Source organism: Ningiella ruwaisensis (assembly GCF_004798935.1).
Taxonomy (GTDB): Bacteria; Pseudomonadota; Gammaproteobacteria; order Enterobacterales; family Alteromonadaceae; genus Glaciecola; species Glaciecola ruwaisensis.
The window spans coordinates 461,372-518,859 of the sequence record NZ_RAHT01000002.1 but is presented as its reverse complement, the minus strand read 5'-3'; the positions used below and the strand labels follow the sequence as shown (position 1 = coordinate 518,859).

The window sequence follows — 57,488 nt, the reverse complement described above, 5'->3', positions numbered from 1 at the left end:
AAATCGTCGTAGCCTCTTGGAATAGCAAGATTATGCTCCAATCCTGTATGACCATCGACCAGCATCGACATATTTTGTTGAGGCTTGCCGCCGCCCTCGGGCATTACCATCATACTTTGCTTCTGTGCGGCTACAAGCACTTGCTGACGCTGATCGCGACGAGGCTGGTTATAGCTTTTGACTGAAATGGCCCCCAAGTCTTTTAATCTTTGTACATGGTAAAACGCATCGTCGTAATTATTGATAATTGCTTTGTAACCCAGCGCCTCAGCGCCATACAAAATTGTCCCAGTTGAATATATACGCGGTGCTACAAAACCGCCTGCTCGCTGAAGCTCAGCTGCGGCCATAATTTCTGTCGTATCATTTGAGGGATCGTGAATGGTGGTTACCCCAAAGGCAAGGTTGGAAAATTGTTCCCAGTTTTGTTGTGGGATAATTTCATTGCTCCCTTGTGCGCCATGAGCGTGCGCATCTATTAAACCCGGGATAATGGTTTTACCGCTGGTATCCAAGGTTAAAGCATCGCTGGGGATATCAAGATTATCCAATTCAGAAAGCGTGCTTATGGCACTGATACGATTGCCTTCAATTAGCACCACGGCATCTTCAATCACTTCTTGTTGATTGTTCGCATCGCGCATGGTCACAAGCGTACCGCCTTTTAATACAGTAACTTGGTCCGGGCGGTCAAATTCATGTGTAAATGAAAGCGAAATTCCTTCTGTAACAGGCTCAGGCAACTGACTATCAGCATCGCCGGCTTCTTTATTTAAAAACGCAAAGGCTTTGTCTAAGCTACGTTCAAAGTAACGAGGCCCGTGAGACCATCCGACAGTGTTGCTATTATCGCGCCACGTCATGTAGTTCCCTGCACGGGCAGAAAGCTGTTTGACCGGCAGCACAGTAGCATCTGGTCCGATACTCAGCGTTTTGCTCACTTCGGTAAACGGCATAACGTAGGTGTTATATTGATGAACAAACGCGACAAACTTCCCGTCAGGTGAAAGGCGATACTCACTGACTTTATCCCCTCCATCGAGATGTACTTTTTTATCTTCTCCTGCCAGGTTTACACTTACGAACTGGGTTTCAGGGTAACCATTAAATTTGCTTTCGGTAAAATAAACACGTGTGTTAGTTGTACCTGTGTTTGAGTAACCAAAATGCGGTTCGATGCCACTTTTGGCAATACGAGTGGTCGTTTCTTTATCAAGATTGAGTACGTAAAGACCAGGCTCGGTAGAATAGGTCGGGTCTAGCAGGTAACCACCGGTGACTTTTCGATAGGCAATAAGCTTTGCATCAGTTGAAAAGCTTGGTTCAATGTAATGACCGGGTTCGGTACTGACTACTTTCCCTTTGCCACCGCGAGCAGAAACAATGCGTATGCTGCCTAGCTCCTGATCATGCCAGGTGGTATAAACAATTTGCTTTCCATCCTGTGAATAGCGCGGGTAGTATTCATCGTGTTCATTTTGCCTGGTAAGGCGTTTTACTTTTCCTGACGCGATATCTTTTACATAAAGCTTGCCCAAGGCTTGAAACAGCACTGATTCGCCATCGGGTGAGCGCTGTGCCCAACGTATGGCTTTAACCTCAAATTCATCGGGGGCAACATCAACTTCAAAGCGCAGCGCATCAGCATACTGAAGCTCAGTATTTACCTTTACATCGAGTGTGGTAAGCGATTTATCTGCTATATCGAGCCGGTGGAATTTACCGCCCGTCCAAAAAATAATAGCATCGCTGTCTGGAGTCCAGTCAAAATAGGCAAAGTAGCCTTCTGTACCAAAGCCTTCCTGCATATCTCTTTCAAGTTCTAAAAAGAGCGGCTTTTCAAGGCCCGTATCCAATTCTTTTAAAAATAAGGCCGTTTTGTTTTTAACGCGCCGGATAAATGCAAGGTATTTGCCATCCGGTGAAGGGGTAGGGACAACTGCACCACCAGTGCCGCTTATAAAGCGCTCTTCTTCGCCGGTTTCCCGGTCATAGCGGGTAATTGCAAAGATGGATTTAAGTGGATCGCGATTATATTCAAACTGAGAGCCTGGCGAAATATCGTGGGTAAAGTAAATGTAGCGTCCGTCTGGTGAAAAGGCGGGATCTGCAATATTTTGCTGTTCAACTTTGCCATTTTCGCGCTCTTTGATGGCAATACCGCTTCCGCCTGAATGATGATATAGCCATATTTCGCCGGCAGGAATACTCCTTGACGAAACGATACCTTTTGTAACGACTAAATACTCGCCATCAGGTGACCATTTAGGTGCATGGATCAAATTTTTCTTTTCATTGGTAACCTGTCTTAGATTGCTTCCATCAATATGCATCACCCATGCGTTTGACAGCCCATCCCGGTCAGAAATGAAAGCGACTTTTTTGCCGTCCGGACTCACCGAAGGGTGAATGTTCCACGCAAAATCTTGCGTCAGCGCTTTTGCTTGTCCACCTTCACTATCCACAATAAAAATATCGCCAAGCATATCAAACACGAAGTGCTTACCGTCTGGTGTGATATCAAGGCTTGACCATGTGGTTTCATCAGTAGAAATATTAATGCGATTTAGCGCCATAGGCGGATTAAGCACATCCCAGTTTTCATGTGGAGACTCTGCTGTTTCTTCGCTACTTGTATCAATAGATTCTTGTGCAATATTTGAAAAACTTATGCTGGAAGCTATTGCGAAAATACTTAATTTTGTCCATAACTGTCGTCGTTTCATATTCATTCTTATTATGTTTATTAGAGCGGTGAAAACGCTATATTTATCCTCTGCCGACCAAAGACTGCGGCAAATTAAGGCAGGGGGAAGCAAATTTGAAAGACGCTGTGAACCCATCCATGGGCGCTCGACGAAATCATCCATGATTTCGACGCTTTCAAACTTGCTTCCCCTTGCCTTAACGCCTTGTATCTGGTCAGCAGAGGATAAAAAACGCCATGCGCTAAGGCAGTTTCAAAACAGCTTCGACGCATCTTAAACCTTAACAATAATGGGATTGTGTGAGGGGAGCAAGACTTTAGAGAGGCTGATTACAATAATGGGTAGGACAAATGTTTACAAAATGTTTCAGCGCTTTAATTTTCTATGCATGTTTATATACGCTGAATAAAAAACAGTGAGGCTCACATTTGTTCTAAGGTGTACTGTCGATTACGAATTTTAAGCAAGGTTGAGTCAGAGGCTTCTCCTACTGCAAAATAGCCAGGACCGGCTGCTTCAAGCAAGATGTAAGTAAGCCCTTTGTGTGTAATAAACTCGTCATTAGGCTGAGGATTAAGCGCAACCGCTAAAAGCGCATGCTCTGGCAACAGCACCATGTTTTGCTTCACGCCTTGGTTATAGGCTTGCAAAAGTGCAGCCAAAAAGGTTGCCTTACTGTCACAATCTCCCTGGTTTTGAAGCAACAAATCTTTGGGGGAAACAAAGCCCGCACCGTTTGAACTTAGACGATTTTCCATCACATCATACGGAATGCTCTGCATCCAGCTAAGCGCAATCTCTATGAACTCGCGAGCATCATTGGCATTATCTTGTATGGTTTTAATGGCCTCAACAACAGGCATTAATGCATCTGCACTTTCTTTCGCATATCTCACATGGTCCTGTTTAACCGCATCAGCGCCGCTTGGACCTGAATATTTAGTAAAATAAGAGCGCTTGAAGTAGTCAGCTTTTGCTTGATTGCCAGCTTCATCAAGCGCTTTCATGATGTCCCTTGCCTTTTCTTCGTTGCGGCTTGAGACACCATACTGCAAATTCTTTCCTACACGCTTGATATCGACTTTTGCCTCGCGCGGGTCGAGATTTTGTGCGTATTTCAGCAAGGCAATTTCAATTTCTCGCTGCATCAAGGCGTTGCTAAACGCGGCTGAAGAAGAGGGCATTCGCTTAAAAGCCTCAGTATCAAGCGTAAATGACAAATTGTATTCAGTATCCTCTCGCTTCCATGTGTAGTTAAAAGACTGACCTTCAGGCACCGAAGTTGACGAAAACGCTAGCTGCTTGGCGTTGACCTTAAACGCCATACTGATACAAAGAAAAACTAAACAACCTAAACTTGTAAAAACTGACATTTTTTTAAAGCGTATTCTTAAGTAGTGTAAGAACTGGTGTAAGAACTGGTGTAAGAAATGGTGTAAGAAATGGTGTAAGAAGTGGTGTAAGAAAAGGTGTAAGCGCATGACAATGCGCTTTTCTATAGCAAACTTTGTGTCTTTTGCCGAAGCGATAATATTCATTAGTACTTTTTTGCCAAGTACCTGCATGTTGAACTTTCCCATTACAAAGGCCTGTTTTAGATATCGGCCGTTTTGTTTAAGACTGTTGTGCCCCAAACCAATTCAACTGGCTGTGTAATGTCACCACTGTGCCTACAATGATTAAAGTAGGGGGCTGAATTTGAGCATCGGCGGCTAAATCAACAATGTTTGAGAGTGTGCCACTTAGCACACGTTGATTGCTGCGTGTGGCATTTTCAATAAGCGCGATGGGCATGTCGTCGGGCAAACCATTTGCGATTAATTCTCTACAGATAATAGGCAAACCAGTGAGGCCCATATAAAAAACCAGCGTATGATTGTTTTTAGCTAAGGCAGGCCAATCCAAATCAATACTGTTGTCACGCAGGTGCCCTGTTGTAAAGGTTACTGATTGTGCATGGTCCCGGTGGGTGAGAGGGATGCCAGCGTAGCTTGCCGCACCGCTAGCAGCGGTAATCCCAGGCACGACTTGAAAGTCAACACCATGGGCAATAAGCGTTTGAATCTCTTCACCGCCACGACCAAAAATGAAGGGATCACCGCCTTTTAATCTCACTACCCGATTTCCTTCAAGCGCCAATTTAGCCAATAGTTCGTTAATGTCTTCCTGAGGAATGGTGTGATTGCTCTTTGCTTTGCCCACGTAGATTTTTTCTGCATCACGACGAACCAGCTCAAGAATGTCTTTTGAGACCAGTCGGTCATATACTACCACGTCGGCTTTTTGCATCAGACGTAGCGCTCTGAATGTTAGTAAATCCGGGTCACCCGGCCCCGCACCTACTAAATAAACTTGCCCTTTAGGTTTATTACCTGCTTTGTATTCAGTTAACGCATCATCAAGTTGTTTTTCAGCCAATGATGCATTGCCTTGCAGCACATTTTCGCCAATATCACCATCTAACACTTCTTCCCAGAAGTATCGTCGGTCGGTAACTGATTTTAATCCGCGCTTTACTTTCTCTCGAAACTTTTCAGAAAATTCGCCAAGCAAACTGACTTTACTCGGAATAACAGACTCAAGCTTTTGACGAATGTAACGCAGCAATACCGGCGCTACTCCACCTGAACTCATAGCAATGATGATAGGGCTTCTATCGACAATAGAGGGCGTAATGAATTTACAAAGCGGGGTATTATCAACCACATTCACCAATATTCCCTTAGAGTGCGCCAGGTCGTGAATGTGCTGATTGACTTCGGGTTTGTCAGTTGCAACAAACACAAGCGTTTTAGCTTGTAAGTCATTATCTTCAAATGATCGGGTAAGCAAGGAAACATTAGGATGTTTAGCCAGCTCATTAACTGCATCACTTACCCATGGCGCAACAACCGTTATTTGAGCCGTTGTTTTAAGCATTAATTCTAATTTGCGCGCGGCAACTTCACCTGCACCCACAATGAGGCAGTGCGTGTGTTGAGCGTCTATAAATACGGGAAAATATTTCATAGATTAAGTGTGACATAAAATGCGTTATTGGGAACAATCAAAAAAATTGCACTTATAACTAAAAAGAATGAAATTTGTGTGTATTTCCCCATTTAGGGATAAGAAACAGTTCGGAATAAATAAATGCAAAAGTTTTTTATCCCGAACCGTGCAAGCATTTAGCAAGCGAGCTTGCTAAATATCAGCTATTTTTTTTGCGCTTGGGTGGTTCGTCAGACCATGCGCGGATATTTAGTTTCTGACCAGCAACGCGAGTCTTTTTAAGTAACTCCTGCGTTTCGTTAGGCATGCCCTGAGGCAAATCGACCAACGAATAGCTATCGTGAATGTCAATTGCACCGATATGTTTACTACTGATATTCGCTTCGTTCGCTATGGCGCCTACGATATTGCCGGGTTTAGCACCATGTGCATAACCTACATCAATACGAAAACGCTGCATGCCTTCCTCTGGTTTGCCGCGTACACGAGAACTTGGTTTTCTCTCGCGTCCACCGCGTTCGCCTTTTCCGCGTGCTCCTGCATCTTTCCCTCGCCCTCTTTCGCGATCGCGAGATGGGCGCTCTTTAAATTCTGGCTTGGCATTCAGATCAGGACGGTCGCTTTCACTGAGTAATAATGGTTCGTCACCTTGCGCGACTTTTGCAAGCGCCGCCATTACAAGCTCAGGAGAAGCTTCTGAGGTTTGCATAATAGAATCAATAACCGGCATGTATGATTCAATAGATTCATCATTGATAGCTTCAAGCACACTGTTTTTAAAACGATCCAAACGTGATTCGTTAAGCTGGGAAATGGAGGGTATATCCATTTTCTCAATGGCTTGCTTGGTGGTTTTTTCAATAGCAAACAGTAGGCGCTTTTCTCGATGAGAGATAAATAAAATGGCATCCCCCGTGCGTCCAGCGCGACCTGTCCGGCCAATTCGGTGAACATATGACTCGGTATCATAGGGAATATCATAGTTTACAACATGACTCACACGTTCAACATCCAGACCCCTGGCAACAACGTCTGTGGCAACTAATACGTCAATCTTGCCTTGCTTGAGTTTATCAACCGTGCGCTCACGCGCATTTTGTGGGATATCGCCGTTAAGCGGCTCAACATCATAACCTCGCGCGCTTAGTTTATCTGCCAGTTCAATGGTCGCAGTTTTGGTGCGCACAAAAATGATCATGCCATCAAATTCTTCCACTTCCATAATGCGGGTGAGCGCTTCAAGCTTGTGATGACCTGCCACCTGACAGTAGCGCTGACGAATAGTGCTGGCAGTGCTGACTTTTGAAGCAATCTTTACGTGCTGAGGGTTGTTAAGATAATTTTTGGTAATTTTTTTAATAGGATCAGGCATGGTGGCTGAAAATAGCGCTGTTTGCCTTTCTTTTGGTGCATGAGACAAAATTAGCTCAACATCATCAATAAAGCCCATACGCAGCATCTCATCTGCTTCGTCGAGCACCAAAAATTTAAGCTGATCGAGTTTAAGTGTTTTGCGTTTAATATGGTCGATAATCCGACCGGGTGTGCCTACTACAACCTGCACGCCACGCTTAAGCTGACGAATTTGGTTGTCGTAGGATTGGCCGCCGTATACTGGAAGCACTTTAATTTTTTGTGAAAAACTGGCGTAAACCTGAAAGGCTTCCGCCACTTGAATGGCAAGCTCGCGGGTAGGCGCAAGCACTAAAAGCTGCACAAACTTATCGTCTGGATTGATATTTGACAGCATAGGCAATGCAAACGCGGCGGTTTTACCCGTGCCCGTTTGCGCCTGGCCTAATAAATCGTGACCTTCAAGCAAAAGCGGGATGCTTTTTGCCTGGATAGGAGAGGGCTTTTCGTAACCTACTTTTTCAAGCGCTTGTAATATGGCGTCGGGGAGATTGAGATCTTTAAAGGTGATGTCGACAGTGTCGGTCATGTAATTTCCTGAATATTTTGCTGCATGTAGCTAAAGTAAAGGCAGTGCAGAGAGGATGCGGGCGCCGTGTGTTAATCAGGTATTATATTAGATATTGGCGCTTTATACCATTAAACTTATTGCATCGGTAGCAAAGACATGTGTTAATAATGCGCATGCACGAAAAAATTTTGATATTGACGCGTAAATGGAGTTATTTATGACGGTGTTAAGTGATTTATGTCAAACCCTAAATTTTGGTAAATCTCTGATAGCAAATAAAGTGTCAAAGGGCTTTGTAAAAATTGTTGGCGTGAGTGCGCTGTCCCTGAGTCTATTAGCTTGTACGGGAAAAACCGCAGAAGAGCATATTCAGCAAGCGCAAAGTTTTGTTGAGCAGGGAGATGCAAATGCCGCAATTGTTGAACTCAAAAGTGCCATTCAGGAAAATCCCAGAATGGCTCAGGCACGATTTGAGTTAGGTAAAATATATATTGCTCAAAACAGTTTTGAATCTGCTGAAAAAGAGCTTTCTCGCGCTCTGGAATTAGGCCACCCTCCTGCACAAGTGATTCCTTTGCTTTCTCAGGCGTATCAGCGAACAGGCGCAAACGTTGCCCTAGCAGATCTTGAGTTTGATGAAGAAAACTTGACCACCGTTGAGCGTCTTGAAGTCAATTTCAGAAAATTACAATCGCTTATACAGCTTGAAAAAAACGCCGAAGCCCGTGCGCTCATTGATGAAATGAGCGCTCTGGACTCAAGCTCTGTCTACAAAGATCTTATTGAATCCCATCGCGCTGTACTTGATCAAGATTACGAAATGGCGCTTGCGCAGGCAATAGAACTGCATGATCGCGCTCCTCTGAATCGCGATATATTGGCCTTTACCGCAAGGCTTTATATGATTAATGGCGATGAACAAGCCGCGGCCAACATGTATGAAGAATATATCAAAGTCGCTGGAGATGATGTTGAGGCAAAATTTGCCCTAGCCAATATGTTGGTTCAGCAAGAAGACTCGAAGCGCGCTGAAACTTATATTGATGAACTTTTGTTGATAAGTGACACCAATCCTTTTTTAAATAAATTAAAAGCCATTGTGCGCGCGGCAGACAACGATTTTCAGGCGGCTTTCGATTTCAGTGAAAAAGCCATACTTAACGGAAGCACTGAGCCACAGGTAAGAATGGTTGCCGGATTTGCAGCATATCAGCTGGGTGATTTTGAAGAGGCCATTAATAATCTGACGGTGATTGCGCCACTATTACCCGACGGTCATCCCGGTTTGCGCATTTTAGCGGCCAGTCAACTTCAGTCCGATATGGGAACCGAGGCAAGTGAAGTCCTGGAACGTATTGGTGACGTTACGCCTGAAGATGCGAGTCTATTGTCGCGTGCTGGCTATGAACTTATTCAGGAAGGAAATGTTGAAGCTGCGCAAAAGGTAATTGCACAGGCAGATAAGATTAGTGAATCAGCCGCAGACCTGACTCGCTTAGGCATTTTGAAACTGTCGTTAAATGACGTAGAAGGCTTGCTTAATCTGGAGCAAGCAGTTGAAAAAGCGCCCGAGTCAGTCACTGCAAAAACAACGCTGGCATCGGCCTACTTGGGGACAAATCAGTTAGATAAGGCACTTGAGCTGGCAAAAGAGTGGCAGCAGGAGGCACCGAGTGCTGCTCAAGGTTATTTGCTTGAGTCGGAAGTATTGCAGCGTGAAGGTAAGTTTATCGAAGCAGAAGCAATTCTGAATAAGATAGCTGAGTTTGCCGGCGATACTGCGCAGCTTAAGGTCGCCAAAATTCGGCTCTATTTGCGCCAGGAAAATATTGATAAGGCACTTGAAATAACCAATGCGCTGTTGCAAGAGAATCCACAAAATGTGGTTGGCCTTGCCAGCTTTTTTGCGATTAAATCCCAGGCGGGTGAAAGAGAAGCAGCTTTGAATAAGATCAAGGCAGCATTTGATTATGCACCAGAGGATCAAGCCTTGTCTTTACTGCTGGCAAGAGTCGCTGTTGCAAGTGGTCAACCTCAGATGGCGCTGACTGCGCTTGACAGTATTGAAGCAAATCGTGGCGCACCAAACCAATATTGGACCTTAAAAGGCATTTCGTTGGTAAGGTCGCAGCAAATAGATGAAGCCCAGCGACACTACGCAAAATGGGCAGAATTATTCCCCAAACAAGAAGCTGCAACGATTGGACGTTTGCTCTTAGCCGATGGTAAACGTGAATATCAGTCAGGGATAAACATCGCGACTAAGTTTTTGGAAAGTGAAGATAACGTGCAAGTGCGCATGTTATTGGCACATTTTCATGCCATGCTTCGAGAAGTGGACAACGCCAAACAGGTGCTGGCAGGCATCGCTGAGCAATATCAGGCGCTTCCTTACGTTCGCGGTATTAAAGCGCGCATTGCCTTGCTTGAAAACAGACCAGCTCAGGCAATAGACGACGCTCAGTCGGCCTATGCGCAAAGCCCTAACACAGATAATTTGTTTATTTATAGTCAAGCCTTGTTTGCATCAGGTCAGCAAGATGCAAGCTATAATGCGCTTGAAAGTCACGTTGAGCGTTTTCCCAACGATGTTAGAGCAAAATTATTATTGGCTGAACGACAAATTGAAAACGACAGTGGATCAGCAATTGCCAATTATCGGGAAGTACTTGAATTAGCACCAAACAATTTTGTGGTTCTAAATAATCTAGCTTATTTATTAATGCAAAACGGTGAGCTTGCTGATGCCGCAAAGTACGCAGAACAGGCGTATGAGATGCAACCTGACAATGTTGCAACTGCCGATACGTATGCGCAGGTGCTTGTGAGACAAAACAAAACCGAAGAAGCACTTGATGTGTACGCAAGAGTGATGAGCGACAAAGTCACGAACGAAGAAGTGGTGTTGAACTACGTAGAAGCTTTGCTCAAGAGTGGTTCGATGGTAGCCGCCAAACGAAGACTCGAATCCACCGACTTTACTCAAGCTGAATCTTCAGCACGTGCAAGGGCCTTGATACAGGAATATAATCTGTAAGCGAGGTTTTTAGGCCCTCATTCAGAGGAATTTACTGGCCTGCAAACATGCAGGCCAGTTTCGTTTTAGGTAATTGGAAAATATGTTAGCCAGTATTTACGCTGCTTTAGTGCGTATTCGTCACAATAAGGCATTCGAGTTTTTTGTTATAGCAGTTATTATCATTTCTGCTTTAGAAATTGGTGCGAAAACTTACGATCTGTCACCCTCGGCAGTGGCCATTACGAAGTATCTTGATGTATTTATCACGGTTTTCTTTCTGGTCGAAATTCTGATCAGGTTCATAGCTGAGGATAAAAAACGAGACTTTTTTAAGTCTGGCTGGAATGTGTTTGACACATTGGTCGTGATTATTAGCCTCATACCCATTAACGAATCTGAATTAGTTTTACTCGCGCGATTAGTGCGTATTTTCAGAGTATTGAGGATGATATCAATCATTCCTGAACTGCGTGTGCTCATCAATTCACTAATGAAAGCGCTGCCGCGTTTAGGTTATGTGGTCCTGCTTATGTTTATCATCTTTTATATTTACGCAGCGATTGGTTCGTTCTTATTTAAAGACATTAATCCAGTACTTTGGGGCAATATTGCTATTTCCATGCTCACACTCTTCAGGGTTATGACTTTTGAAGATTGGACAGATATTCAATATGAAACCATGGATGTTTACCCAATGAGCTGGATATTTTACATGACTTTTATTTTCTTCACCGCCTTTGCCTTTCTAAATATGGTGATTGGAATTGTGGTCGGCGTGATGGAAGAAGAGCAAAGCATTGAAAGAGACAAGGGTCAGCCAAGCTTGATTGATATTCAAACGCAAATTGCCAATTTAAGTGCGCAGTTAGAGCAGATACAGCAGGGTATGCAATCACAAAGTCAAGAGCACACGGCTAAGAAGTCCTGACTTCTTAGCCGTGTGTTGAAACTAGTTTTGTTCAGCGGGAGCCGGTTTCAAGGCCTGATTGATAGCCTGTAAATCGGCGACTGTCAAAGTACCAGCAGCCCGTTTTAAATTAATAATTGATGTAATGAAGTTATAGCGAGCATCGGCTAAGTTACGACGAGCATCGAACAGGTTTCGCGTGCTGTTTAACACATCTACGATGGTTCGTGTACCTACATCAAATCCAGCCTCAGTCGCCTGAAGTGCGCTTTGCGCTGACACTACCGATTGCTCAAGTGCACGTATCGTTGAAATAGCAGCCTTTACATCGTTAAATGAACTGCGCACGGTGCGAACGGTTTGTCGGTACGTTAATTCCAAATTTTCGCTTGCAACCACATAGTCTGCGCGAGCAACTTCCGTCTGAGCGCTTACCGAGCCACCTTCGTATATAGGCACATTCAAGCGAAGTGTCAGGCTGCGGTTATCGAGGCGAGGGGGATCATTAACGAAAGTCTGGCTTTCTTGCCCTTCCACAGCAGGATTCAGGGTTGTTTCGCTGTCGCGGTCGTTAATACCGTAAGATCCCGTTAAAGCTAAAGTTGGCAAATGTCCTGAACGAGCAATGTCGATGTTTTCTTTTGCAATGTCTTTAGCAAAACGTTGGGCCAAGAGCTCCAAATTAGCGTCTTTGGCAATTTCCAGCCATTCGCTTGGGTTATTGGGCGTAGGTTCTACCGCGGTAAATTTATCTGTATCAAGTACAAATAACTCATCGTGATACTGACTGGTAATTTCGCGCAATTCTTCGAGTCGAAGTTCAACCAGATTTTCAGCACGTATTTGACGAGCCACTGTATTATCGAAATTTGCTTGTGCTTCGTGTACGTCAGTAATGGCAGTTAAACCTACTTCAAAACGTTGTTTGGTTTGTTCAAGCTGGCGCTCTATCGCGCGTAGCTCGGCTCTTACAAACTCTACATTGTCCTGTTCTCGCAATACGGCAAGATAGGCAGTAACGGTTCGCTGCATCAAACCCTGTAAGGCAGAACCCAGATTTGCGTCGCTTTGCTGGGCAACAAGTTCCGCCCGGTCCAGACCTAACCAGTTGGCATGGTCATACAAAGACATATTAAGATTAATACCGTAGTTAAGAGTAGTTGTATCGTTATCACCTGAAAATTCAAAAGCGCGCGGTACGCCGTCCACTTCAATAATTTGTTGGTCAAATACTTCAGAGGTGCTATCTGTGTACGACACCGAACCAGAAAGCTGAGGAAGCAGACTTGCCCGGCTTAGATCAATTGCCGCATAAGCGGAGTTTTTCTGCGCCTCTGCGCGATTAATGATTGGGTCGTTGTCAACAGCGAGTTGATAGACAGTCATCAAGTCATCGGCATACGAGCTAGCGCTGAACGACAAGCCCAACATAATCGAAAGAATGGTTTTTTTCATGTGGCTAGTGCCTTAATCTAATTCAAGTTATAGGATAATAAGAGCGTATTTATCTGTGATTATCTAGCAATTAAATGCCCTTCAGCACAAATAATAAACAAAGATAAACACGCTCTGGTTCTTAGTGTAATTTATTCAAGCTTTTAGACAAATTAAAAGCTTGTAAGATATAAGCGCGAAGTGTAACAGAATGTTAAGCTAGTCTTTAAAACACGCTTTAGTTTGTGATACCTCATCACAAAACGCAATGTTTAATAAATGGATCAACACCAATGTCAAAATTTTCTCATGCAGATGTGAAACTAATAAGTAAAACCACTTTATTCCAAGGTTTTTTCAAAATGGTGAAATACGCTTTCACTCATACAAAATACGACGGAAGTGTAAGTGAAGTTGTTGAAAGAGAGGTTTTTGAGCGCGGTCATGCGGTGGCAGTATTAGCTTACGATCGCAAAAGGGACGAATTTGTGCTCATTGAGCAGTTTCGCTATCCTGCGCTAGAAACAAGCAGTGACCCCTGGATGATAGAAGTCATTGCCGGCATTATTGAAGAAGGTGAAGATGAAGTCGATGTTTGTTTTCGGGAAGCGAAAGAAGAAGCCGGCGTTGAGCTAAAGAATATAACCAAAGCCATGACCTACCTCTCAAGCCCCGGTGGCACCACTGAGCGTTTACATATTTATATGGCAGAAGTGGATGCAAGCACGGCAAAAGGTATTCACGGTTTAGACAATGAGGCCGAAGATATAATGGTAATGCGAGTAAAACAATCTGAAGCCAGAGAGTGGTTGAAAAACGGCAAAATTGATAATGCGGCAGCCATAATTGCGTTACAATGGTTTTTTTTGAACAAGGACGAATTATTTTTGCGCTGGGATGCGATGAATTGAGTATAAAAGCGTTTTGGTTAAACGTTGTTTGTCTCGAACATGATTTTGAAGCTGACGCGCATTGGAGGAAAGCTTGAAAAAACGCTACGTGCCACACTTACCAAGTATTCTTGCGACCTGTGAGAATAATTACGTGTGCATGTTAAAACTTCTGCCTGACTGCGACAGCGAGGACTTAAGCTACGAATTTAGCATCAATGATTCGCTTTCTTATAAAATAACGATCCTTGATTCAACCCGTTACACCAGTACGCTCAAGATGCAGCAAATAAACACTAAAGTACCTGATTACCTTAATCCAAGTATGGTAGTGAGGCTTTATCATGATGCAAAAGTAGCTGAAGTGCTTGAATCGCAGCGAACCAATCAACTGAAACCTGTGTACGAATACCCGAACATAAACATGCACCAACAAAACGAAAAATTTTTGGTGAATGTTTTTTTAGCGGAATGGCTACATTTTTGTTTGACGCAACGTATTGTTTCTACCAGCTTTAACTAACGAAAATCACAAAGGAAGGTTAATGCAGCATCTGATTTATCTGCATGGATTTTTAAGCTCCCCGCAGTCTGAAAAAGCACAGCTCACACTTCGCTACATCAAAACACACTTTCCAGGCCTTAATTTTCATTGCCCACAGCTTTTAGGCGACATTAATAAATCGGTGGCGCTTGTTGATGCTTTAGTCACGAGTTTATCTGGAAACCTTCGATTCATTGGTAGTTCCATGGGCGGGTTTTTAAGCACGTATTTTGTCGAAAAGTACGGCAAAAAACACGGCGAAAAACGCGATGCAAGAGCTGTCATTGTAAATCCTGCCGTAGAACCCTTTAATTTGTTAAGCGACTACATGGGCAAACATGTTAATCCTTATTCAAATGAGGTTTTTTATATCAGCGAAAAAAGTATCGAAGATCTTAAAAGCTTTTATTACCCGACTATAAGGCGTCCTGCAAACTACAAAGTTTTGCTACAAACGGGGGATGAAACGCTAGATTATCGTCTTGCCTGTAAAAAATATGCAGGCGCAGATTTCACCGTAGAGCAAGGCGGTAGTCATGCTTTTGAAAATTACGACGCACACTTACCGGCTATATTGCGCTTTTTGCAAAGCTAAATGCCGATAAGCAAGCATCGCTGTATTGCTTGCATCTCAGCGCCTTGCTACTATGCCGGTATCGCATGAAGGTCATCCTCCGCACTGTTATCAATGTATAAACAAATGCATAAGAAGACAGCATACATAAGAAGAATGAAGCGCTAAAACATGAGCAATCAATATAATTCCGATGCAATTGAAGTTCTCAACGGTCTAGAGCCAGTTAAACGTCGTCCCGGCATGTACACGGATACCACGCGTCCTAATCACTTAAGTCAAGAGGTAATTGACAACAGTGTGGATGAAGCATTAGCGGGGCACGCCACAACCATTAAGGTAGTTTTGCACGAAGATCAGTCCCTAGAAGTGACTGACGACGGGCGAGGCATGCCTGTTGATATTCATCCGGAAGAAAAGATTTCGGGCGTTGAGCTTATAATGACTAAGCTTCATGCAGGGGGTAAATTCTCCAACAAAAACTATGAATTTTCTGGCGGTTTGCATGGAGTTGGGATTTCGGTTGTAAATGCCCTGTCAACGCGGGTTGAAGTCACGATCCGTCGGGGGGGTGAAGTTTACCAAATCGTTTTTGCCAATGGCGATAAAATCGAAGATTTAAAAGTGATTGATACCTGCGGTAAACGGAATACCGGGACGCGCGTGCACTTCTGGCCAGACCCTAAGTATTTTGACTCGTCAAAGTTCAGCGTGAGTAAGTTATTGCACGTGCTTCGTGCAAAAGCCGTACTTTGTCCAGGCTTACGCATTCGCTTCGACAACAAAATAAGCAAAGAAAGCCAGGAATGGTATTTTGAGGACGGTTTACGGGATTATCTGTATCAATCTGTAAAAGACTTTGAAACCTTACCAGATGACACACCCTTTGTCGGGCAGTTTTCAGGCAACGGTGAGGCCGCCGACTGGGCTGTGATGTGGCTGCCTGAAGGTGGTGAAATGGTAACAGAAAGTTATGTAAACCTAATCCCCACCGCGCAGGGTGGCACGCATGTGAATGGTTTGCGTCAAGGCTTGCTCGATGCGATGCGAGAGTTCTGCGAATTTCGAAATCTTATTCCGCGCGGAATTAAACTTACCGCTGAGGATATTTGGGACAGATGCTGTTATATCTTATCGACGAAAATGCATGATCCCCAATTTGCCGGACAAACCAAAGAGCGATTATCGTCACGTCAAGCGTCTGCGTTTGTTTCAGGCGTAGTAAAAGATTCATTCAGCTTATGGCTTAATCAGCACACAGATGTGGCTGAATCACTGGCCGAAATGTGCATTAATAATGCACAAAAACGCTTACGAGCCAGTAAAAAAGTAGCCCGTAAAAAAGTGACTCAAGGCCCGGCCTTACCGGGTAAGCTTACAGATTGCTCGACTCAGGATAATGCGCGCTCAGAGCTATTTTTAGTGGAAGGGGATTCAGCAGGTGGCTCGGCCAAACAAGCCAGAGACAGAGAGTTTCAGGCGATAATGCCCCTTCGCGGAAAAATCCTGAATAGCTGGGAAGTGGACTCTTCTCAAGTGCTGGCATCGCAGGAAATTCACGATATTTCGGTTGCTTTGGGAATTGACCCGGATTCATCTGATTTGTCGGGTTTACGCTATGGCAAAATTTGTATATTAGCCGACGCGGATTCTGACGGCCTGCATATAGCAACCCTTTTATGCGCTTTATTTGTGAAGCATTTTCGAACTTTGGTAGACCAAGGGCATGTGTATGTTGCCATGCCGCCACTGTTTAGAATCGATGTGGGTAAAGAAGTGTTCTACGCCCTCGACGAATCTGAAAAGCAAGGCATATTGGACAGGATTGAGGCGGAGAAAAAACGCGGTAAAGTAAACGTTCAGCGCTTTAAGGGCTTGGGTGAGATGAATCCACTCCAATTGCGCGAAACCACTATGGACCCAAATACCCGTCGTCTTGTGCAGCTAACAAGTGAAGATGGCGAAACCATGCTTGAACTTATGGATATGTTACTTGCCAAAAAACGTGCTGGAGACAGAAAAGCCTGGTTAGAAAGTAAAGGTAACTTAGCCATTGTGGATTAGTGTGAACAGACACACCCACAGTGCATAACAACGAGTCAAGGCATGCTGCGCACGCTTAAAATTATTTTGTTAACACTTTTAGGCCTTGCCATCATTATTGTGGTGCTGGGTTTTGATTTGGCACCTGCGGTTCAGGCCAGTTCCGGCGAGCAGGTAGAAAAAGCCGACTCGGTGAATCGCTTGCTTTCACAGGTTCGCAAAGTATCTACCGACAGGCAAAGTGAGCATTCTGTAGTAGTGACTTTGGAGCAGGCGCAAAGTTTAGCGGGTTTTTTTCAAAGAGCACACAAGCCGGCCAGCGCTGATTTGCACTTCAAAGAGGATGAAGCCATCCTGAAACTTACCTATCTTCTGGCAAGCTGGCCGCTAGATATTTATGCGAATATTGAAGTCAGTCTCGCTTCAGCTCAACGCGTACACCTTAACTATATAAAATTGGGCGATATATCCATACCTGGGAATTTGGGGCTGTATTTGTCAGAAATCGTTGCAAACGCTTATACAAACAGCGACGTCGCTACCCGCGCTATTGACTGGGTGCAAGCAATTGAGATTGAAGCCCAACAAGTCACGCTGCTCTTAAATCCAGCTGAAACGCTGTTTCAATCTTTAAAAACCATTGATACCGGGCAAATAAGCGCGCAAGAACGTGAGTTGCTTAACCAAATAAGCTATTACATCAATTTTTTGAGTCGTCTGCCAGGTGATGAACAACGCGCCACGCCCAATCCATCGCTCGCCTATTTCCTAAATGAAATTATGAAAGAGGCGCTTAGGCGCGATACGCTAAGACCTGAAGTGGAGAATGAAGCTGCGCTGCTGGCTTTGGCCGTTTACACGGGTAATTATCGCTTTGCCCGGCTGATTGGTGATATCAATATTCCTATTACGAATATGCCAACAGCTCCTAAAGCGCCCACGCTTGCTGGCAGAAAAGATTTAAGCTTACATTTTGTTTATTCTGCAGCAATTAAACTACTCTCCGAGCAAGGTTTTAGTATTGCCGTGGGCGAATTTAAAGAATTAATGGATAGGGGAGAAGGCGGCTCAGGTTACAGCTTTACAGATTTGGCAGCAGATTTGGCAGGAGCTCACTTTGCCAAACTAGCGGTTGACCCGGAGCATGCGCAAAACATCCAGACATTAATTGCACATTCAGATGATGAATTCCTGTTCTTCCCTTCACTGGAACAATTAGATGAAGGCTTGGATGCGCAAGCATTTGCAAATAAATACCAAGCGGTTGATAGCCCTGCCTATCAGCAAGCAGTCGATTTGATCAATCAGCGATTACAAGCTTTGCCTGTTTCGCAATAGGCTCAAAACGCTTCCGAACTTGTCTTGCCTGACGATTGAATCAGTGACACCCGATACTCATTCAGCTATATTGCAGTCTTTGTATAATACGGAATTGTAGTTATGAAAAAGGCTTTTTTGGTCAAGACCATTGCTCGGTTGGTCGCTTCTACTCTTGTTGTAGGCACAATTGTTGTGTCTGCTGCACACGCCGCTTCAGTGTATAAAATCAGTAAAAATAACGATGTTGTGTATATTGGCGGCACCATTCACATTCTTACCGAGGCTGATTTTCCGCTTGCTGCTCCCTACGAGGAAGCTTATAGCAAAGCCGATGAACTGATTTTTGAAACAGATATTGCTGCGCTTAAAGACCCTGCGGTAGTACAAGCTAAAATGCTGCCAATTATGATGCAGCCGCCAGGTCAAAAACTCTCTCAACAATTAGATAACGAGACGGGTAAAGCCTTTACGCAGTTTTTGATTGACCGCAATCTTCCTATCGTGCAGTTTGACGCCTTAAGTGCTACGGGTGCGATGCTTACTCTTACGGTTATGGAATATCAGGCAAAGGGCTTTGTTAGTGAAGGCGTTGATGCGTTTTATCACAACAAAGGCACTGAAGACGGCAAGTCTATTGCCTGGCTCGAGTCTGTGGATACGCAGTTTGCTTTACTCGACAGCTTCGATAACGGCGACCCTAATGCACTTATTGCCTATACGATGGAAGAGATTTCACAAACCTCCGAGATTATCGATGCTCTTTATACAGCCTGGAAAACGGGCGATTTAGAAGGGTTGGAAGCAGCGGGTATAACGCAGCTAAAAAGTGATTTCCCGGAGCTTTACAAGAAGATGATGGTCGACAGAAACAACGCCTGGATGCCGCAAATTGAAGCGATGTTTGGCGATGATAATACTGAGTATGTTTTAGTGGGCGCTGCGCACTTAGCCGGTGATGACGGTCTTTTGCACTTGCTGGAAGAAAAGGGCTACAAGGTTGAAAAGCTGTAGTTTCTTAAAGGGCGTCAGCGCACTTATTTCTATGAGTTTTCTTATGAGTTAATAAGAACCTCACAAAAGTGTCTTTGCTTTAGCTTAGACGCTTTTTTCTGCAAGCTGAGCGGTTTTTTTAACACCTTTGGCTTGCTTACGGTTCCTTTAGGCTTTGTTTAAACTGCTCCAAGGTAGTGATAAGCAATTCCAGTTTTTTTACGATAAGCGGAAGTTTTTGCTGTTTATCCTGCTCGGATAAATCTCCTTTCCCTTGAAGAATGGCAACATCTCCTGCGACTTCTTCAATGTAGTCTTTAAAACGCTTACTTCTGGTATGAAATGGTGTGTCGCCTGAAAAGATAGTTTGAAACTTTCCTTTTCCGCTTTGTTGCAAAGAATCTAGCACCGCATCCGCATCTAAGGCTTTGCGGTAAATCAGTTGTAAATTTTCATTAAGCGCTGAAATGACTTTATCCATATAAAATCTGTTTTTCCTGTTTCGCAGTTATGACGCAGCTATAAAAATAGTGCGGTTGTAAAAATAGTGCAGTTGTAAAACGATGTTTAAGCTTAGGTTACTCAAGACATTGCCGATACTCATCAATAAGCGGGTAATTGTGCCTGCTTTAAGCTTTTGCTACAAGCAAACCAGGATGATCTAATGCAAATACAAGGTACATCCGATCTTGCATACACGCTGCAAATTAAATCTGCTCAAATGGCTAACAATCAGCAGGAGATGCAGGGTAAAGCAGCGCTCGAATTGCTCGAGTCGGCGGCCATGCCGCCAGCCCCGGCAAGTAGCGGTAGCGCAGGCAGTATTATTAACACTTATGCCTAAATGCGCTACGGGTGCAATGTAAGATCAATCGGTGTTTTGCCGGGCTGCCCAGCAATTTCTCTAACGAGTTTGGGCACCAAATAGCCCGGCTGACGCTTTATCACTTCAGCCATAATTTGCTTCGCCTTATCTTGTGGTGTATCAAAATGAGATGCGCCTTCCACCTTATCCAACAAATGTAAATAGTAAGGCAAAATGCCTGCTTCAAATACCGCTTCATTTAGTGCAATTTGCTCTTGCACACTGTCGTTTATCCCCCGCAATAAAACCGCTTGGTTGAGCAGATGAACACCTGCACCTCTCAATTTTGCGCAAGCGCTTTTTAAATCCGGTGAGACTTCATTAGCATGATTGATATGAAACACCATGATTTTTTGAAGCTTTACCTTAGCAAACCAACTTAAAAACTCATCGTTAATTCGCTGCGGAATAACAACGGGAAAGCGGGTGTGAATGCGTAAGCGTTTAATGTGTGGAATTTGGCTAATTTGCTCAGCGAGCCATGCCAAATGAGAGTCTTTTGCCATGAGCGGATCGCCACCCGAAAAAATTACTTCGTCTAGTGCATCGGTTTTAGCAACGTAATTAAGCACATCTCGCCATTTCGCTTTGCTAACTGCGTTTTCTTCGTAAGGAAAGCTGCGTCTGAAGCAGTAACGGCAATTAACGGCGCATCCACCCTTGACAATAAAAAGCGCGCGGTTTTGATATTTATGCAAAATGCCGGGTAGGGCGTTATTGTGTTCCTGAAGGGGATCGCCAACAAAATCCGGATGTGATTGAAACTCCTCTTTTGCCGGAAAGACTTGCTTAAGCAGTGGGTCATCCCATTTATTTGTTTGCATCAGTTTGGCGAATGGGCGGGGCACACGCATATTAAATAATCGACGCGCTGCAAAGTGTTGTGCATAATCTTCGGGATTAAGCTGTAAATAATTGAGCAAAGATGCTGGGTCGGTATACGCATTTGCCAATTCACTTTGCCAACTGCTTTCGTTTGATTTATCTAAAGGGATCGTTACAGGAATTGTTTTTTTAGGTATTATTTGCATGTTTTAATTTTCCAGCAACTATTTGTTACAGTACAAGTTGTTACAGCACAAGTTGCTAAAGTACAAGAAGCTACAATACGAGTTGCTACAGTAAAAGGAATAGAGAATTTAATGGCTAATTTTAGCACTAACGAGTTTAAAGCGGGTCTTAAAGTTATGATAGACGGGGAACCTTGTTCTATCTTGGAAAATGAATATGTAAAACCAGGTAAAGGCCAAGCCTTTAACCGTGTGCGTATTCGCAAACTCATATCAGGTAAAGTCCTCGAAAAAACCTTCCGCTCGGGAGAGAGTGTGGAAGGCGCAGACGTAATGGATACCGATTTGGCATACTTGTATACCGACGGTGAATTTTGGCATTTTATGAATAATGAGACCTTTGAGCAAATCGCCGCTGACGCAAAAGCAGTGGGAGACAATGCAAAATGGCTTGTTGAGAACGACGTTTGCACGCTCACTCTCTTTAACGGAAGCCCTATCGCCGTTACTCCACCAAATTTTGTAGAGCTTGAAATTACTGAAACCGATCCAGGTCTTAAAGGCGACACAGCCGGTACCGGTGGCAAACCTGCTACATTAAGCACCGGAGCAGTAGTACGTGTACCATTGTTTGTGCAACAAGGTGAAGTGATAAAAGTCGACACCCGCAGTGGCGAGTACGTATCACGCGCACAAAAATAAATTGCTAAACTGGCAACCTGGCGCAAGTATTGAGACGCTGCGTAAACGCGCAGCGCTGCTTGCTGAAATTCGCCGCTTTTTTCAAAAGCGCAATGTGCTTGAGCTGGAAACCCCCTGTTTATCTCGCCATAGCGTAAGCGACCCCTTTTTAGATCCGCTCACCGTTATTAGATCTGAGTCAGAACAAGCAGAGACGAAGGAAAATAAGACCTTTTATTTACAAACCTCTCCTGAGTACGCCATGAAGCGGATGCTTGCCGCTGGCTTTAGCGATATTTTTCAAATCAGCAAATGTTTCAGAGATGATGAAATAGGGCGCTATCATAATCCTGAGTTTACTATGCTCGAATGGTATCGTTCAGGATTCGACATGCAGGCATTAATTGATGAAGTCGTCGAGCTTTTGCGTTTATGTTTGAAGACCGATTCGCATCAACAAGTGACATACACACAGCTGTTTCAGACGCATTTTGAACTTGAGCCAAATCGGGCAAGCCTGAAAACGCTTTTGGATTTGTGTTGTGCGGACAATATCCGTGATTATGCAAAGCTCATTTATCAGGATAGCACCTGCGGCAAGCTAAGTAAGGAGGCTGCAAAAGACGGACTTTTACAGCTGTTATTCAATACCTATATCGAGCCTTATATTGGCGCAGAGGCGCCTTGCATTGTTACTCACTTTCCTGCTTCCCAAGCGGCTCTTGCCAAACTCGATGATAGCGGACAGTTCGGTTTGCGGTTTGAAGTGTATTACAAGCAAATTGAGCTTGCGAATGGTTTTGAGGAACTCACCTGTGCAAAAACGCAGCGAATGCGCTTTGAAAAGGATAACGAACTCAGGCGTCAACTAGGTAAACCGCAACGAGACTTGGATGAACGCTTTTTAGCTGCGCTTGAGCACGGATTGCCTTCATGTGCCGGCGTGGCTTTAGGTATGGATCGCTTAATAATGCTAAGTTTGGGCAAATCTCATATACAGGAAGTGCTTACATTTGACTTTAATCAAGCGTAGTTTCAACTTTGGTCTAATTTCATCAGGATTTGGTAAGTTTTTCAGCGCATGCGCCGATAAACGTCTATACTACTGTCTGTTACTAGAGACACTATATTTATGAATTGTGAAAAATGTATAGAATCAAAGGCCTTGGCAGTCGACATCTCGATGGCTTTTCAGCCTATTGTTGATTTACATACATTTTCGGTTTACGGCTATGAAGCACTGGTTCGAACGGCCAGTGGTGGCGGCGCGGCAGAGGTATTTAATGCCGTGCCGAAAGAAGATATTTATTCCCTTGATCAAGCCTGTCGTGTAAAGGCCATAGAATTGGCTGCTTCACTCGGAATTGATACTTACCTCTCAATTAATTTTATGCCTAATGCTGTGTACGAGCCATCTCGATGCATCGCCGCTACTCTTCGAACGGCAAAGAAAGTTAAGTTTCCCATTGATAAAATTATTTTCGAATTTACTGAAACCGAATCAGTTTACGATACCAATCATGTGATAAGCATTATCAACGATTATCAAAGCCGGGGCTTTCAAACAGCGATTGATGATTTTGGCGCAGGCTACTCAGGAATCAAACTTCTGTGTGACGTGCACACTGATATCGTTAAAATTGACAGGTCGCTCATCATCAACATAGACAGTGACCCTCGTCGCCAGCGCATCGTAAAAGACGTTAAGCGTTTGCTTGATGATAATTCAAATAAAATTATCGTCGAGGGAGTAGAAAGCATTGAAGAAATCAAAATGCTGTACGCAATGGGTTTTCGATATTTCCAGGGATTTTATTTTGCCAAACCCGGGTTTGAACACCTACCTGAAGTCGATTTCGACACAGTAAAAACTGTACTTACATCCTCGCCAGTATCTCAAATAGACATTCGCCAAGAGACAAGCGCGCGCTGAAAAACTATCCGTGCTATAACTGAGCTATATCTGAGCTATATTAGTTATGCAATTTCATGCAAAATGCGCAAAGATAACGTACTTTTCAGCTTATTACCTTATACACACAAACGAGGCTACTATGTCGCTTAACGCAGAACTGATGGAAGAACTTAATCTCATTTTAAAATTTCCGAATAAAAGCTTGATGCAAGGGCTTAAAATACACAAAGATGCTGATCCGGCGGTAATTGCAGCGGCGCAGCGCTTATATAAAAAGGGTATTGTGCAACAGCCAGACGGTGGTTATTTAACTGATTTAGGACATGATCTGCTTGAGCATGCCCAAGTTATTCAGTCTGCGCTTTCGAGTTCAAGCTAGTATTTGTTTGTAATCACAATCTCGGGTTATCACAATCTCGCTTTGGTTTAAACCTAGTAACCTAGTGACAATAAAAGGCAATAATAATAAGGCAAATAATAATATTTGCCTTTCTCCATTTCATTTCTTTACGCCTGTTATTGTGGTGCCTTAGAGTGAATCCTTAGGCCTACTGTGGCGTTCTAAGCACCATTAAACGAATTTCTGTCATATCCTCAATCGCGTAGCGAATACCTTCTCTTCCAAGTCCCGATTCTTTCACGCCGCCGTAAGGCATGTTGTCAACTCGCCAGCTAGGTACGTCGCCAATCACCACACCTCCTACGTGCAGTTCGTCCCATGCCTTGTGCGCTTTGTAAATGTCGCGCGTGAAAATACCGGCCTGTAGTCCAAACTGACTGTCATTGACGCGTTTGAGCGCTTCGTCATAATCCGAAAATTTACTGATGACAGAAACTGGACCGAAGGCTTCTTCAGCGTTGACTTCGCAATTTTTTGGAACATTTTCTAAAATGCAAGCAGTGAGCATTGCGCCATCACGTTTACCCCCACAAAGACTGTTAGCCCCTGCCTTTACGGCGTTGTCTATCCATTTTTCAAGACGTTTTGCTTCTCCTTCAGATATCATAGGACCAATAAATGTATCTTCACTGCTTGGGTCGCCATGCACCAAGGCTTTTACCTTTTCGACATAACGCGATTTAAATTCATCGTAAATGGATTCATGAATCAGGATCCTTTGCACGCTTATGCAGCTTTGACCTGATTGATAGTAAGCGCCAAAAATAATGCGCTCGATTGCATCTTCTAAATCGGCATCTTCATCTACTACGCAGGCTGCATTACCTCCAAGCTCCAACACAACCGGCTTTTTGCCTGCATTGGCTTTTAACTTCCAGCCAACATCGGGAGAGCCCGTGAAACTCAAGAGCTTAAATCGTTCATCGGTAGTGAATAAATCCGCACCGTCACGACTACAAGGTAGTATTGAAAACGCTCCTTCGGGTAAATCAGTCTCAGCAAGGATCTCTCCGATGATAAGTGCGCCAATTGGCGTGCGACTGGCTGGCTTTAATACAAAACTACAGCCGGCGGCAATTGCAGGTGCGATTTTATGTGCGGCCAGATTAAGCGGGAAATTAAAGGGCGAGATAAACGAACAAGGACCGATTGGTACGCGTTTGTACATGCCGGTGTAGCCTTTAGCGCGCTCTGCAATTTCCAAATTTGTGACTTCGCCGTTGATTCGAACCGATTCTTCCGCTGCGATTTTAAAGGTGTCAATTAGACGGGTCACTTCTCCTTTTGCATCTTTTATAGGTTTACCTGCCTCAATGCACAGAGAATGCGCCAGTTCATTAAAACGCTTCTTAAATCCTTCTACACAATGCTCTAATATGGCCTGGCGTTTGTAGGGTGGAAGTTTGTTCATCGCGCTTTGCGCTTTCTCAGCATACTCTATGGCTTTATCGATAACCGCAGCATCAGCCATGGCAACCTTTGTGGCAAGTTGCTGCGTGTATTTGTTGATGACCTCTAAATCCTCATTTGCATAGACTGCTTTGTTGGCAAGATAATAGGGGTAGGCTTTAGCAAGCTCATGTTTTGACAGTTCTTGTTTAGGCATCATGGCCCTCCTTAAAACGTTAAAGTTTTGCGCTTAGTTCGCGGATTTTTTTATTCAGCGTTTCATCGTTGAGGCTATAATCAACTGGCACGTCGATTAGATGTACCGTCTTTTCTTTCAAGCACTGCTTAATGAGCGGGGAGAGCTCATTTGCAGCCTTTATGCGATGCCCCATGCCACCGTAGCTTTCAACATACTTTACAAAATCAGGATTGTTGTAATCCAGGCCATAGTTATTAAAGCCCATATTAGATTGTTTCCACTTGATCATGCCGTAAGCATCATCGCGCAAAATAATAATGATGATGTGAAGGTTCAAACGAACCGCGGTTTCCACTTCCTGGCTATTCATCATAAAGCCGCCGTCGCCACAAACGGTAATAACCGGTTTGTCAGGGTGCACAAGTTTAGCTGCCATGGCAGAAGGTAAACCCGCTCCCATGGTCGCAAGTGCGTTGTCGAGCAAAAGCGTATTCGGGTAATATGCAGGATAGTTACGGGCAAACCAGATCTTATAAATCCCGTTGTCGAGTGTGACTATGCCATCTTTTGGCATAGCATCTCGCACCTCTTTAACCAGTCGCTCAGGCAGTATTGGAAAGCGATCATCTTTTTCAGCGGCGCATCTATGCTCAAAATAAGCCTGATGCACGTCATCATAAAAGTCGAGCTTCCAGTGGTCTTGCGGCTGTACTGCTTCTTTAATCTGCCAGATACTATTGGCAATATCACCCACTACTTCAAGTTGCGGGAAGTAAACCGGATCAACGGCAGCCGTTTCAAAATTAATATGCATCACCTGTTGTCCACCCACTTCCATAAAGAAAGGCGGCTTTTCAACAACGTCATGCCCAACGTTAATGATAAGATCGGCGCGTTTAATTGCCCGGTGTACAAAATCGCCAGACGATAAGGCTGTGTTACCCATAAATTTTTGATGGCTTTCGTCAATGACGCCTTTTCCCATTTGCGTGGTGATAAACGGAATGCCGGTTTTTTCAACAAACTGGCCAAGCATTTTGGCAGTCAGTTTTCTATTGGCGCCAGCACCTATTAATAAGACAGGCGATTTTGCCTTTTCAATCATGTCTACCGCGGCATTAATTGCTTTGTATTCAGCAATTGGGCGTCTTACTGCGCTAGGGCTCAAAAGGGGGGCTTTGGTTTCTTCAGCAGCGATATCCTCCGGTAACTCAATATGCGTCGCTCCCGGTCGCTCTTCACTGGCGAGTCTGAAGGCTTCTCGCACTACAGAGGGTATGCGGTCACCGCTGACCACTTGGGTCGTATATTTTGTCAGGGGGCGCATCATGTCGACCACATCAATCACCTGAAAACGGCCCTGTTTGCTTGTTTTAATGGGTTTTTGTCCGGTGATCATTAGAATTGGCATGGCACCTAATTGTGCATATGCCGCAGGCGTTACCAGGTTTGTAGCGCCTGGCCCCAAGGTGGATAAACACACGCCAACCTTGCCAGTTAGCCTGCCGTAAGTGGCAGCCATAAAACCAGCGCCCTGTTCATGCCGTGTCAGGATTAGCTTGATGCTTGAGTCTCGCAATGATTCCAATAAGTCTAAATTCTCTTCGCCGGGTATGCCGAAAATGTATTCGACGCCTTCAGCTTCGAGCGCTTTTACCATTAAATCTGACGCTTTCATTCGCTATCCTTCAATTGTTTGTGTATTTGTGTGAACGCAATACTTAAATCTTTGTGAATAATCTTCAAAAAAATCTATAGTAAAAAAACTTTCGCTTTTCGTGTGAAGTACCACAGTAGTATAGTTAGTCGCAGAAAAAATGCTTATTCCCTTTTCGTTTGTCTTATTTTGTCTCGGGCAAGCATCGATAGAGCAAAACGGTCGTAATAAGCTATTAGTTATCAAACATAGATAAATTAAATATGTCTTCACAAAACGTTCAACAACATTCCCGTCTCTATCAAAACGCCCCCTCTGGTGCAGTGATTCTTACTAAGCACAAAAAGGAGCAGATCCTCGGCCCAGTTTTCAAGCGGCTCGCTAATTTGCATCTTTCTCACACTGATAAGTTTGATACTGATAGCCTTGGCAGCTTTGATCACAAAATAACAAGAAGACTATCTGCAAAAGAGACTGCACTTAAAAAAGCGTATTTAGCGTGCGAACTTACTGATTCAAAAACAGGCATTGGCAGTGAAGGAAGTTTTAATTCTGAATTTTGCTTAGGCGTTGTTGACCAAGAGATCCTTGCTTATGTCGACCTTGAAAACAATATCGAAGTGCTCGCTCTTGTTTCTAAGCCTATCGCCACAGGAATAAAACGAATTGAAAATATCGATGCCTTACGCGCAGTCCTAAAGGCGCACCCCGGACAATCGTGGTATATCTGCAAAGGTGAAAAAGCACAGTCTGCGGCATCGGAGCAAGTTTTATCAGGCCAAAGCAAGAAAGAAAGTGAATTGATTGAAGCTGCAACTTCTGAGTCGTTCCCGTTTTTTTTGCATCCGGATTTCAGAGCCATGAACTGCCCGGAGCGACAGGGCCTTATTGCCTTGGCTGGCGAGCAGTTAATTAAGCGCTTAAGTAGCCTTTGCCCATCCTGTCAGGCGCCAGATTTCATCTTCGACAAATTGCTTAGAGGCTTGCCTTGTGAGCTATGTGAACAAGCCACCACGCGCGTTAAATCAAAAATAGCTCAATGCAAATCTTGTGGCTTCACAGATGAGGCAACTGTTGAGGAACAATATGCCTCTGCATTCTATTGTAATTTTTGTAACCCTTGAGTTCGCGACTAGTCGAAACTTAGCTCGGGCAGTATGCTTGCAGTTTTTAAAATAATCGGCTCCACTGGCACATCTTGAAAGCGTATCAATGGCTTGTACTGAGTTTCGACTTGTCCCATAGCATCAACAACTTCGGTGCCTTCTACTACAGCACCAAAAACGGTATAGCCCCAGTTTCTACCAGGATCGAGATTTTCGTTTTCATCTACGTTGAAAAAGAATTGACGAATAGCGCTGTGCGGGTCATCTTTGCGCGCCATGGCAATTGAATACCAGGTGTTTTTTAGGCCATTTCCTGATTCATTAAACACCGGCTCACCTTCTTCTTTTGGTTCAAATTCCGGTGTGTAACCGCCCCCTTGTACAATGTAATCCGGCACAACTCGATGAAAAAGCGTATTATCGTACTCTTTGCGCGCCACATAGTTGAGAAAGTTATTAACGGTTAATGGAGCGCGTTTGCGATCAAGTTCAATCACAATATCACCCATGCTAGTTTCTAACTTTACTCGTGGGTAAAAGTTATCAGGCTGAATTTTCGCGCCCGCTTGCTTACTTGGGTCAACTTGCTGTGCAATCGCCTCTGCCCCCCAAAAACCGAACATTATACTCACCATGCCGATAAGCGAGATAGCGCGAGCGAATTGCGTTAATACATTCATAGATTGTCCTTTCAAATGGCTTTGACGATAGGATTAATAAATAGTTACTGGCTATAACTTTAACGGATGCAGCTAAGCACGACAAATTTTCGGTTGTTAGCTAGTAGCGAGCAATTTCCAAATAAGCGTTTTAATTTTTCAAAATACGGTAGATGGCGGTTAGCCACAACGCGCAATTCCCCCCCTTTTTTCAAATGTTTTCTTGCATCCAAAAACATCTGCCAGGCAATATCCGTGGTTATGACGTTTTGTTGATGAAAGGGAGGGTTACACAGTATCAAATCCATTTCTTTAGCGATTTGCTGTGAAGGATGCTGTGACAACTCATCTGATAAAGTTTGTAAGCAGTGACTTACCATAAAGTTTACGCCAGGTTTTTGAGTTTGCTCAGAAAAAGCATGTTCAAAGCTCAGTCGCGCTGAGGCCACCGCCATAAATGATTCGTCAACAAAGGTCATTGTGGCATTAGGATTTTCTCGCAGATAGGCGATGCCAAGTACGCCATTTCCGCAGCCCAAATCAAGTGCATTTATCCTGTTTTGCTTTTCATTACTTTTATCTTTGCTGCGAATTTCGTTGCGAAAAGTCTCGAGCATCAGTCTTGCACCAATATCTAGTTGTTCACGGCAAAATACATTAGCGTGATTGTACAAATCAAAATCCAGAGCAGGGTCGGTGACAATAGTTGGATAGAGCGAGGGTGGATGCTCCACCGCTATTTTGAACGTTTTTTCGTCTGCACAGCAGAACACTAGCCTTGCTTTTTTAACTGCCAAAGAAGTTCGAGTGGGACCAATGTAACGCTCAAACAGTTTTAAAACATTGGTGCTTACCAGCTTGACCTTTGCTGCGGCAATGATTTTGGTATCTTCGCTAATGTATTGGCTCAAGCTTATGAGCTCTTGTTCTAAAAGTGCAAGCGTGCGCGGAATTTTTATCAACACATAGTCAAAACAATCGGGTAGTTTTTTATCAGATACTTGCTCAGAAAATTTATCAGAAGAAGACTCAGACAAAGTAAGAACGTCATACGCCTGAACAGCATCCAAGTGATTATGTTTAAAATTATGTTTAAAATTATGTTTAAGATTATGTGCAAGATTTTGTTTAAGCGCTTGATGACTCATAAACGAATCTGAAAATGTATAGATATTTGCCAACGGTTGATTGATTTGATTTGCGTCTTTTACCTTGCTGTTTATTGCAGATAAAGCGCAGCCTAACGCCCCAAACTCATCGTTAATAATAGCGATATTGGCAGACACTAAGGTGTTTAAATCTTCATTTTCGTACAAGTGATTGAGTAGATACTCATCTGCTGCATCCCACGCTTGCAAGGCGCTATGCGATGCTTGCCTGGGAAATCGATACAGCTCAAGTTGACAATCGTTGATTAAAAATTGTGTATTCGTTTTCAATGAATCTGTTCTTTAATGTTACACTTTGCAGCATTATATCATCCATCGTAAAGCTTGCCTTGCATCCTGTTCAACCAACACTTTTTAACCAAAGCGACTTTCAGTACTGCGAAGATGCTGATCGCGACGCCCCTGGTAGCAATCACTCTAATAGCGAGCAGCCTGCTGCGAATTTTCGAAAGCTAGAGATGCCCGATGCAGAAGTTTGGCTCATGCATAACTGGATGCAAGCTTCTACGGCGAATAAACTGTTTTTGTATTTTAAAGACGCTTTACAGTGGAGTCAGCCTGAGATTAGCTTATTTGGTAATAAATTGAAGGTACCTCGCTTACAAGCATGGTATGGCGATAAGGATGCTTCTTATGCTTATTCTGGGATTCAAATGGCTGCCTTAGCTTGGGATAAAAAGCTTTATGCTTTGAAAAAGTACTGTGAACAAAGCTGTCAAACTACCTTTAATTCAGTCTTGGTCAATTATTATCGCGATGGACAGGATAGTATGGGCATGCACGCTGATAATGAATCCGAGTTGGGCAAGCAGCCTATTATCGCGTCATTCAGTTTGGGTGCTAGTCGAAATTTTGATTTCAAACATATGAAAAGTGGCCAAAAACATCGAGTCCCGCTTCATCATGGAAGTCTTTTGATTATGTGTGGAAACACGCAGCAATATTGGCAGCATGGGATCCATAAATCAAAAAGAATAAACGAGCCTCGAATGAACTTTACTTTTAGGTTTGTGCACCCATGTTAAAGCTTACTAAGGTAAAATAATGTCAATTTTCAGGCGAGCAGGAGAGTAAGTGTGACTGAATCAGTAAATAATACAAGCATGCAACAAGACGCCGTGCAAGACCCAGCGCAAAAGAAGGTGCAAAAAAGTATTGAACAAAAACTACAGGCTCTACTGAATCCTATCTACTTGGCGGTTGAAAATGAAAGTCACATGCATTCAGTTCCGGAAAACTCCGAAACTCATTTCAAAGTGACCGCCATTAGCAGCAAATTTGATGACAAGCGTTTATTGCAACGACATCGTCTTATCAATCAGGCGCTTAAAGACGAGCTGGAGGGGCCAGTTCATGCCCTCGCTTTACACACGTACACAGAAGAGGAGTGGGTAAAAAAGCGAGGTCAAGTTCCTCAGTCACCTAATTGTTTAGGGGGCAGCAAGAACGATGGGAATACGAATACTGCTCGCTAGAATTTCGTACACAACACCGGCCGACAGAGGCGTGACGGCATCATCGCTATTAACTTCAGGGTTTGAAGCTTTCTCATTAATAGTTTGAGCTTGCAAATCCTGATTAAAATGCGCTGCTTGTGCTTCGCTTAATTCCTTCTTCACCAATGTGCCGTTTAGAGTTACCAGTTTATTGGCTGAATCGGTGGGAATAAAAAAAGCATAGTCTTTAAAAGCAACACGTATCGTTTTATCCCCTTCTTGCGCTATAAAAAAGCAGCCCTTTTTCTGACACACCTTGCTGATTTTTGTTTTAAGCATAAATGCTTTATCGACATAATTAGAAGGTGATTCACTTAATTGCTTCAGATTAACTACGGGTAGGGTTTCGTCCAACGTTGCGCCAAAGATCTCTGCATCTTTGCTTGTTTCTACGGGTTCAGACAGTCGAATTGCAGAAGTCTGATTCCTATTATCCTTGGCTATTTTTTCTTGCTGCGTTTCTTGCTGCGTTTCCTGTTGCAGTGCTTGATTCATTTCTTGAGCATAGGCTTGCTGGCTCAGGCTGAAGAAAAAAATTGCGCTGATACTCGTTAAAGAAAGCATCTTTAATTTAGTTATGTTTGCTGCGCTTGTCTTTAACATAAAGTCTGTCTTTAACATAAAAAGTTGACCTAAAACGAAATCTGATGATTGCTCAAGATAGCAAACTTGTCATTTGTTTACAGCGCTTTTTTGCTCGCCTTTTTTTTGTACGCCACTTAACAAGCGTTCGTCACATTCTTTGCCATGCAACACAGAAATATCGCCTGTAGTTTCGAGTATTACCGCTCTTACCTCAGACAAATCAAGAACGTTAGCTTCTCTTAATTTTGCAATTAAATCGCTTTCTGCCACACGCGTTTTTTGCAGCGCATCATGCAGAATCTGTCCATTTTGCATCAACAATATGGGCTTATTTTGCATAAGTGATTTAAACGTGTCAGACGACTTTCGTATTCTTGCGCTTAAGTATTGCACAACAAATAGCATAGCCATTGCTAACATCGTTTGCAGGAAGCCTGACCATTGCGTTGACTGGCTCGCCCCTGCCAACATCGAGCCGATGGCAACGGTCATCACAAAGTCAAAACTGGTCATTTTAGAAAATGAACGCAAACCATTAACGCGCACTAAAATTACGACCCAAAGCATCGCAAATGTTGTTAGACACGCTGCTCGTAAAAAAATGTCGGGCAAAAGTTCCTGAATAAACATGGCAATATGTATCCTTGTATCGCTGACTTTGCCTGATGTGAACATTAGGCTGTAAGTTTGACAAGGATTTGTGAAAGGTTTGCCAATTAGCGTTTATATAAAATTACGGGTTTATATATGCAAGCTTATCCGACTCAGCAGAGCGAGACTGCATCCATTTGCCATTTATTCTAATTCGCCAAAGACAAATCTCAAAAAGCAGTAAACTTTATACTAAATAGCGCAATAATTTCTTTACATCTTCATTTCTTTGTCTGGATTAAATTATTTAAATCATTGATTAAAAATAACTTTATTTATATTTTTTATTTGGCTCAAATACTGCAGAACTGCGCACAATTAATTTGTAGAAGCGCGCAAGAACTATGTCTTTGCCTAGTTTTCTTGCGTAGCTTGCTTGCTCAGTTGCGATAGTTTCAACAGTCAGAGAAGAATGTATGAATAATGCTGTAACAGACACACCGGACAACAGTGAAAATACTGGGGAAAACCAAAAGGCCTCAGGTCAGCTTATTGTCAAACTATTGAAAGTGCTGGTTGCTTTTGCCGCGATTTATACGCTCTACTTTGCGCAGTCCTTACTTCTCCCTTTAGTGTTTGCGATTTTGATTTCACTGCTCTTAAGTCCCTTGGTCAAACGCTTGAAGCGCATTCATATTCCAAGAAGCATTTCAGCGATTGTGCTTCTTGCCACATTAGTGACGCCATTTACACTTATGTCGATAGAGCTTACCGAGCCAATTCAAAGATGGATTAAACTTGTGCCCAAAGTTTCAATGCAAATTAAACAAGAGCTATTAGAAATAGAAACCTTATTCGCTCACCAGAACGAGGCAGAGATACAAGCTAAAGAAGAAAGCTTTTTTTCGGGCTGGTTTGGTGAAGAAGAGCAGACAGAAGTTGACGAAGAAGATGGCGTTGTTGAAAAGCAGATCAAGCAAGGCGGATTAAATGCGCTTGTTTCAATGTTGGCTGGCACGCCCATATTCTTTGCTCAGCTATTTACCAGTTTAATTCTTATATTATTCCTGCTCATTTTTGGTCCTCCATTATTCAGCGTTTTTGTTAACGAGTTTCCCGCAGTTGAAAACAAGCGAAAAGCCCGGGCATTGGTAAAAGAAATTCAGCAGGCGCTTTCAAGCTATATCGTTACCGTAAGTTTAATAAATTTAGGATTAGGTATTGTAACGGCGATAGCGCTCGCATTTTTTGGTGTTGATGATGCGCTACTTTGGGGCGTGTTAGTCGCTTTTCTAAATTTTGTGCCTTATTTGGGACCTGCCTTTGGACTCTTTATTTTATTGATCGTTGGAGGCGTGCAATTCGGAATGAGCCCTTACGCATTTCTACCAAGCGCTATCTTCTTGGTGATCAATATTATGGAATCACAATTCATTACGCCCGCAATTTTAGGGCAAAATATGCAGGTTAATCCGCTTATTATCATACTATGGTTATTGCTGGCAGGTTGGCTGTGGGGCGTTGTAGGGGTTCTGGTGGCGGTGCCGCTATTAGTTTGTATAAAACTGACGCTGCATAATCTGGGAGTCGTACCTCACTGGATCAAATTTATAGAGGCGAATGAATCAGATTTAATTCGATAAAAGTATTCAGACGCCCTTCGCTGTGAGTACTTGCTCGCATCAAACTTATCAGTTGCCGATATTGCTTCTTTCAGATGGTCATATATTTACCTTAACGTGTGACCTTCTTACAAACAACGTGCATTAATTTTACGAACCATTTCTTATTTGCGCAAAACAACTAATCAAAGTATTGATTATATTGTAAATTTTTTATGGTGTCTTATTTGCTTAAAGATAGTCGACCTAACTGGAATAGCTAGAACGCTATCCAGACAATTTACATTAGACGAAACAGATGAGGGACTACACATGAAATATAAATTACTTACTATTGCAATGGCGGCAATTGCACTTTCAGGCTGTGATGTAGAAAAAACGCAATCTGGAGAAATGCCGGAAGTAGATGTTGATGTTAGTGCAGATGCTGGGGAGCTACCTAACTATGAGGTGGATTGGGCGAATGTCGATGTCGGCACTAAAACGGAAACGGTCATGGTTCCTGAGGTGGTGATTGCCATGGAAGAAACAGAAGTAGACGTACCCTATGTTGATGTAAATATGCCCGATGATGACAGTGAGCGAATGGAGCGTACTATCATCGTAGAGGCTGAAGTAAAAGATAGCATGCACGAGCTGAACATTGAGCGAGTATTTGCAAAAGACCGAAGACTAATGGTTATTTCAAGTTTAAGTTCAACCGGACAGCCGATTGATGGAAATACGGTAAGAGTTTCTGACCGTTTGGTACTAAACGCACCTGATTTGGATGTAAAACACTTTATTATTGGCGAGAAGCCTCAAGGCGATTGGAATAATCAATATACCTTTGTAAGCAACGAAGCCGAAATGCGCTCAAAACTTGAGGGCGCAACAGAAATTTACACCAAGTAGAATCATAACTTTTTCAAAGATGCGGTTTGCTAACCGCATTTTTTTTGCCTGCAGATTTACCAATTATTTTCAAATCAGTCATTCATTCACTTTAGTTATACCTAAGTAAGTTCTACCTGAGCTTATGTAATTTCTTCTAATAAAACCTCTGATATTCCCTTCAAAATATAAAAACACCATTAAAATCAATGGTTTAAATATTGGTACAAGTCTCGCATTTATTATTACGTAAGTTTAATAAAGAGGAGAAAGACTATGTTAGGTTGGGCAATTACATTTTTTATTATTGCAATAATCGCAGCTGTATTCGGTTTTGGTGGAATTGCGGGTGCTGCATCAGGAATCGCACAAATTCTGTTCTTTGTATTTTTAGTACTTCTAGTGCTCTCGCTAGTGGCGAATGCATTACGCGGTAAAAAACCCAAAGCATAGAAACACAGGAAGATAGGGAGGGTTAATGAAAATCATACTGAAAAAATTTGGCGTCTTTTTAAGTGTTGCTTTAATGGCTTTTACGCTTGCAGCTTGTGCAGACAACGATGCAGAAGAGGCAGGAGAAGCAATTGACGAAGCAGTAACCGATGCGGGTAACGCCGTTGAAGATGCTTGCGAAGATGTAAAAGAAAATGTCGACGCGAAAGATGAAGACTGCTAACTGATAAAACTCGGGCATTACTTGCTCGAGTTTTCTTATTAACAAACATTAAAATTTAAGGAAACACCATGTCTAGCAAATTACAAAAATTACTGAGCGCACTTTGTGTATTAATGATTTTAGGTGGCTGCGCGACCATTGAAGGTGCAGGTGAAGATATCGAAAATGCGGGTGAAGAGGTGCAAGACGCGGCTGATTCATAAGGTTTTACTAATCACACTTAATTGTGATTTTGATTTGTAGTAACAGGCGCAGTTGGAAATAGAGGACAAAGATTTGGAGTTTGATGCAGTCAACAATTTTTGGACGCTGATCTATGAAAAAGTAGACTCATGGGTTGAGATGGGGATCAAACACCTACCGAATATGGTGGTGGCGCTATTAATAGCGATTGTGTTTGCCATTCTTGCAAGGATTGCCGGTCGAATAATGTCGAACGTGCTGCATAAAATGTTTGAATCTAAGCAAATTGCTGATTTGCTTGCCGCCATTTTTAAAGTCATTGTCTTCACGGCGGGTATTTTTATTGCGCTTGAATTTCTGGGATTAACAGGGACAGTCACCTCACTACTTGCTGGTGCAGGCATCATAGGTTTGGCAATCGGATTTGCCTTCCAGGATATGACAGAAAATCTTATTGCGGGAATTGCAATGGGAATTCGCAAGCCTTTTCAAATTGGCGATGTGATTGAAGCTAAAGACGTGTTTGGAGTAGTGAAAGCGATTAACTTGCGCAACACCTTGGTTGAAACCTATTCCGGACAGATGGAAATTATTCCAAATAAAATTTTATTCAGGAATATCGTTACCAACTACTCTCATGAGGGATATCGTCGTGTTGAGGTAAAGGTCGGAATTTCCTATGCAGATGATGTGGATAAAGCACGAGAAGTCATTGTTGAGCGATTGAAGCAAGAAGATTGGATAATAAGAAAAGATGACTTAAACGTTTACGCAGAAGGTTTTGCAGACAGTTGCGTAAACTTATTAGTATGGTTTTGGATTGATTTCCCAGGTGATACAGGGTTTGTCGAGGCAAGGCATAGAGGCGTTGCTACTGTGCATAAAGTATTGGCTGAAAACGATATCCTAATACCCTTTCCCATTCGCACCTTGGATTTTGGCATCAAAGGCGGAGAAAAACTTAAGGCGATGCTTAGCGAAGAATCAAGCAAAGGTTCGGGTAAACAAGCGTCAACTAGTGGCGAAAGCGGATCAAAGGACAATACTGAAAGCAGTTCAAACGGTCAAAACGATTAACTCGCGTAAGCTGTTTAATATGAGTAAAGGAGAAATGATGAATAATTTAATTAAGAAACAAGTAAAACAGGTTGCGATTCCATTTGTTGTCGCAGGCTTTGCGCTTTCAACCGCATTTGGCGCAGTAGCGCAAGTCACTGAGCAAACGAGCGATAAAACGCTTCTTGAGGGCAAAGATAAGTCAGAAATGTTTGAAGTGGCTGAACCTACGGCGCGTTTAGATTTAGTCATTGCTGATTTGGCTTATCCAGTGCAGGTGAGACATACTGAGGATGGAACGGAACTATATGCTGTCAATCCAACACCGGAGGAGGAAGAGCGTATTCTTAGTATTTATGAGCAATTAACCGGTGACGCAAATGCGACTGTAAAAAATCGAGCATCAATGGATCTCATAAAAGACGAATAATGAATGAATACGCATTCGTGGCGCAAATCCAATTCCGGGTTTGCGCTTTCTACATTCATAATATATGTATTACGCCAGCTTCTGGCGCTACGACAAAGTTTTTGGTTTATTCCAACTTTGTCGATTTTATTTTGTGCGGCGCTAGCGCTGGCAAGCCTCGAGCTTGATAATTATTTTATAGATAAAGACTATCCACTTTCTGCATGGATAAATAACCTGGAGCCAACGTCAGCAAAAGGTTTATTAGAAGTAATAGCCACAGCCGTCATTACTATTACCAGTATTGCGTTTTCTATCACACTTGTCGTATTGACTACCGCCTCTCAACAGTTCGGGCCTCGTCTGCTTGCAAACTTCATCAAAGACAGAAGAAATCAATTTGTGCTTGGCGTTTTTACCGCTACCTTTGTTTATTGTCTAATTATTCTACGGGGGGTGAGAACCGACCCTAGCGCAAGTTTTCTTCCAGGTATCAGTGTATCCATCGCCTTGATTTTAGCGCTTTTCAGTGTGTTTACCCTCATTTACTTTTTTCATCATATCGCGATTTCCATCCAGGCCGACACCGTAATTAGACGAACCTCAGATTCATTGAAGAGCGATATAAACGCCTTTATTCAACAGTTTGAAGACAAGTTATTTTTAGGCAGTACACTGGTTGACGATCAGGACTTACACTGCAAACAAGTCATTCACAGCACAGAATGTGCGTATGTGCAGGCGATTAATTACGAAGGTTTGTGTATTTTGGCGGCAAAGCATGCCTGCGTATTTAAATTATCGGTGCGAGCTGGTCATCATGTTATTCAGCAAAGTGCACTTCTAGAGGTTTTGGTGGGTAAAGATGAGAATCGCAGTATTGATGTCACACAAGAAGAGGTAGAAAATTGCTTCATTTTTGGTAGTGCTCGCACCTCACTTCAAGATCCTGAATTTGCAATTAACCAGCTGGTTGAGCTCGCCTTGCGAGCGCTATCCCCTGGGATTAATGACCCTCATACCGCAATCCATTGTGTCCACGCGCTTACCGAAAATTTTAGTTTGATTGTTGATAAGCAAATCGCTAGAGGATTGCTTACCGATGATAGGGACGCCCTCAGAGTTATTACGCGTCAGCCCACATTTGACGGAATGTTAGGCTGCGCATTCAACCAAATTCGCCAGCAAAGCCTTGACCATAATTCTGTGCAAATTGCCTTACTAGATGGGTTTAATGCGCTTCTTGCTCTGCTTTTTACACTAAAAGAAAATCAAAGTCTCTCGCATCAAAATGCTGATGCAGTTATTAAACAGGGGATTGCAGTGCTAAAACGTTTTGATAAAAAAAAGCTTTCACAATTAGAATATGAAAGCTTTTTGAGTCGGATTGATCAAATGCGTGTTTACGCAGAAGCTTTGTCTCCCGCTTTATCTGCCAATTTACGAGACGCAATAGATAAAGCTAAATAACCTGCCCATGCAGATACCGTGGTTAAGCTTGTACCCCAAATCCAATCTGTAAAAGTGATGCTTAGCGGCCATTCCCTAAGTAATGCGTAATTAGTCAAATTGTAAGCACCGTAGGCAGCAAGCCCTAGAAATAAAGCGTTAACAGTGACCCTGGCAAATGTTCGTTTACTTCCATTGAACAGTACCAAGCGTAAAATGCACGCACTATAAATCAGATAAAACGCAATCCATGGCCACATAGGGAAACTATCTCGCATAAGATGGCCCATGCTAGAGTTGTAGTCGCTTCGCGCAACAAAGCCAAGCCATATAAAGTCGGCAATTAAATAACAACCAAGAATACTTAAATAGGCAATGCCAATTAGCTTTATTTGCATAAATCTTCCTTATTAAAATTTGTTTAATGCTTTGTTTTATTGCGAGACGCACCGTACACGGCAGTAACTGCAATAGCCAAAATCATGATTAGTCCAAACGCTGCAATAGCAACCACAATGGGCCCACTATCCAAGAGACCTAACAGCGCCAACGCGGCAGCAACGATGGCTACCAATAAAATCAATCCAATGCCAAATTTCATTTTCATTACTCCTGCTTTATTTGTTCAAACGCGCTTTTTCGTTCAAAAGAGAAGAAAAATCAGGATTTGAAGTGAAGAACCATGTAAATTTAGCAAGTAACGCACCAACGCTTTCTGAATTTTAAGCACTTGAAAAGTATAGTCTTAATCATATAAAAGTTATGAGCGGTCACAAGTTCATGTAAGCTTTACACTAGTCTGTGTCTAAAAGGCAAGGCAAGCGACTGTTTTATAGACTAAACTTATCCACTGAATAATTGAAATATAGTTAAAATAAGGAAATTAATTTGAAGTCTATTCTTTTAATTGATGATGACACAGAGTTTACCGAAATACTTAGCAATATCATCGAGCACCTTGGGCACCATGTGTCTATCTCAGATTCAGTTAAAGACGCAAAAGAGTGGTTAGATTTAAACGAGTTTGACCATCTGTTAATTGATTTTATGCTTCCTGATGGTAGCGGACTGCATATTTTCGAGTATGTTCAGCAAAAGCGTAAGATGCCAAAAGTGACATTTATAACCGGCAATCCTGAAATCAAGTCTGCCATTGCGCACATTGCAGGCCCCTCAGTCAATTATCTGATGAAGCCTATTCAGCGCGAAGACATAGAAGCAGTTTTGAGCAATAAGCGCAGCCAAAGCAACAAAGCTGCGGCTGAAATGACTCAAGCATCGAGTGATGAACCCAAGGTCTCAACCCTACATTTTGACTGCCTGATTGGTGAATCAGCACCCATGCAGGCGCTTTACAAAATGATTGAACGAGTTGCACGAAGCGATGCCAATGTCATGCTAATGGGAGAAAGTGGCGTTGGGAAAGAACTAGTTGCACAAGCGATTCACAATGCTGCCAAGCCCGCCGGAGACCTTATCGCCACGAATTGTGGCGGTTTTTCAAAAGAGTTGATTGGTAGCGAACTTTTTGGTCATGAAAGAGGCGCTTTTACCGGCGCGGTGGGGCAAAAACCGGGGGTATTTGAGCGTGCAAACAAGGGGACTTTGTTTTTAGATGAAGTTACCGAAATGCCGATGGACATGCAGCCAAATTTACTTAGAGTGCTTGAGACAAAAAAAGTGTCACGAGTGGGCGGCACGCAGGAATTTCCCATAAGTCTGCGTGTGATAAGCGCGACTAATCGTACTCTTGAACAAATTGCGGCAGATAATGTGCTACGCGAGGATATTTACTTTAGACTTGCCGTGTTTCCCATCGAAATTCCAAGTTTGCGAGAGCGAAAAGAAGATATTCCCCTCTTGGCAAATGCCTTTTTAGCCCAGTTAAATAAAGAGCATGGCGAAAAATTTGCGTTTACCCAAAAACAGCTTGACCAACTGCATTCTCACGATTGGCCAGGCAACGTTCGTGAGCTTCGACACGCCATACACCGTGCATTTATTATGAGTGAGCCAGGCGGTAAAAAAATCGACCTGCCCATGCAGTTTGATTCCCCATTCTCTAACAAAACTCAGAGTGTAGGGGGAATTACGCCAGGCAGGACGATTGAAGAGCTTGAAAAAGAGCTTATTTATGCGACCTTGTCGAAGGTAGATAATAACAAGACGATGGCTGCTGAAATGTTGGGGATAAGCACCAAAACCTTGTACAACCGCCTACACGCCTACGGTGACGAACTATAGGAACATTAAGATGTCTGATCTTTCTAAACAAATCCACGATGCAAGGCGTCCATTGAATAATATTTCAATGCAGGCCGAATTAATCAAAATGCTAAGCGACGAAAGCGAGCAGGCAGAAGGCATTCAAGCGGCTGCTGACAAGATTATTCAGTACTGCCAGCAATGTAGCGAGCAGCTGCAGGTAATATCTCAAGCAGAACCTTAAGGGTAGCTGCAGTTTATGTCTTCTTTAAACCGACACTCGTCTATTACATGGACAGTGATAACGCTATTATTTATGGGATTGATTGGCATCAATACCTACATCGCGCGCACGACCATCAACGAGTTACATGCCTTGCAAGGAAGCATCAAAAATACGGGTGATGTGATGGTTGCATTGGACGAACTACAGATTTCGCTTCTCAAAGCCGAATCTGCCCATCGAGCTTTTATTATCGACAGAAGTTTTGAACGCCTATCTGATTTCAACCAGGCAGCAGAGCGCGTTGATGAAGCGCTGTTAGTAGTATCAGAACTCAACTCGGAAATAAGTGAGCAACGAAACCTTATCAAGAAAGTGACGATGGAGATTGCACTGTACTTAAGTAAGTTAAAAGTGCAACTGCAATCATTAAGACAAACGGCGCCTGAGGACAATACTCAGTCGTCTCGAGAGCTTTTGAGCGATTATCTCTATACCGAAGTAGAAGCCGTTTTTTCAAAAATGGCCTTAAACGAAAATCGTCATCGCGCTCTGTTGTCATTTAAACTGGAACGAGTAACGGCTGAATCGCAAACGACCTTTTTTATTTCGCTTATTACCAGCATGTTACTTGTAATTGGGATATTTTTTCTCGCCAGAATGAATATTCGATTTCAGAAAATGAGAGAGCGCGAAATTGAAGAGCGTAATGCTGAGTTATTCTACGCTGTGGAGGAGCGAACCAAAGAATTATCGCTCTATTCAGAAGAGTTAAAGCGGAGTAACCGCGAACTTGAAGATTTTGCCTTTGTGGCTTCGCATGATTTGCAGGAACCTTTGCGTAAAATTCAGGCCTTTGGCGAACGTTTAAATAGCTCCTTTGGCGAAGCCTTAGGTGAGAAAGGTCAAGACTATCTGCAGCGTATGCACAGCGCGGCTAGCCGTATGAGTATTTTGATATCGGATTTGTTAGAGTTCTCTCGTGTTCATACGCGAGGTAAGCCATTTGAAAATGTGGATTTAAATACCATTGTCGACGAGTGTATTGATGATCTCAGTGTCAAAGTAGAAGAGCTAAATGCACGTGTAGTGGTTGAGGAATTACCTGTTGTAAAAGCAGATGCCCTGCAAATGCGTCAACTTTTTACCAATTTGATTTCAAATGCGCTCAAGTTTTCACGAAAAGAAGTAGCGCCCCATATTACAATTAGCGCGAAAAAAGGAAAGAAACCACAAAACATAAATATTCCAAATATTGGAAATTGGTATAAGATAGAGATTGTTGATAATGGCATTGGTTTTGATCAGGAGTACGCAGACAAAATTTTTGCGCCGTTTCAACGTTTGCACACAAGAAATGAATATAAAGGTACAGGTATAGGACTATCTATTTGTAGACGGATTGTTGAACGTCACAATGGAGAGATAAGTGCGTTAGCCAAGCTAAACCAAGGCGCGACGTTTATTATTATAATCCCTGCGACAAATGCAGTGTCGCAAATTACTGTGAGTGATCCCTCTGATGAACGATACAAATAAACAACCCTTTTTTGTGTTACTGGCAGATGATGATGAAGACGATCGCTTGTTGGCAAAAGATGCGATGGAAGTTGCTGGATACGGAAGCAAGTGTATTACCGTTGAGGACGGTGAGCAGCTTATGCATTTTTTAAAACGACAAGGAAAATTCGCGGATTTGATCGAAGCTGATTTGCCCAGCGTCATATTGCTTGATCTTAATATGCCGGTGCTAGATGGTCGTGACACGCTCAAGCAGCTTAAAGAAGATAAAATATTACGGCGGATCCCTGTTGTAATTTTCTCGACGTCTAATACTGACGAAGATATCACACAAGGTTATGATTTAGGCGCTTCTGCATACATGGTGAAGCCCTCAAGCTTTGATACCCTTGTGGATATGATGAAGACCTTTGGACACTATTGGTCGGATCATGCACGTGTGCCGAGTTTGCCGCATTAAATGTATGTAATGAGATTGAAAAACGGGCAGCGTTCAGTAATTCTATAATTGTATGAAATCTGATGATGCCCAACTTTCTCGAATTAACAAAGTCCTCATTGTAGAAGACGATGAGGACGACGCCTTCCTCATAGAAGATAGACTAACTCCTTTGGTGTCTGAAACGTGTCAATTTGTTACCTCGACACAAAAAGATGACGCCATCGCACAACTTAAAACCAATTCTTTTGATTTATGTCTGCTGGATCACCGCCTTGGATACTTTGATGGCATAGAGGTCTTAAATGCTATTGACGAAGATTTAGTGATCACTCCAATTATTATGTTGACCGGGCAAAAAGATGAAAAGGTCGAAAATCTTGCGATTAAAAAGGGTGCGCAAGATTATATTATGAAAAGCGCCATCGATGAGGCTATTTTTATAAAGTCGATTCGATATGCAATTTCTCGAAAAGAATTGGAATTTACTCGTATTTCTAACCAGCGAATACTGAATGAAAATGTCGCGAAAGATAAATTTATAGCACACTTAAGTCATGAATTGAGAACGCCGCTCACGTCAATCCTGGGATATACCTCACTGCTTCTTGAAAAGGACATTGCTGCCCCTTTGCAAACCGAGCTTTCGATTATCGCAAATAATGGTAAGCACTTGCTTAATCTTTTAAATGACGTTCTTGATTTATCTAAAATTGCTGCCGGCAAATTTGAACTGCAACGCCAAAATACTAATCTGCATCAGCTGATTAGCGAGGTGTATAGCTTACTTTCGGTTAATGCGCTAGATAAAGGGCTTAGTTTTGAATGTAAAACCCTGAGTCCCATACCCACGGTGATTGAAGCGGATGAATTAAGGTTAAAGCAGGTGCTTATTAATCTTTTAGGCAATTCCATCAAATTTACCGACAAAGGCAGCGTGCGACTTATTATTGAGCAAAGAAACACGCAATGCCTGATATTCACGGTAGAAGATACCGGAATTGGTATGCCTCAGGAAAAGGTAGAAAGTATCTTCACGCCGTTTAGACAGATAGAAGATGTTGCAAATCGTAAAGCGGGTGGTGCAGGTTTAGGCTTATCAATAAGTGCCGAAATCGTTAAGCATATGGGAGGAACGATTACGCTTGATACCGAGTTAGGAAAAGGAAGTTCCTTCGTTATTACTATTCCTTTATTGCTCAGTGAGTCTGCAGAATTTTCCCATTTTAAATTTGATGTTGAACAAGCCAATCAAAAGAAGAAAAGACAGAGAAAATTTAAAGGTAAGGTGCTCATTGCGGATGATGTATTTGAAATCAGGCAGCTCCTCGGGCGTTTGATTAGCCAAACGGGTGCTCAAGTGCATTATGCTCGAAATGGGAAGCTTGCTCTTGAAATGATTCAGCAAGCAAACCTGCAAAAGCAAGCGTTTGATTTGGTTTTGATGGATTTGCATATGCCGGTTATGACAGGCAATGAAGCATTTGATGCGATTAAGCGACTTTCACCTAGCTTACCTGTCGTTGCCGTTACTGCTGCCATTCAAAAAGGAACAAAAGAAGCACTATTCAAGCAGGGTTTTTCCGGGCTTTTAGCAAAACCAATCCAGCCTGAATCGCTATTCTCGACCCTTGCTAAGTTTCTGACAGGTGCAGATGAACAAAAGACAGTGAATACCAGAGGAAACGGATTTGCGGGTGAGAGTTTGCCAAGAATTTGCCTGGTTGAAGATGATGAAGATAGCGCAAGTATTATGCAAGTGCTGCTAAAACGCATCGGTTTTGAAGTTCTACACTTTTCAACTGGTCAGGCACTATTGTCGCATCTTGAATCTCATAGCGAAAACCGTTTTATTCTCGATTTAGGATTACCCGATATTGATGGCATTGAACTACTTGGACAAATACGAGAACAACTTCCCTCAGCCGTTATACATATCTTAAGTGGCAGTCAGGTATCAGAAACTGTTCAAAATCAGTATAAAGTCGCTTCACACCTCCTCAAGCCGGTAAGCTACGAGCAACTTCATACCGCATTGTCTTAATAAGCCTTTCGAACTACTGTGCTATGTAAATCTTGCGCGTTTTTGTGAAGATGTTGTAGTGAAGCAAAAATTTCACAAATTCACCTTGTTAATTTATTCAATAAAAACAGAAGGATAACATCACTCTCTTGCTGGCATGCATGTTGAAACGCATCAAACACATAAATTTTAGATTATTCGGCAGCACATCGATGATCGCTGCGTGTGTTTGGAGTAGAAACCTTGTCAGTTTTCGAAGAAACCTTAGATTGGATACAGTCACAGGCCCCCCATGAAAAGGAGTATCACCAGGCAGTAAGTTCAGTCTGCAAAGACATCGTGCCGGTAGTAAACGCTAACGAAGATTATAAACGTGCGAACGTACTAAGGCGCATTCTGCTTCCCGATCAAATCCATACTTTTAAGGTTGAATGGGAAGATGATACCGGTTGCTGCCGCGTTAATCAGGGGTGGCGCGTGCAGCAAACGAACGTTCTCGGGCCCTACAAAGGCGGTACTCGTTTTACGCCTCGTGTAAATCTTTCTGTGCTTAAATTTCTTGCCTTTGAGCAAAGTTTTAAAAATGCATTAACCGGATTATCACTCGGAGCAGGAAAAGGCGGTGCAGACTTTGATATTAAAAATGCAAGTGATTCAGAGATAAGACGTTTTAGTAACGCCTACATGGAGAAACTTCACAATCATATTGGTGCCCGCAGAGACGTTCCTGCCGGAGATATCAACGTGGGTTCTCGTGAGCTTGGTTGGATGTATGGCAAATACCTGCGCTTAACGCAATCCTATGAAGGTGCGCTTTCTGGTAAGCCTACGTCTATATCTGGCAGTGAAATGCGAGAGCAAGCGACCGGCTTTGGCGTTATTCACTTTTTAATTGAAGCACTGGCTCATCAGTCTTTGAATATTGAAAATCAAAGTATTGTAATCTCTGGTGCAGGAAATGTCGCCTTGCATGCCGCTTTAAAAGCCATACAGAAGGGGGCACGCGTTATTTCACTGTCTAACAGTAAGGGACTTTACGTTGATAATTCGGGGATAAGTGATGCAGATATCCATTGGTTGTTAGCCAATAAGAGTGAGCACGATAATGCCCTTGAACAACTGAGTAAAAAAACACAGGCCGACTTTCAGCAAGGCGAAACGCCATGGAATTTAAAATGTGATATTGCGATCCCTTGTGCGACTCAAAATGAAATTAATGAAAAGGCTGCCATTTCACTTTGTAAACACGGCACATCTTATGTGATAGAGGGTGCCAACATGCCTTGCACATCAAAAGCCATCGATATTTTTCGCGATAACAATATGCGTCATATTCCAGGCAAAGCGGCGAATGCCGGAGGCGTGATTCTTTCGGCTTTTGAAATGCAGCAAAACGCAGACTTCACTTACAGACAGTACGACAAATTGGAAAAGCAGCTTGCTAATGCAATGCAATCTATTCACAAACGCTGTGTTGACGAAAGTCAGCGCAGCAACGAAACGCACATTGACTATGAACGAAGTGCAACAGTGGCCGGCTTTCGCATTCTTGCAGATGCGCTGGTTGCAAGTGGCTACTGATCATCAAAAACGAATTGAGGAGAAAAACAATGAAAATTTTTGAAGCGCTACGACAAGATCATGATAAGCAACGAGCATTGATGAAGGTCCTTGTAGACACCGAGGGCGATTCGGCCGTAAGAGCTGACTTCTACAAACAGTTAAAAGAAGAGCTAACTAATCACGCTACCGCAGAAGAGAGACACTTTTACTCTCCTTTAATGCAGGAAGATGAAACTGTTGAACTATCTCGCCATGGTGTTGCCGAGCACCATGAGATAGATGAGCTGCTTGAGGAGCTTGATAATACAGACATGGCATCTTCAAGTTGGCTAAGCGTAATGAAGCAATTGCAAGATAAGGTGTTGCATCACTTGGAAGAAGAAGAAAAAGAGTTCTTCCCTCAAGCGGGCAAAACACTAAGCAATACCGAGAAAGAACAGCTTGCAGACGGATATGTTAACGAAATGCAAGAACTTAAATAATTTCAGATAAAGGAGAACATCATGGATATTGTACGCATTATTCTGGCCATACTTTTACCCCCCTTAGGCGTGTTTCTACAAGTGGGATTAAAAGGCCATTTTTGGTTAAACATTTTATTAACTTTATTAGGTTATATACCTGGAATTATTCACGCAGTGTGGATTATCGCCAGAAGATAAGCTAAAGCGGAGGTCATCATGACAACGTCAGCATTTACAGCAGCAGACAATCGTTTAGCTGCTATTTATTCCAGCAGGGAGGCGCTTGTTTCAGCAAAGCAAAAGCTAATAAGTAAGTTGGCTATTAAGCAACAATCAATTGAGGTAATTGAGCCAAAGGATGATGCAAAATCCTACAAACTAGAAGGCGAAAGTAAACCAATAGGCATGAAAATGCTATGGGTTCATTTAGTTTACGGTGCGGTAGGAATAGCTGTTGGATTAATGGTGGGCTGGTTGTTGGTGAATTATGGACCTGAATTTACTCAGCTCAATCCAACATTTACTTATATTGCGATGCTTAGTCCCGGGTTATTTATTGGATTGTTTTTATCCGGTTTGGTCTCGTTAAAGCCTCAGCATGACAAGCTTAACCAAAGCGTTGTTAAGGCTTCGAAGGAAGATGAGTGGACCTTACTCATTAAATTAGATGAATGTGAATGCGACCGCGGGGATGTTGAAGATGTAATTAATGGGACAGAAACGAAAAAAATTATCTGAGCTTGAAAGCTTTACAAGGCAACTTGTAATTTTGGCTGAAATGACATTAAAACTGGCGTGTAATCAACGCTTTTTACAGTTCAATCAAGCAGATAGAAAAAGGTAGTTTGGCAAATTATTTGCAAATTAAAAGTCTGCTTATAACTATTTTAAAGAAACAGTATGCTGATGAATTGTCAGCAAAACAGAAATGATGGGAGCTAAAATGAAAGATCAGAACCTGCAGGTAGAGAAAGTTTCAGACGTAATTAAAGTGCTACAGGGTGGAATTGAATTTTATGAAGAGGCTATCAAGGAAATTGATACAAATCACATCATAAATGTATTCAAACGCATGATCAGCGAAAAAGAAAATGCGATTGAAATGCTCCAGCCTTACGCAATAAATGAGCAAGGTGAAAAAGAAACCGATGCAGATTGGATGGTAAGTACAAGAAAAATGTATACCAAGTTAGTGGGTAAAATGAGTAGCGATGAGGATCATACCTACATCAAGCAATTGGAAGAGGTGGAAGACAGGGTATTAGAAGTGTTAGATGACGCGCTGTCAAGAGAACAGCCTGCTAATTGTTTGACTGCGCTTCGACAGGTGCGTGCCCGGGCGCAGCAACTGCACGATGAAATGAAGGCGCTACAAGAGGCCACTTCGTAGATTTGAGCAATGCTTACAACCCCTAAACATTAACAGTTGTTTGGGGGTTTTTATTCTTAGTTAAAGCATTTTGGAATACCAGAGAGGGTTGCGTATGAGTCCAAATCACAGTGACATGGGCAAAAATACAGATAGCGATTCTGAGTCCATACCAATGGACAATGATTTGCGTAAAGCCATGAATACTCGGCTCATATTTGATGATGTGATAAAGGTGGCGTTTACTCGCTCCCCAAGCATTGTGCAAATCTTAAGATTAAGTTTTTCAAAAATGTCAGTGCCTCAACAGTTAGTAGTAAATGATCTTTACGAATTTTGTCTACAAACTATGAGGCGAGTCAACCGTGGTGTAAATCAACATTGCAAGGTACAAGTGCTCTTGCCCGCTATGGAACATGCTTCGCTACAGTTCAATTCCTCCATAGTTAGGATTTGGGCAAATTTAATTTCACATGAGCTAATTACAGCGGATGTACACCCTGAATTTCCGTATTTACTATCTCGTATGAGTGCTGAAGATATACTTACCTTAAGTTGTCTTGGTACAAAATTGTGTAATTCCAAGAAGGCCAGTGCATCAAAACTACTGGCGACAAGGCTTGCGAAGGAAAATGGGTTAGAATTAGATAGTAGAAAGCCTGTGGAAACTTGCCTAAGTGCAGCGCATCTGGAACATTGTGCCCTCATTGAAAAAGAATTTGGTATTTACAAACTGTCGCAAATAGGCGAATCATTTTTAATGGTGCTAATTGACCCTGAAACCTTTCTGACGATTGATGAGAATTAGCGTTAGTTTTACGTTGAGTAGGGCGTGTTTTTTTCGACGATGACTAATTTTTTTACTATGAACATAGCAGTTCGTTCATTACTTGCCATCACTAGCCAAACTAAGTGTTGGACATGATTTTTGCAATGACATTCCTGCGATTACATTTTTGCAACTACATTCTCGCAACAACGTACTTATAAAGAGTGGTTGCGCTGTATGTCGTTATTCACATACTTTTAAGCAAATCGTAGATACGCCTTAGAAAGGTGGAACTGAGATTATGTTACTGAATATACTTTTACTTATTCTTGTTGCAATCGTTCATGTGTTAGCCAGTAAAATGCGGTTCTTGCAAGGTGAACCTCGGAGTATTTGGCTTTCAATTTCTGGCGGTGCATCTGTTGCCTATATTTTCTTGCATTTGCTACCGAAACTTATGGAGGCAAGCGATAAGTTCGAAGTATTTGAATTAGAGTTGTCAGCCTATATCGTGGCGCTTACAGGACTATGCGTTATGTTTGGTCTTGAGAAATACGCGAAACAAAAGCCAGCAGGAAAAGAAAATCAGATATTTTGGGTACACATCGTGAGCTATGGCTTATACAACTTATTGATTGGATACTTGATTGTTGATTTTCCTGACCACGAGAATGAGGCTGTAATGTTATTTTCTCTAGCCATAGCATTGCATTTTCTAGTAAATGATTCAGGTTTGCTACAACATCATAAACAACTTTATCTCAAAAAAGGCAAATGGATCATCGTCAGCATGATACTCATTGGAGGATTACTTGGAGCCATCACAGCAATATCAGAAGATATAATTCATAGTATGGAAGCGTTTCTAGCCGGAGGAATTATAATGAACGTGCTCAAAGAAGAACTTCCTGAAAATCGCAGAAGCAAATATTGGGCGTTTATTTTAGGAGTTGCTTTATATTCATCGTTACTGATTTATTTACACGCTATAGAATAAAGTTTAATGCGCTGGCAACTTCTGATCTGAAATACTACTCAAAATTCTTCTTTTTAAATGTGGTAAAAATTTCTGGTATATATGTAAATTTGGCCTGATAAAAATTAAGGTATCCATGCAACTCGTATTCAACTCGCAAGCAGCTCAGCTATGAGACATGCTTTCAAAGCAACTTGACTGTACCCGACCCGGTGCATTTATTGCTAAAGGAATTTTGCAAGACAGCAGTTTAGACAACCAAATGATGCGGGGTAAACATGTATAACAGGGTGATTTACACAAACAAAATTTTGGACGTGATCCAGGCACTGGAATATGGAATAGATTTTTATCATTCCACTTCATTTCAACTTACAAATGAAACTGTAATTCCGCTTTTTAGAAAAGCGCTTCGCAAGAAAATCGAAGGTGTTTAATCGTTGATGCCTTTTATTGTAAAACGATTTGACGATAAGATATACGAGTCAGAATGGGTAGCATCGCTAAAGCGCACTTATGCGGTAATAAGTACTTGTTTTAATCATAATTACGACGATGAAGTATTTCAAAGGCTTATTTTAGCTGAGCAAGAAATTATTAATCATATTGATGAAATGGTCTCAGAACAGCAACTTGTTATGGCGAAACAGGCGCTCGGCAATATTCGTACACATACTGAGCACTTTTGCGATGAGCTGATGAATAGCAATCTTTTACAATTTCGATGTAGCGCGTAGTCTTAATACCATACCAATAATCTGTACATTAAATTTTGTACAGAGAATTGGTATGGTAAACTATGAATTTTCAATTTAACATTATCCAAATACTAAATTTTTACATCGGCGAAGGCTCATAAGCGTCATCTACGCCTTTTTCTACAACTTGCAGGTTGTTGACAATCTCACTCACACCATCAACATCTCCAATAACAGAGGCGGCGCGAACTTTTTCTTCAAGAGAACCTACTTCGCCACTAAGTATAACCACGCTTCCGCGAATTTCTGTATCGATACTGAATGTGGGGACGTCCAATTCCGAGAGCATAGCAGCGTTTATTCTCGCCTCAAGAGGAAGCAAATGATCTTCTTGTAAATCATTATTGTCAGTGTGTTCAGTCACCTCATAGGTAACATCACTTTTATTCATAAGCATTCCAATTGTCACAAAAATTAAAATGACGGCGCCTATCGATAAAATTAGTTTAGCTTTCATGCTGACTCCTTATCTTTCATATCTTTTACAACTGGCTTACGAGTGAATTAACTCATGACCATTACGGTTTTAATATTGACAAACTCACGCATGCCAAAACCACCGTGCTCGCGACCGTATCCGCTGTCTTTTACACCACCAAAGGGAAGATTAGGTTGTGCCAGCGCATATCCATTTATATTCACCATGCCCGTATCAAAACGCTCGGTAGCAATTTTAATGGCTTTGTCAGTGTCTTTGGAGAAAATTCCACCGCCTAATCCGTAACGACTATCGTTAGCGACCTGAATGGCTTCTTCGTCATTTGCCACTTTGATAAGTGATGCGACAGGCCCAAACAGTTCATCGTCATAAGCAGGCATGCCGGGCTTGACGTTTGTGAGTACTGTGGGCGGATAAAAAAAGCCATCGCGCTCTGGTATGCTTCCACCTATTTCCGCGTTTGCACCATTTTCTATTGATGCTTTTACTTGTTCATGAAGTTCGTCTCGCAAATCTTTTCTTGCCATAGGTCCCAAGTCGCTATCTTCATCATTAGGATCGCCAACTTTAAGGTCGCTCATGGCCTTGCAAAAGCCTTCTTTAAAGGCGTCATAGTTTTTCTCTGTAACGATGAAGCGTTTAGCGGATACACAAGTTTCACCGTTGTTAATCACACGCCCTTTAACGCATGCTTCAATCGCCAGTTCAATATCAGCATCATCCAAAACTAAAAATGCGTCGTTACTACCGAGCTCAAGCACCGTTTTCTTGGCCAGCTTGCCGGCTTTTTCTGCCACCGATTTACCAATTTCGTCACTGCCAGTAAAGGTCACGCCTCTGATTTTATCGTGCTCAATTAGCTTGCTTGATGTCTCGCCATCTATAATCAGCGATTGATAACAATTTTTAGGGAAGCCGGCTTCTTCATACATGTCCTGAATTTTTTGTGCCATACCAAAGACATTAGAAGCGTGTTTAAGTACAGTTGTATTGCCTGCTATGATATTTGTGATGCTGTATCGAATTACTTGATAAAGAGGAAAGTTCCAAGGCTGAATACCCAGGATAACGCCAACTGGCTGATAGGAGATGATCGCTTCTCCCTGATCAAACTCTCGCTTTTCAGAGGCCAGATTGGACTCGGCAATTTCAGCCGAATATCGGCAAATGGCAGCGCAAAGCTCAATTTCTTGATAGCCTTGTGCTTTTACCTTACCCATTTCATCCGTCATCAACTGAGCAATTTCTTCTTTCTGCTCTTCAAAAATGGACGCAAGCTTGTTGGCTAAAACCTGTCTTATCTCAAGGGAGCTGTTGCGCCAGCTTTCAAAACACTCGTGTGCCGCGTCTACAGCTTGATTTGCCTCATCGAGGCTCAGTAATTGATATTCTTGAATGGTTTTTTCAGTAAAGGGATTAATCGTATTAACGGTATTGCTCATGAGGTTCTCACTTTAAAATTAATGATAAAAACAAAGAGCAATTGTGAGGCCAGAATTAAGCCGCTTAAATTAAAGGTAAGCTATTGTTTTAAATGAAAAAGTATTTCGTTAATGCTTTGCAAATATGAAATATTTGCAAAAAATTGTAAGGTCTTCTGCATGTTTAATTGAGTAAATTACTCGAGTAAATCACTTTTTGGCGCTTCTAATGAATTGCCGCCCGTAATGGCAAGACGCATGGCGGTTTCAACGTCAATATCCAGTTCACTCACCTTTGATTTTGGTACATAAACCGTATAACCGCCTATTTGATAACTCAAGGGCATATACACTGGAATCTTGTCTTGATTGGGAAATACACGTTGTGCAATTTTCTCATTGGTGATGAATCCAATTACATGCATATCAGGCGCTATTTCAACTGACACCGGTCTCTTTTCACCTTCGTTTTTACTGACTTGAAAAAGCGCCACTGCATCTCTTATCGCACCATAGAGCGTTTTAATTAGTGGCAAGCGCTCAAAAAACCGATTACCGTATCCAAGTAAAGACTTTACAACATATGCGTTGACTGCAATTCCCACAGCGGCCAGAAATATCAAAGTGCTTAGAATTCCGAGCCCCGGAAAGTAAAAAGCGTGGCTAAAGTAAGGGGCGACGAGCGATTCAACGCTGATTGTCAGCCAGTGAAGCAAATACAAGGTTAGCCCTATAGGTAAAACGGTGAGCAAGCCTTTAAAAATCAGCATTAAAATGCGGTTTAACATGAAAATTCCAGCGATATAAGAAGAACAGGTGTCTATTGTAGAGCCTATCGATAATTGCGCAAAACATTCATTCAGCAAAGATCAATAAGTGCGCATGAAGTTAAAATCGACATCTCGTATTTGAAGTCGAACTACTTTTATTTTTATTAAACAATTTCTGGCAGACAAGCGGCTTAATCGCTCACCATTAGATGGTGAATTGCTATGCATGTAAATGTTTTACTCTTGATTCTATAAACTGCTAAACTAATCACCGTGAAATTGTTTGGAGATAGCTATATGTCGGAAGCTTTTAAAAACCTTATGGATAGCATTGACCAAATGAGCACCAAAGAGAAAGCTCTCGCTGCTCATTGTTTATTGTCAGCAATGGACGGATGTGCTGATGATAACGTTGAACAAGAGTGGTTATCATTGGCAGAAAAACGAAGCAACGAATTGGAAAGCGGTAAAGTTAGTTCAATAACGTGGGACCAAATCAAACAAAAGTTATAAGCTACATGCATGAATTACTATTTCATCCAGATACCACAGAAGAAATAAAATCGTCCTTTGATTGGTATCAAGAACAGGTGAAAGGTCTTGGATATGAGTTCATACAAGAGCTAGACGAGGCATTCAATTCTATTCACTCTTTGCCGCTAACTTGGCCTAAAATGGGACAATATCACAGGCGCTTTATTTTAAGTCGATTTCCATACTCTGTTATTTATAAGAACGTAGAGAAAAAAACAATTTACGTTGTTGCCATCATGCATAACCACCGTAAGCCAGGGTACTGGAATGATCGCAAGTAACAAAACGATTAAGACTGATTTTCCCGAAGAGCGCGTGAAAACAATCTATCACACATATTAACCCCAGCCAAATTTGGTAATGCTCAGCCTCGACTCTGCAAGATAACAGCTTAAAATAAACAAGCCGGGGAATTCCCGGCTTGTTTTCACTACCTTTTAAACCGTTTGATTACATCCTGCAATCAAACTAACGAACCATTAATACTAGTTCATTTTAGATTTGACGCTAATTTCCGATTTCACGTCTTTTACATCGTCCGTGTTCTGTGCAATTGTCATTGCTAAATCTTTCGCTGCATCTGAATCAACTGTACCGCGCAGCATTACAATCTGATCCTCTACACTTACGTCAATATCGGTGCCGCTGACTTCTGAGTCAAACAACAATCGCGACTTGATAACAGTTGCAATTTTTGCGTCAGTAAAGCCACTCATTACATCTGAGTCTTCTTCATCTTCGTTCATCACGGTCAGTTGATTTTCAACGCTTTTCACGCCATCAATGCCAAGAAGAAGTTCCGAAGCTAGCTCTTTATCAACTTCATTATCAACTTTACCCGTTAATATCACTACACCGTCTTTGACGTCAGTATTGATATCAAAGGAGTCAAGGTTGCCATTAAATAACAGCGTTGCTTCAGCTTTTCCGTCAATCCATGCATCTTTTGCATAACCATCCCAATCTGAATCTTTTTCCATTTCGGGATTAGCGTTTGCCATCGACGTAGTTAATGCAAGGGCTAAAGCAGTAGATAATATTGTGCGTTTCATATATTTCTCCTTTACTTTTTTATGTTTCATTCTTGTTTAGCTAAAAGTATGCCAAATATAAGTATTTGAATTTATTGTGTTAAAAACGCTATCACTAAAATGTTCATGTAGCTTTTACCTGAAAAAGGAAGGCTTTACTCAATCTATTCAAAATGGATATCTTCTGCGATAAACACTTTCAGAGCCTGTGGCTCAACTTTAATGGTAATTTGATCGGCTTCTCGCAATTCACCATCAAGGACATACTTCAACGGATGCTTTGCCGAAAGTTTAATTTTGCTGACTCGTTCATGACGCAAATCTTCGCTATTTTCCAAGTCTAGTTTTCCACTACTTAAGGCTTGTGCAGCCAATTTGGTAACTGGCTCTGAACGCGAATAATCTGTATTGATAATCGTAACGTCGAGCAAACCATCGCTCGGATTAGGTTGTCCTTTGCCTTGTGCAAACAGCGTAGTGGCAGGTGCCGCATTTGCCACTAAGATACTGCTGGCCGAAATCTTTTCCGCTTTGTTGCCATCGAACGAAACGCTGTATTCTTCACAGTCATTTTGCTGCAATGCTTCAAATAACGATTGAAGGTAAGCCAATTCACCTAATTCATTTTTTTTATCTCGGTCTGCACCTTCTACCATTTTTTGTTCAATACCCACACCTGCAGCAAGCAGCATAGTGTCCTGATTGCATTTCGCCGCATCAATGGTCATCGTTTTACCTTCTGTAATGATCTTAAGTGCTGTCGACACCGGAATAATTTTTGATTTACCCCCGTAAAACACGTGAGCCAACGCATTGGTTGTGCCTGCTGGAATAATACCCAGGCTAATATCTTTATTGAGTAATCGACTGGCGATAGCATTGACCGTGCCGTCTCCACCACAGGCAAATACGCAGCATTTACCAGACAAATCTATATTGCTTACTTGCTCTGCAATGCTAGGTGATGCCTTGGTTTCATAGACTTCCAATTGATATTTCTGGCCTAAATGTTCAGTAATTTGATCTTTTGCTACATTCCAGGTACCACCACCAGCAACTGGATTTGCAACAATCAATGCTTTTTGCTTTAGATTAAGCGCTCCCTCATCCTGCAAGGATTTGAGTTTTTTGTATTGGTAGTTGTTTAATCTGGCGGTTCCTCGAATGCTGTTGATCTTTTCCAGCGCTTCATCAATATCCTTTGCTCGCCCTGATGCAATTAAATACGCTGCCATAATGAGCACTGATCGTCCGCGACCTAAGGCGCAATGCACAACCACGTTTCGGTCCGATTGCAACTGGTTGCCTATCCAGTTAATGGCTTTAAGCAGGTCTTTTTCTTTTGGCACCTGATGGTCCAAAATTGGAATATTTAAATACGCCAGATTCTTATCATCTGCACTCCAGTTCATGCCTGAGAACTCAGCAGTAGCATCCAGAATTGCTTTTACTTTCAAGCGCTGAAGTTCTTCAATATCTGAAGGAAATAGTCGACACGCTAAAAACAATCCGTCTTCAATTTTCTGAATAGCCGGAACCGTATCGTTTTTTCGTTGCCAGGAATTGTATATCTGAGCGCCTAACAAGAAGGGGATAAATAGCCAGTGTGCGTAAAAAGGAATATTTCCTCTATCGTTTTTCCTAAATAT

The 57,488-nt window shown here is 42.4% G+C and carries 59 protein-coding genes (2 of these 59 running past the window's edge); 39 read left to right on the top strand and 20 right to left on the bottom strand.

Annotated features, from left to right (window positions below):
* The 4 genes from D6V41_RS05730 to D6V41_RS05715 all read right to left on the bottom strand — a co-directional run.
* On the bottom strand, nt 1-2,726 hold the 5' portion of the coding sequence (locus tag D6V41_RS05730) for an amidohydrolase family protein (protein ID WP_136250508.1). It extends 649 nt beyond the left edge of the window; the window shows 2,726 of its 3,375 coding nt (coding positions 1-2,726); its start codon is at nt 2,724-2,726; its stop codon lies beyond the left edge, outside the window.
* Nucleotides 2,727-3,130: 404 nt separating this feature from the next.
* On the bottom strand, nt 3,131-4,081 hold the full coding sequence (locus D6V41_RS05725; protein ID WP_136250507.1) for a hypothetical protein: 951 nt from the start codon (nt 4,079-4,081) through the stop codon (nt 3,131-3,133).
* A gap of 241 nt (nt 4,082-4,322) precedes the next feature.
* Nucleotides 4,323-5,717 (bottom strand): siroheme synthase CysG, encoded by a 1,395-nt coding sequence (gene cysG, locus D6V41_RS05720; protein ID WP_136250506.1) that lies wholly within the window; start codon nt 5,715-5,717, stop codon nt 4,323-4,325.
* Between the two features lie 181 nt (nt 5,718-5,898).
* Nucleotides 5,899-7,641 carry a DEAD/DEAH box helicase gene (locus D6V41_RS05715; protein WP_136250505.1) on the bottom strand — a complete coding sequence of 581 codons (1,743 nt, stop codon included), beginning with the start codon at nt 7,639-7,641 and terminating at the stop codon, nt 5,899-5,901.
* 199 nt (nt 7,642-7,840) lie between these two features.
* Here D6V41_RS05715 and prsT point away from each other — a divergent pair, with 199 nt between their 5' ends.
* Nucleotides 7,841-10,660 carry an XrtA/PEP-CTERM system TPR-repeat protein PrsT gene (gene prsT / locus D6V41_RS05710; protein ID WP_168710970.1) on the top strand — a complete coding sequence of 940 codons (2,820 nt, stop codon included), beginning with the start codon at nt 7,841-7,843 and terminating at the stop codon, nt 10,658-10,660.
* A gap of 82 nt (nt 10,661-10,742) precedes the next feature.
* Nucleotides 10,743-11,570 carry an ion transporter gene (locus D6V41_RS05705; RefSeq protein ID WP_136250503.1) on the top strand — a complete coding sequence of 276 codons (828 nt, stop codon included), beginning with the start codon at nt 10,743-10,745 and terminating at the stop codon, nt 11,568-11,570.
* 21 nt (nt 11,571-11,591) lie between these two features.
* Here the strand turns inward: D6V41_RS05705 and tolC are convergent, their stop codons facing one another.
* A complete protein-coding gene (gene tolC, locus D6V41_RS05700; protein ID WP_136250502.1) occupies nt 11,592-13,004 on the bottom strand; it encodes an outer membrane channel protein TolC in 1,413 nt (470 codons plus the stop codon).
* Nucleotides 13,005-13,276: 272 nt separating this feature from the next.
* Between tolC and nudF the strand changes: the two genes are divergently transcribed.
* From nudF to D6V41_RS05670, 6 genes are all read left to right on the top strand, one after another.
* Nucleotides 13,277-13,894: an ADP-ribose diphosphatase gene (gene nudF / locus D6V41_RS05695; protein WP_136250501.1), complete on the top strand. Its 618-nt coding sequence runs from the start codon at nt 13,277-13,279 to the stop codon at nt 13,892-13,894.
* Nucleotides 13,895-13,967: 73 nt separating this feature from the next.
* Nucleotides 13,968-14,396 (top strand): DUF1249 domain-containing protein, encoded by a 429-nt coding sequence (locus D6V41_RS05690; RefSeq protein ID WP_421907597.1) that lies wholly within the window; start codon nt 13,968-13,970, stop codon nt 14,394-14,396.
* A 22-nt stretch (nt 14,397-14,418) separates the two neighbouring features.
* Nucleotides 14,419-15,012 carry a YqiA/YcfP family alpha/beta fold hydrolase gene (locus tag D6V41_RS05685; RefSeq protein WP_136250500.1) on the top strand — a complete coding sequence of 198 codons (594 nt, stop codon included), beginning with the start codon at nt 14,419-14,421 and terminating at the stop codon, nt 15,010-15,012.
* Between the two features lie 150 nt (nt 15,013-15,162).
* On the top strand, nt 15,163-17,055 hold the full coding sequence (gene parE, locus D6V41_RS05680; RefSeq protein ID WP_136250499.1) for a DNA topoisomerase IV subunit B: 1,893 nt from the start codon (nt 15,163-15,165) through the stop codon (nt 17,053-17,055).
* 42 nt (nt 17,056-17,097) lie between these two features.
* A complete protein-coding gene (locus tag D6V41_RS05675; RefSeq protein ID WP_136250498.1) occupies nt 17,098-18,372 on the top strand; it encodes a YfiM family lipoprotein in 1,275 nt (424 codons plus the stop codon).
* A gap of 102 nt (nt 18,373-18,474) precedes the next feature.
* Entirely contained in the window at nt 18,475-19,365 is an 891-nt protein-coding gene (locus tag D6V41_RS05670; RefSeq protein WP_136250497.1) for a TraB/GumN family protein, read from the top strand.
* Between the two features lie 136 nt (nt 19,366-19,501).
* On the opposite strand, the gene D6V41_RS05665 is transcribed toward D6V41_RS05670, so the two are convergent.
* Complete coding sequence (locus D6V41_RS05665) at nt 19,502-19,825, bottom strand: hypothetical protein (RefSeq protein ID WP_136250496.1); 324 nt, start codon at nt 19,823-19,825, stop codon at nt 19,502-19,504.
* A 183-nt stretch (nt 19,826-20,008) separates the two neighbouring features.
* On the opposite strand from D6V41_RS05665, the gene D6V41_RS05660 reads away from it, so the two are divergent.
* Nucleotides 20,009-20,188, top strand: coding sequence for a hypothetical protein (locus D6V41_RS05660; protein WP_136250495.1), 180 nt, complete (start codon nt 20,009-20,011; stop codon nt 20,186-20,188).
* 5 nt (nt 20,189-20,193) lie between these two features.
* Here the strand turns inward: D6V41_RS05660 and epmB are convergent, their stop codons facing one another.
* A complete protein-coding gene (gene epmB / locus D6V41_RS05655) occupies nt 20,194-21,240 on the bottom strand; it encodes an EF-P beta-lysylation protein EpmB (RefSeq protein ID WP_136250494.1) in 1,047 nt (348 codons plus the stop codon).
* 111 nt (nt 21,241-21,351) lie between these two features.
* Between epmB and efp the strand changes: the two genes are divergently transcribed.
* The 4 genes from efp to D6V41_RS05635 all read left to right on the top strand — a co-directional run bounded on the left by efp (nt 21,352) and on the right by D6V41_RS05635 (nt 24,194).
* Complete coding sequence (efp, locus tag D6V41_RS05650) at nt 21,352-21,921, top strand: elongation factor P (RefSeq protein WP_136250493.1); 570 nt, start codon at nt 21,352-21,354, stop codon at nt 21,919-21,921.
* On the top strand, nt 21,890-22,933 hold the full coding sequence (gene epmA, locus D6V41_RS05645; protein WP_136250492.1) for an elongation factor P--(R)-beta-lysine ligase: 1,044 nt from the start codon (nt 21,890-21,892) through the stop codon (nt 22,931-22,933). Before efp ends, epmA begins: the two co-directional genes overlap by 32 nt.
* A gap of 99 nt (nt 22,934-23,032) precedes the next feature.
* Nucleotides 23,033-23,833, top strand: coding sequence for an EAL domain-containing protein (locus D6V41_RS05640; RefSeq protein WP_136250491.1), 801 nt, complete (start codon nt 23,033-23,035; stop codon nt 23,831-23,833).
* 121 nt (nt 23,834-23,954) lie between these two features.
* Nucleotides 23,955-24,194 (top strand): TIGR02647 family protein, encoded by a 240-nt coding sequence (locus tag D6V41_RS05635; RefSeq protein ID WP_136250490.1) that lies wholly within the window; start codon nt 23,955-23,957, stop codon nt 24,192-24,194.
* Nucleotides 24,195-24,363: 169 nt separating this feature from the next.
* Here the strand turns inward: D6V41_RS05635 and D6V41_RS05630 are convergent, their stop codons facing one another.
* Both D6V41_RS05630 and D6V41_RS05625 read right to left on the bottom strand, forming a co-directional pair.
* Entirely contained in the window at nt 24,364-25,821 is a 1,458-nt protein-coding gene (locus D6V41_RS05630; protein WP_136250658.1) for an aldehyde dehydrogenase family protein, read from the bottom strand.
* Nucleotides 25,822-25,840: 19 nt separating this feature from the next.
* A complete protein-coding gene (locus tag D6V41_RS05625; protein ID WP_136250489.1) occupies nt 25,841-27,481 on the bottom strand; it encodes an acetolactate synthase large subunit in 1,641 nt (546 codons plus the stop codon).
* Between the two features lie 242 nt (nt 27,482-27,723).
* Here D6V41_RS05625 and D6V41_RS05620 point away from each other — a divergent pair, with 242 nt between their 5' ends.
* Complete coding sequence (locus D6V41_RS05620) at nt 27,724-28,584, top strand: DUF6671 family protein (protein WP_136250488.1); 861 nt, start codon at nt 27,724-27,726, stop codon at nt 28,582-28,584.
* A gap of 8 nt (nt 28,585-28,592) precedes the next feature.
* Here the strand turns inward: D6V41_RS05620 and D6V41_RS05615 are convergent, their stop codons facing one another.
* Both D6V41_RS05615 and D6V41_RS05610 read right to left on the bottom strand, forming a co-directional pair.
* Complete coding sequence (locus D6V41_RS05615) at nt 28,593-29,246, bottom strand: peptidylprolyl isomerase (protein WP_241664435.1); 654 nt, start codon at nt 29,244-29,246, stop codon at nt 28,593-28,595.
* A gap of 59 nt (nt 29,247-29,305) precedes the next feature.
* Nucleotides 29,306-30,664 carry a methyltransferase gene (locus tag D6V41_RS05610; RefSeq protein ID WP_241664434.1) on the bottom strand — a complete coding sequence of 453 codons (1,359 nt, stop codon included), beginning with the start codon at nt 30,662-30,664 and terminating at the stop codon, nt 29,306-29,308.
* Between D6V41_RS05610 and D6V41_RS05605 the strand changes: the two genes are divergently transcribed.
* The gene (locus D6V41_RS05605) at nt 30,664-31,419 is read left to right on the top strand and encodes an alpha-ketoglutarate-dependent dioxygenase AlkB family protein (protein ID WP_241664433.1); all 756 of its coding nucleotides are present in this window, start codon (nt 30,664-30,666) and stop codon (nt 31,417-31,419) included. The genes D6V41_RS05610 and D6V41_RS05605 overlap by 1 nt on opposite strands.
* 78 nt (nt 31,420-31,497) lie before the next feature.
* Nucleotides 31,498-31,869, top strand: a complete 372-nt coding sequence (locus D6V41_RS05600; protein WP_136250653.1) for a BolA family protein — start codon at nt 31,498-31,500, stop codon at nt 31,867-31,869.
* Here D6V41_RS05600 and D6V41_RS05595 read toward each other — a convergent pair.
* Together D6V41_RS05595 and D6V41_RS05590 are read right to left on the bottom strand one after the other, a co-directional pair.
* A complete protein-coding gene (locus D6V41_RS05595) occupies nt 31,825-32,493 on the bottom strand; it encodes a DUF4920 domain-containing protein (protein ID WP_241664432.1) in 669 nt (222 codons plus the stop codon). The genes D6V41_RS05600 and D6V41_RS05595 overlap by 45 nt on opposite strands.
* Nucleotides 32,494-32,562: 69 nt before the next feature.
* Nucleotides 32,563-33,105, bottom strand: a complete 543-nt coding sequence (locus D6V41_RS05590; RefSeq protein ID WP_136250487.1) for a DUF421 domain-containing protein — start codon at nt 33,103-33,105, stop codon at nt 32,563-32,565.
* 437 nt (nt 33,106-33,542) lie between these two features.
* On the opposite strand from D6V41_RS05590, the gene D6V41_RS05585 reads away from it, so the two are divergent.
* From D6V41_RS05585 to D6V41_RS05550, 8 genes are all read left to right on the top strand, one after another.
* A complete protein-coding gene (locus D6V41_RS05585) occupies nt 33,543-34,709 on the top strand; it encodes an AI-2E family transporter (RefSeq protein ID WP_136250486.1) in 1,167 nt (388 codons plus the stop codon).
* Between the two features lie 291 nt (nt 34,710-35,000).
* The gene (locus D6V41_RS05580) at nt 35,001-35,582 is read left to right on the top strand and encodes a hypothetical protein (protein ID WP_136250485.1); all 582 of its coding nucleotides are present in this window, start codon (nt 35,001-35,003) and stop codon (nt 35,580-35,582) included.
* 255 nt (nt 35,583-35,837) lie between these two features.
* Complete coding sequence (locus tag D6V41_RS05575; RefSeq protein ID WP_136250484.1) at nt 35,838-36,014, top strand: DUF1328 family protein; 177 nt, start codon at nt 35,838-35,840, stop codon at nt 36,012-36,014.
* A gap of 25 nt (nt 36,015-36,039) precedes the next feature.
* Nucleotides 36,040-36,237 carry a hypothetical protein gene (locus tag D6V41_RS05570; protein ID WP_136250483.1) on the top strand — a complete coding sequence of 66 codons (198 nt, stop codon included), beginning with the start codon at nt 36,040-36,042 and terminating at the stop codon, nt 36,235-36,237.
* Nucleotides 36,238-36,305: 68 nt separating this feature from the next.
* Entirely contained in the window at nt 36,306-36,440 is a 135-nt protein-coding gene (locus D6V41_RS05565; RefSeq protein WP_136250482.1) for an entericidin A/B family lipoprotein, read from the top strand.
* A 73-nt stretch (nt 36,441-36,513) separates the two neighbouring features.
* Complete coding sequence (locus D6V41_RS05560) at nt 36,514-37,497, top strand: mechanosensitive ion channel family protein (protein ID WP_136250652.1); 984 nt, start codon at nt 36,514-36,516, stop codon at nt 37,495-37,497.
* A gap of 37 nt (nt 37,498-37,534) precedes the next feature.
* Nucleotides 37,535-37,906 carry a hypothetical protein gene (locus tag D6V41_RS05555; RefSeq protein WP_136250481.1) on the top strand — a complete coding sequence of 124 codons (372 nt, stop codon included), beginning with the start codon at nt 37,535-37,537 and terminating at the stop codon, nt 37,904-37,906.
* Nucleotides 37,907-37,909: 3 nt separating this feature from the next.
* A complete protein-coding gene (locus D6V41_RS05550) occupies nt 37,910-39,355 on the top strand; it encodes a DUF2254 domain-containing protein (protein WP_136250480.1) in 1,446 nt (481 codons plus the stop codon).
* Here D6V41_RS05550 and D6V41_RS05545 read toward each other — a convergent pair.
* Nucleotides 39,289-39,732, bottom strand: coding sequence for a DUF2177 family protein (locus tag D6V41_RS05545; protein ID WP_136250479.1), 444 nt, complete (start codon nt 39,730-39,732; stop codon nt 39,289-39,291). The genes D6V41_RS05550 and D6V41_RS05545 overlap by 67 nt on opposite strands.
* A 23-nt stretch (nt 39,733-39,755) precedes the next feature.
* The gene (locus D6V41_RS05540) at nt 39,756-39,941 is read right to left on the bottom strand and encodes a hypothetical protein (protein WP_136250478.1); all 186 of its coding nucleotides are present in this window, start codon (nt 39,939-39,941) and stop codon (nt 39,756-39,758) included.
* A gap of 281 nt (nt 39,942-40,222) precedes the next feature.
* Between D6V41_RS05540 and D6V41_RS05535 the strand changes: the two genes are divergently transcribed.
* The 13 genes from D6V41_RS05535 to D6V41_RS05475 all read left to right on the top strand — a co-directional run bounded on the left by D6V41_RS05535 (nt 40,223) and on the right by D6V41_RS05475 (nt 51,623).
* Nucleotides 40,223-41,578: a sigma-54-dependent transcriptional regulator gene (locus D6V41_RS05535; RefSeq protein ID WP_136250477.1), complete on the top strand. Its 1,356-nt coding sequence runs from the start codon at nt 40,223-40,225 to the stop codon at nt 41,576-41,578.
* Nucleotides 41,579-41,588: 10 nt separating this feature from the next.
* On the top strand, nt 41,589-41,783 hold the full coding sequence (locus D6V41_RS05530) for a histidine kinase (RefSeq protein WP_136250476.1): 195 nt from the start codon (nt 41,589-41,591) through the stop codon (nt 41,781-41,783).
* A 15-nt stretch (nt 41,784-41,798) separates the two neighbouring features.
* Nucleotides 41,799-43,301 (top strand): sensor histidine kinase, encoded by a 1,503-nt coding sequence (locus D6V41_RS05525; protein WP_136250475.1) that lies wholly within the window; start codon nt 41,799-41,801, stop codon nt 43,299-43,301.
* Nucleotides 43,285-43,743, top strand: a complete 459-nt coding sequence (locus tag D6V41_RS05520) for a response regulator (RefSeq protein ID WP_136250474.1) — start codon at nt 43,285-43,287, stop codon at nt 43,741-43,743. Before D6V41_RS05525 ends, D6V41_RS05520 begins: the two co-directional genes overlap by 17 nt.
* Nucleotides 43,744-43,795: 52 nt before the next feature.
* Nucleotides 43,796-45,766, top strand: coding sequence for a hybrid sensor histidine kinase/response regulator (locus tag D6V41_RS05515; protein WP_136250473.1), 1,971 nt, complete (start codon nt 43,796-43,798; stop codon nt 45,764-45,766).
* A 222-nt stretch (nt 45,767-45,988) separates the two neighbouring features.
* Nucleotides 45,989-47,326: an NADP-specific glutamate dehydrogenase gene (gene gdhA / locus D6V41_RS05510; RefSeq protein WP_136250472.1), complete on the top strand. Its 1,338-nt coding sequence runs from the start codon at nt 45,989-45,991 to the stop codon at nt 47,324-47,326.
* A gap of 29 nt (nt 47,327-47,355) precedes the next feature.
* Entirely contained in the window at nt 47,356-47,790 is a 435-nt protein-coding gene (locus tag D6V41_RS05505; protein ID WP_136250471.1) for a hemerythrin domain-containing protein, read from the top strand.
* Between the two features lie 21 nt (nt 47,791-47,811).
* Nucleotides 47,812-47,970: a YqaE/Pmp3 family membrane protein gene (locus tag D6V41_RS05500; RefSeq protein ID WP_136250470.1), complete on the top strand. Its 159-nt coding sequence runs from the start codon at nt 47,812-47,814 to the stop codon at nt 47,968-47,970.
* An 18-nt stretch (nt 47,971-47,988) separates the two neighbouring features.
* Nucleotides 47,989-48,510 (top strand): hypothetical protein, encoded by a 522-nt coding sequence (locus D6V41_RS05495; RefSeq protein WP_136250469.1) that lies wholly within the window; start codon nt 47,989-47,991, stop codon nt 48,508-48,510.
* Nucleotides 48,511-48,715: 205 nt separating this feature from the next.
* Nucleotides 48,716-49,162, top strand: a complete 447-nt coding sequence (locus D6V41_RS05490) for a PA2169 family four-helix-bundle protein (RefSeq protein ID WP_136250468.1) — start codon at nt 48,716-48,718, stop codon at nt 49,160-49,162.
* Between the two features lie 94 nt (nt 49,163-49,256).
* Nucleotides 49,257-49,949, top strand: a complete 693-nt coding sequence (locus tag D6V41_RS05485; protein WP_136250467.1) for a DUF4393 domain-containing protein — start codon at nt 49,257-49,259, stop codon at nt 49,947-49,949.
* 262 nt (nt 49,950-50,211) lie between these two features.
* Nucleotides 50,212-50,907, top strand: coding sequence for a hypothetical protein (locus D6V41_RS05480; protein WP_136250466.1), 696 nt, complete (start codon nt 50,212-50,214; stop codon nt 50,905-50,907).
* A 422-nt stretch (nt 50,908-51,329) separates the two neighbouring features.
* Complete coding sequence (locus D6V41_RS05475) at nt 51,330-51,623, top strand: hypothetical protein (RefSeq protein ID WP_136250465.1); 294 nt, start codon at nt 51,330-51,332, stop codon at nt 51,621-51,623.
* A 100-nt stretch (nt 51,624-51,723) separates the two neighbouring features.
* On the opposite strand, the gene D6V41_RS05470 is transcribed toward D6V41_RS05475, so the two are convergent.
* From D6V41_RS05470 to D6V41_RS05460, 3 genes are all read right to left on the bottom strand, one after another.
* On the bottom strand, nt 51,724-52,101 hold the full coding sequence (locus D6V41_RS05470; protein WP_136250464.1) for a BON domain-containing protein: 378 nt from the start codon (nt 52,099-52,101) through the stop codon (nt 51,724-51,726).
* Nucleotides 52,102-52,148: 47 nt separating this feature from the next.
* A complete protein-coding gene (locus tag D6V41_RS05465) occupies nt 52,149-53,525 on the bottom strand; it encodes an NAD-dependent succinate-semialdehyde dehydrogenase (RefSeq protein WP_136250463.1) in 1,377 nt (458 codons plus the stop codon).
* 176 nt (nt 53,526-53,701) lie between these two features.
* Complete coding sequence (locus D6V41_RS05460) at nt 53,702-54,292, bottom strand: DUF502 domain-containing protein (RefSeq protein ID WP_136250462.1); 591 nt, start codon at nt 54,290-54,292, stop codon at nt 53,702-53,704.
* Nucleotides 54,293-54,571: 279 nt separating this feature from the next.
* Between D6V41_RS05460 and D6V41_RS05455 the strand changes: the two genes are divergently transcribed.
* Nucleotides 54,572-54,787 carry an addiction module protein gene (locus D6V41_RS05455; RefSeq protein WP_136250461.1) on the top strand — a complete coding sequence of 72 codons (216 nt, stop codon included), beginning with the start codon at nt 54,572-54,574 and terminating at the stop codon, nt 54,785-54,787.
* Nucleotides 54,788-54,792: 5 nt separating this feature from the next.
* The gene (locus tag D6V41_RS05450) at nt 54,793-55,089 is read left to right on the top strand and encodes a type II toxin-antitoxin system RelE/ParE family toxin (RefSeq protein WP_136250460.1); all 297 of its coding nucleotides are present in this window, start codon (nt 54,793-54,795) and stop codon (nt 55,087-55,089) included.
* 204 nt (nt 55,090-55,293) lie between these two features.
* Here the strand turns inward: D6V41_RS05450 and D6V41_RS05445 are convergent, their stop codons facing one another.
* Together D6V41_RS05445 and D6V41_RS05440 are read right to left on the bottom strand one after the other, a co-directional pair.
* Nucleotides 55,294-55,860, bottom strand: a complete 567-nt coding sequence (locus D6V41_RS05445) for a BON domain-containing protein (RefSeq protein WP_136250459.1) — start codon at nt 55,858-55,860, stop codon at nt 55,294-55,296.
* 143 nt (nt 55,861-56,003) lie between these two features.
* Nucleotides 56,004-57,488, bottom strand: the 3' portion of a protein-coding gene (locus D6V41_RS05440; protein WP_136250458.1) for a diacylglycerol kinase family protein. The gene runs 150 nt beyond the window's last position; 1,485 of the gene's 1,635 nt are visible here — the last part of the coding sequence; its start codon lies beyond the right edge, outside the window; it ends in the stop codon at nt 56,004-56,006.

Bases quoted from the DNA above. Each gene is read 5' to 3' on its own strand.
- cysG (WP_136250506.1), bottom strand. From the start codon at position 5,717: ATGAAATATTTTCCCGTATTTATAGACGCTCAACACACGCACTGCCTC.
- D6V41_RS05585 (WP_136250486.1), top strand. From the start codon at position 33,543: ATGAATAATGCTGTAACAGACACACCGGACAACAGTGAAAATACTGGG.
- D6V41_RS05515 (WP_136250473.1), top strand. From the start codon at position 43,796: ATGAAATCTGATGATGCCCAACTTTCTCGAATTAACAAAGTCCTCATT.
- D6V41_RS05595 (WP_241664432.1), bottom strand. From the start codon at position 32,493: ATGTTAAAGACAAGCGCAGCAAACATAACTAAATTAAAGATGCTTTCT.
- D6V41_RS05450 (WP_136250460.1), top strand. From the start codon at position 54,793: ATGCATGAATTACTATTTCATCCAGATACCACAGAAGAAATAAAATCG.
- D6V41_RS05605 (WP_241664433.1), top strand. From the start codon at position 30,664: ATGAATCTGTTCTTTAATGTTACACTTTGCAGCATTATATCATCCATC.
- D6V41_RS05580 (WP_136250485.1), top strand. From the start codon at position 35,001: ATGAAATATAAATTACTTACTATTGCAATGGCGGCAATTGCACTTTCA.
- D6V41_RS05540 (WP_136250478.1), bottom strand. From the start codon at position 39,941: ATGAAAATGAAATTTGGCATTGGATTGATTTTATTGGTAGCCATCGTT.
- D6V41_RS05545 (WP_136250479.1), bottom strand. From the start codon at position 39,732: ATGCAAATAAAGCTAATTGGCATTGCCTATTTAAGTATTCTTGGTTGT.
- D6V41_RS05555 (WP_136250481.1), top strand. From the start codon at position 37,535: ATGAATAATTTAATTAAGAAACAAGTAAAACAGGTTGCGATTCCATTT.
- parE (WP_136250499.1), top strand. From the start codon at position 15,163: ATGAGCAATCAATATAATTCCGATGCAATTGAAGTTCTCAACGGTCTA.
- efp (WP_136250493.1), top strand. From the start codon at position 21,352: ATGGCTAATTTTAGCACTAACGAGTTTAAAGCGGGTCTTAAAGTTATG.
- D6V41_RS05705 (WP_136250503.1), top strand. From the start codon at position 10,743: ATGTTAGCCAGTATTTACGCTGCTTTAGTGCGTATTCGTCACAATAAG.
- D6V41_RS05470 (WP_136250464.1), bottom strand. From the start codon at position 52,101: ATGAAAGCTAAACTAATTTTATCGATAGGCGCCGTCATTTTAATTTTT.
- D6V41_RS05675 (WP_136250498.1), top strand. From the start codon at position 17,098: ATGCTGCGCACGCTTAAAATTATTTTGTTAACACTTTTAGGCCTTGCC.
- D6V41_RS05495 (WP_136250469.1), top strand. From the start codon at position 47,989: ATGACAACGTCAGCATTTACAGCAGCAGACAATCGTTTAGCTGCTATT.
- D6V41_RS05525 (WP_136250475.1), top strand. From the start codon at position 41,799: ATGTCTTCTTTAAACCGACACTCGTCTATTACATGGACAGTGATAACG.
- prsT (WP_168710970.1), top strand. From the start codon at position 7,841: ATGACGGTGTTAAGTGATTTATGTCAAACCCTAAATTTTGGTAAATCT.
- D6V41_RS05615 (WP_241664435.1), bottom strand. From the start codon at position 29,246: ATGAATGTATTAACGCAATTCGCTCGCGCTATCTCGCTTATCGGCATG.
- epmB (WP_136250494.1), bottom strand. From the start codon at position 21,240: ATGCAAATAATACCTAAAAAAACAATTCCTGTAACGATCCCTTTAGAT.
- D6V41_RS05620 (WP_136250488.1), top strand. From the start codon at position 27,724: ATGTCTTCACAAAACGTTCAACAACATTCCCGTCTCTATCAAAACGCC.
- nudF (WP_136250501.1), top strand. From the start codon at position 13,277: ATGTCAAAATTTTCTCATGCAGATGTGAAACTAATAAGTAAAACCACT.
- D6V41_RS05505 (WP_136250471.1), top strand. From the start codon at position 47,356: ATGAAAATTTTTGAAGCGCTACGACAAGATCATGATAAGCAACGAGCA.
- D6V41_RS05715 (WP_136250505.1), bottom strand. From the start codon at position 7,641: ATGACCGACACTGTCGACATCACCTTTAAAGATCTCAATCTCCCCGAC.
- D6V41_RS05640 (WP_136250491.1), top strand. From the start codon at position 23,033: ATGAATTGTGAAAAATGTATAGAATCAAAGGCCTTGGCAGTCGACATC.
- D6V41_RS05520 (WP_136250474.1), top strand. From the start codon at position 43,285: ATGAACGATACAAATAAACAACCCTTTTTTGTGTTACTGGCAGATGAT.
- D6V41_RS05670 (WP_136250497.1), top strand. From the start codon at position 18,475: ATGAAAAAGGCTTTTTTGGTCAAGACCATTGCTCGGTTGGTCGCTTCT.
- D6V41_RS05460 (WP_136250462.1), bottom strand. From the start codon at position 54,292: ATGTTAAACCGCATTTTAATGCTGATTTTTAAAGGCTTGCTCACCGTT.
- tolC (WP_136250502.1), bottom strand. From the start codon at position 13,004: ATGAAAAAAACCATTCTTTCGATTATGTTGGGCTTGTCGTTCAGCGCT.
- D6V41_RS05530 (WP_136250476.1), top strand. From the start codon at position 41,589: ATGTCTGATCTTTCTAAACAAATCCACGATGCAAGGCGTCCATTGAAT.
- D6V41_RS05565 (WP_136250482.1), top strand. From the start codon at position 36,306: ATGTCTAGCAAATTACAAAAATTACTGAGCGCACTTTGTGTATTAATG.
- D6V41_RS05455 (WP_136250461.1), top strand. From the start codon at position 54,572: ATGTCGGAAGCTTTTAAAAACCTTATGGATAGCATTGACCAAATGAGC.
- D6V41_RS05725 (WP_136250507.1), bottom strand. From the start codon at position 4,081: ATGTCAGTTTTTACAAGTTTAGGTTGTTTAGTTTTTCTTTGTATCAGT.
- D6V41_RS05575 (WP_136250484.1), top strand. From the start codon at position 35,838: ATGTTAGGTTGGGCAATTACATTTTTTATTATTGCAATAATCGCAGCT.
- D6V41_RS05500 (WP_136250470.1), top strand. From the start codon at position 47,812: ATGGATATTGTACGCATTATTCTGGCCATACTTTTACCCCCCTTAGGC.
- D6V41_RS05600 (WP_136250653.1), top strand. From the start codon at position 31,498: ATGCAACAAGACGCCGTGCAAGACCCAGCGCAAAAGAAGGTGCAAAAA.
- D6V41_RS05685 (WP_136250500.1), top strand. From the start codon at position 14,419: ATGCAGCATCTGATTTATCTGCATGGATTTTTAAGCTCCCCGCAGTCT.
- D6V41_RS05665 (WP_136250496.1), bottom strand. From the start codon at position 19,825: ATGGATAAAGTCATTTCAGCGCTTAATGAAAATTTACAACTGATTTAC.
- D6V41_RS05590 (WP_136250487.1), bottom strand. From the start codon at position 33,105: ATGTTTATTCAGGAACTTTTGCCCGACATTTTTTTACGAGCAGCGTGT.
- D6V41_RS05630 (WP_136250658.1), bottom strand. From the start codon at position 25,821: ATGCCTAAACAAGAACTGTCAAAACATGAGCTTGCTAAAGCCTACCCC.
- D6V41_RS05475 (WP_136250465.1), top strand. From the start codon at position 51,330: ATGCCTTTTATTGTAAAACGATTTGACGATAAGATATACGAGTCAGAA.
- D6V41_RS05480 (WP_136250466.1), top strand. From the start codon at position 50,212: ATGTTACTGAATATACTTTTACTTATTCTTGTTGCAATCGTTCATGTG.
- D6V41_RS05465 (WP_136250463.1), bottom strand. From the start codon at position 53,525: ATGAGCAATACCGTTAATACGATTAATCCCTTTACTGAAAAAACCATT.
- D6V41_RS05660 (WP_136250495.1), top strand. From the start codon at position 20,009: ATGCAAATACAAGGTACATCCGATCTTGCATACACGCTGCAAATTAAA.
- D6V41_RS05485 (WP_136250467.1), top strand. From the start codon at position 49,257: ATGAGTCCAAATCACAGTGACATGGGCAAAAATACAGATAGCGATTCT.
- D6V41_RS05550 (WP_136250480.1), top strand. From the start codon at position 37,910: ATGAATACGCATTCGTGGCGCAAATCCAATTCCGGGTTTGCGCTTTCT.
- D6V41_RS05570 (WP_136250483.1), top strand. From the start codon at position 36,040: ATGAAAATCATACTGAAAAAATTTGGCGTCTTTTTAAGTGTTGCTTTA.
- D6V41_RS05445 (WP_136250459.1), bottom strand. From the start codon at position 55,860: ATGAAACGCACAATATTATCTACTGCTTTAGCCCTTGCATTAACTACG.
- D6V41_RS05635 (WP_136250490.1), top strand. From the start codon at position 23,955: ATGTCGCTTAACGCAGAACTGATGGAAGAACTTAATCTCATTTTAAAA.
- D6V41_RS05490 (WP_136250468.1), top strand. From the start codon at position 48,716: ATGAAAGATCAGAACCTGCAGGTAGAGAAAGTTTCAGACGTAATTAAA.
- D6V41_RS05625 (WP_136250489.1), bottom strand. From the start codon at position 27,481: ATGAAAGCGTCAGATTTAATGGTAAAAGCGCTCGAAGCTGAAGGCGTC.